48 protein-coding genes (2 of these 48 cut by a window edge) are annotated in these 57,671 nt (G+C 72.9%); 25 read left to right on the top strand and 23 right to left on the bottom strand.

Going from position 1 to position 57,671, the window contains the following annotated elements:
- Together Saso_RS31150 and Saso_RS31145 are read right to left on the bottom strand one after the other, a co-directional pair.
- On the bottom strand, positions 1-537 hold the 5' portion of the coding sequence (locus Saso_RS31150; protein ID WP_189923172.1) for a DUF2637 domain-containing protein. It extends 534 nt beyond the left edge of the window; only the first 537 of its 1,071 coding nucleotides appear in the window; it begins with the start codon at positions 535-537; its stop codon lies off the left edge, out of view.
- Between the two features lie 313 nt (positions 538-850).
- Positions 851-1,714, bottom strand: coding sequence for a (2Fe-2S)-binding protein (locus Saso_RS31145; RefSeq protein WP_189923174.1), 864 nt, complete (start codon positions 1,712-1,714; stop codon positions 851-853).
- A 156-nt stretch (positions 1,715-1,870) separates the two neighbouring features.
- Here Saso_RS31145 and Saso_RS31140 point away from each other — a divergent pair, with 156 nt between their 5' ends.
- Positions 1,871-2,749, top strand: coding sequence for a GntR family transcriptional regulator (locus Saso_RS31140; RefSeq protein ID WP_189923176.1), 879 nt, complete (start codon positions 1,871-1,873; stop codon positions 2,747-2,749).
- A 23-nt stretch (positions 2,750-2,772) separates the two neighbouring features.
- Here the strand turns inward: Saso_RS31140 and Saso_RS31135 are convergent, their stop codons facing one another.
- Together Saso_RS31135 and Saso_RS31130 are read right to left on the bottom strand one after the other, a co-directional pair.
- Complete coding sequence (locus Saso_RS31135; protein WP_189923178.1) at positions 2,773-3,558, bottom strand: hypothetical protein; 786 nt, start codon at positions 3,556-3,558, stop codon at positions 2,773-2,775.
- Between the two features lie 169 nt (positions 3,559-3,727).
- Positions 3,728-5,419 (bottom strand): PucR family transcriptional regulator, encoded by a 1,692-nt coding sequence (locus Saso_RS31130; RefSeq protein WP_189923180.1) that lies wholly within the window; start codon positions 5,417-5,419, stop codon positions 3,728-3,730.
- Between the two features lie 387 nt (positions 5,420-5,806).
- On the opposite strand from Saso_RS31130, the gene Saso_RS31125 reads away from it, so the two are divergent.
- The 5 genes from Saso_RS31125 to Saso_RS31105 all read left to right on the top strand — a co-directional run bounded on the left by Saso_RS31125 (position 5,807) and on the right by Saso_RS31105 (position 12,591).
- A complete protein-coding gene (locus Saso_RS31125; protein WP_189923182.1) occupies positions 5,807-6,697 on the top strand; it encodes an FAD binding domain-containing protein in 891 nt (296 codons plus the stop codon).
- Positions 6,697-7,293 carry a (2Fe-2S)-binding protein gene (locus Saso_RS31120; RefSeq protein WP_189923184.1) on the top strand — a complete coding sequence of 199 codons (597 nt, stop codon included), beginning with the start codon at positions 6,697-6,699 and terminating at the stop codon, positions 7,291-7,293. The genes Saso_RS31125 and Saso_RS31120 overlap by 1 nt, the downstream gene beginning before the upstream one ends.
- Before the next feature lie 2 nt (positions 7,294-7,295).
- The gene (locus Saso_RS31115; RefSeq protein ID WP_189923187.1) at positions 7,296-9,704 is read left to right on the top strand and encodes a xanthine dehydrogenase family protein molybdopterin-binding subunit; all 2,409 of its coding nucleotides are present in this window, start codon (positions 7,296-7,298) and stop codon (positions 9,702-9,704) included.
- A gap of 147 nt (positions 9,705-9,851) precedes the next feature.
- Positions 9,852-11,309: an NCS2 family permease gene (locus Saso_RS31110; protein WP_189923189.1), complete on the top strand. Its 1,458-nt coding sequence runs from the start codon at positions 9,852-9,854 to the stop codon at positions 11,307-11,309.
- A 67-nt stretch (positions 11,310-11,376) separates the two neighbouring features.
- A complete protein-coding gene (locus tag Saso_RS31105) occupies positions 11,377-12,591 on the top strand; it encodes an XdhC family protein (protein WP_189923191.1) in 1,215 nt (404 codons plus the stop codon).
- Positions 12,592-12,646: 55 nt separating this feature from the next.
- On the opposite strand, the gene Saso_RS31100 is transcribed toward Saso_RS31105, so the two are convergent.
- From Saso_RS31100 to Saso_RS31055, 10 genes are all read right to left on the bottom strand, one after another.
- The gene (locus Saso_RS31100; protein WP_189923193.1) at positions 12,647-13,087 is read right to left on the bottom strand and encodes an SRPBCC family protein; all 441 of its coding nucleotides are present in this window, start codon (positions 13,085-13,087) and stop codon (positions 12,647-12,649) included.
- An 88-nt stretch (positions 13,088-13,175) separates the two neighbouring features.
- Positions 13,176-13,964 (bottom strand): polysaccharide deacetylase family protein, encoded by a 789-nt coding sequence (locus Saso_RS31095; RefSeq protein WP_189923195.1) that lies wholly within the window; start codon positions 13,962-13,964, stop codon positions 13,176-13,178.
- Between the two features lie 87 nt (positions 13,965-14,051).
- Positions 14,052-15,500, bottom strand: coding sequence for a family 43 glycosylhydrolase (locus Saso_RS31090; RefSeq protein ID WP_189923197.1), 1,449 nt, complete (start codon positions 15,498-15,500; stop codon positions 14,052-14,054).
- Between the two features lie 105 nt (positions 15,501-15,605).
- Complete coding sequence (locus tag Saso_RS31085; RefSeq protein WP_189923199.1) at positions 15,606-17,096, bottom strand: family 43 glycosylhydrolase; 1,491 nt, start codon at positions 17,094-17,096, stop codon at positions 15,606-15,608.
- 291 nt (positions 17,097-17,387) lie between these two features.
- Entirely contained in the window at positions 17,388-19,604 is a 2,217-nt protein-coding gene (katG, locus tag Saso_RS31080; protein WP_189923201.1) for a catalase/peroxidase HPI, read from the bottom strand.
- An 84-nt stretch (positions 19,605-19,688) separates the two neighbouring features.
- Positions 19,689-20,126, bottom strand: coding sequence for a Fur family transcriptional regulator (locus tag Saso_RS31075; protein ID WP_189923204.1), 438 nt, complete (start codon positions 20,124-20,126; stop codon positions 19,689-19,691).
- Between the two features lie 94 nt (positions 20,127-20,220).
- Positions 20,221-21,450, bottom strand: a complete 1,230-nt coding sequence (locus Saso_RS31070; protein WP_189923206.1) for a cysteine desulfurase-like protein — start codon at positions 21,448-21,450, stop codon at positions 20,221-20,223.
- Positions 21,451-21,610: 160 nt separating this feature from the next.
- The gene (locus Saso_RS31065) at positions 21,611-22,291 is read right to left on the bottom strand and encodes a response regulator transcription factor (RefSeq protein WP_189923208.1); all 681 of its coding nucleotides are present in this window, start codon (positions 22,289-22,291) and stop codon (positions 21,611-21,613) included.
- Positions 22,288-23,481, bottom strand: a complete 1,194-nt coding sequence (locus Saso_RS31060) for a sensor histidine kinase (protein ID WP_189923209.1) — start codon at positions 23,479-23,481, stop codon at positions 22,288-22,290. The genes Saso_RS31065 and Saso_RS31060 overlap by 4 nt, the downstream gene beginning before the upstream one ends.
- A gap of 146 nt (positions 23,482-23,627) precedes the next feature.
- Positions 23,628-25,841 (bottom strand): MMPL family transporter, encoded by a 2,214-nt coding sequence (locus tag Saso_RS31055; protein WP_189923210.1) that lies wholly within the window; start codon positions 25,839-25,841, stop codon positions 23,628-23,630.
- A 272-nt stretch (positions 25,842-26,113) separates the two neighbouring features.
- On the opposite strand from Saso_RS31055, the gene Saso_RS31050 reads away from it, so the two are divergent.
- From Saso_RS31050 to Saso_RS31030, 5 genes are all read left to right on the top strand, one after another.
- Entirely contained in the window at positions 26,114-27,253 is a 1,140-nt protein-coding gene (locus Saso_RS31050) for an SGNH/GDSL hydrolase family protein (RefSeq protein ID WP_189923211.1), read from the top strand.
- Between the two features lie 154 nt (positions 27,254-27,407).
- Positions 27,408-28,001, top strand: a complete 594-nt coding sequence (locus Saso_RS31045; RefSeq protein ID WP_229901328.1) for a hypothetical protein — start codon at positions 27,408-27,410, stop codon at positions 27,999-28,001.
- 58 nt (positions 28,002-28,059) lie between these two features.
- Entirely contained in the window at positions 28,060-28,884 is an 825-nt protein-coding gene (locus Saso_RS31040; RefSeq protein WP_189923212.1) for a YcnI family protein, read from the top strand.
- Between the two features lie 178 nt (positions 28,885-29,062).
- Positions 29,063-29,821, top strand: a complete 759-nt coding sequence (locus Saso_RS31035; RefSeq protein ID WP_189923213.1) for a hypothetical protein — start codon at positions 29,063-29,065, stop codon at positions 29,819-29,821.
- 212 nt (positions 29,822-30,033) lie between these two features.
- Positions 30,034-30,690, top strand: coding sequence for a sigma-70 family RNA polymerase sigma factor (locus tag Saso_RS31030; protein ID WP_189923214.1), 657 nt, complete (start codon positions 30,034-30,036; stop codon positions 30,688-30,690).
- A 73-nt stretch (positions 30,691-30,763) separates the two neighbouring features.
- Here the strand turns inward: Saso_RS31030 and Saso_RS31025 are convergent, their stop codons facing one another.
- Positions 30,764-31,192 (bottom strand): VOC family protein, encoded by a 429-nt coding sequence (locus Saso_RS31025; protein ID WP_189923215.1) that lies wholly within the window; start codon positions 31,190-31,192, stop codon positions 30,764-30,766.
- Between the two features lie 264 nt (positions 31,193-31,456).
- Positions 31,457-31,978 carry a GtrA domain-containing protein gene (locus Saso_RS31020; protein ID WP_189923216.1) on the bottom strand — a complete coding sequence of 174 codons (522 nt, stop codon included), beginning with the start codon at positions 31,976-31,978 and terminating at the stop codon, positions 31,457-31,459.
- 543 nt (positions 31,979-32,521) lie between these two features.
- Here Saso_RS31020 and kdpF point away from each other — a divergent pair.
- Genes kdpF through Saso_RS31000 form a run of 4 tightly spaced genes read left to right on the top strand, consistent with a single transcriptional unit; the run spans position 32,522 to position 37,132 of the window.
- The gene (kdpF, locus tag Saso_RS31015; protein WP_189923217.1) at positions 32,522-32,611 is read left to right on the top strand and encodes a K(+)-transporting ATPase subunit F; all 90 of its coding nucleotides are present in this window, start codon (positions 32,522-32,524) and stop codon (positions 32,609-32,611) included.
- A gap of 8 nt (positions 32,612-32,619) precedes the next feature.
- Complete coding sequence (kdpA, locus tag Saso_RS31010; RefSeq protein ID WP_189923218.1) at positions 32,620-34,320, top strand: potassium-transporting ATPase subunit KdpA; 1,701 nt, start codon at positions 32,620-32,622, stop codon at positions 34,318-34,320.
- 29 nt (positions 34,321-34,349) lie between these two features.
- Positions 34,350-36,440 (top strand): potassium-transporting ATPase subunit KdpB, encoded by a 2,091-nt coding sequence (gene kdpB, locus Saso_RS31005; RefSeq protein WP_189923219.1) that lies wholly within the window; start codon positions 34,350-34,352, stop codon positions 36,438-36,440.
- Positions 36,441-36,463: 23 nt separating this feature from the next.
- A complete protein-coding gene (locus Saso_RS31000) occupies positions 36,464-37,132 on the top strand; it encodes a potassium-transporting ATPase subunit C (RefSeq protein WP_189923220.1) in 669 nt (222 codons plus the stop codon).
- Positions 37,133-37,190: 58 nt separating this feature from the next.
- Here the strand turns inward: Saso_RS31000 and Saso_RS30995 are convergent, their stop codons facing one another.
- Positions 37,191-38,315, bottom strand: a complete 1,125-nt coding sequence (locus Saso_RS30995) for a magnesium and cobalt transport protein CorA (RefSeq protein ID WP_189923221.1) — start codon at positions 38,313-38,315, stop codon at positions 37,191-37,193.
- A gap of 201 nt (positions 38,316-38,516) precedes the next feature.
- On the opposite strand from Saso_RS30995, the gene Saso_RS30990 reads away from it, so the two are divergent.
- Positions 38,517-39,620, top strand: coding sequence for a winged helix DNA-binding domain-containing protein (locus tag Saso_RS30990; protein WP_189923222.1), 1,104 nt, complete (start codon positions 38,517-38,519; stop codon positions 39,618-39,620).
- Positions 39,621-39,781: 161 nt separating this feature from the next.
- Here the strand turns inward: Saso_RS30990 and Saso_RS30985 are convergent, their stop codons facing one another.
- From Saso_RS30985 to Saso_RS30975, 3 genes are all read right to left on the bottom strand, one after another.
- Positions 39,782-40,573, bottom strand: coding sequence for a S1 family peptidase (locus Saso_RS30985; protein WP_189923223.1), 792 nt, complete (start codon positions 40,571-40,573; stop codon positions 39,782-39,784).
- Positions 40,574-40,867: 294 nt separating this feature from the next.
- Entirely contained in the window at positions 40,868-43,684 is a 2,817-nt protein-coding gene (locus Saso_RS30980; protein ID WP_189923224.1) for an ATP-binding protein, read from the bottom strand.
- 242 nt (positions 43,685-43,926) lie between these two features.
- A complete protein-coding gene (locus tag Saso_RS30975) occupies positions 43,927-44,775 on the bottom strand; it encodes a helix-turn-helix transcriptional regulator (protein ID WP_189923226.1) in 849 nt (282 codons plus the stop codon).
- 177 nt (positions 44,776-44,952) lie between these two features.
- Between Saso_RS30975 and Saso_RS30970 the strand changes: the two genes are divergently transcribed.
- The gene (locus Saso_RS30970; RefSeq protein WP_189923228.1) at positions 44,953-46,623 is read left to right on the top strand and encodes an AMP-binding protein; all 1,671 of its coding nucleotides are present in this window, start codon (positions 44,953-44,955) and stop codon (positions 46,621-46,623) included.
- Positions 46,620-48,272 (top strand): AMP-binding protein, encoded by a 1,653-nt coding sequence (locus Saso_RS30965; RefSeq protein ID WP_189923230.1) that lies wholly within the window; start codon positions 46,620-46,622, stop codon positions 48,270-48,272. The genes Saso_RS30970 and Saso_RS30965 overlap by 4 nt, the downstream gene beginning before the upstream one ends.
- A 35-nt stretch (positions 48,273-48,307) precedes the next feature.
- On the opposite strand, the gene Saso_RS30960 is transcribed toward Saso_RS30965, so the two are convergent.
- A complete protein-coding gene (locus tag Saso_RS30960) occupies positions 48,308-49,084 on the bottom strand; it encodes a hypothetical protein (RefSeq protein ID WP_189923232.1) in 777 nt (258 codons plus the stop codon).
- A gap of 182 nt (positions 49,085-49,266) precedes the next feature.
- Between Saso_RS30960 and gcl the strand changes: the two genes are divergently transcribed.
- A complete protein-coding gene (gene gcl, locus Saso_RS30955) occupies positions 49,267-51,051 on the top strand; it encodes a glyoxylate carboligase (RefSeq protein ID WP_189923233.1) in 1,785 nt (594 codons plus the stop codon).
- An 849-nt stretch (positions 51,052-51,900) separates the two neighbouring features.
- Here gcl and Saso_RS30950 read toward each other — a convergent pair.
- On the bottom strand, positions 51,901-52,794 hold the full coding sequence (locus tag Saso_RS30950; RefSeq protein WP_189923235.1) for a 2-hydroxy-3-oxopropionate reductase: 894 nt from the start codon (positions 52,792-52,794) through the stop codon (positions 51,901-51,903).
- 26 nt (positions 52,795-52,820) lie between these two features.
- A complete protein-coding gene (locus Saso_RS30945; protein WP_189923237.1) occupies positions 52,821-53,642 on the bottom strand; it encodes a TIM barrel protein in 822 nt (273 codons plus the stop codon).
- A 247-nt stretch (positions 53,643-53,889) separates the two neighbouring features.
- Here Saso_RS30945 and Saso_RS30940 point away from each other — a divergent pair, with 247 nt between their 5' ends.
- The 6 genes from Saso_RS30940 to Saso_RS30915 form a co-directional block, all read left to right on the top strand.
- Complete coding sequence (locus Saso_RS30940; RefSeq protein ID WP_189923239.1) at positions 53,890-54,174, top strand: YkoF family thiamine-binding protein; 285 nt, start codon at positions 53,890-53,892, stop codon at positions 54,172-54,174.
- On the top strand, positions 54,171-54,539 hold the full coding sequence (locus tag Saso_RS30935) for a helix-turn-helix domain-containing protein (RefSeq protein WP_189923241.1): 369 nt from the start codon (positions 54,171-54,173) through the stop codon (positions 54,537-54,539). The genes Saso_RS30940 and Saso_RS30935 overlap by 4 nt, the downstream gene beginning before the upstream one ends.
- Positions 54,540-54,693: 154 nt before the next feature.
- Positions 54,694-55,215 (top strand): 2-oxo-4-hydroxy-4-carboxy-5-ureidoimidazoline decarboxylase, encoded by a 522-nt coding sequence (gene uraD / locus Saso_RS30930; RefSeq protein ID WP_189923243.1) that lies wholly within the window; start codon positions 54,694-54,696, stop codon positions 55,213-55,215.
- Complete coding sequence (gene uraH / locus Saso_RS30925; protein ID WP_189923244.1) at positions 55,212-55,637, top strand: hydroxyisourate hydrolase; 426 nt, start codon at positions 55,212-55,214, stop codon at positions 55,635-55,637. The genes uraD and uraH overlap by 4 nt, the downstream gene beginning before the upstream one ends.
- Before the next feature lie 3 nt (positions 55,638-55,640).
- Entirely contained in the window at positions 55,641-56,594 is a 954-nt protein-coding gene (pucL, locus tag Saso_RS30920; RefSeq protein WP_189923246.1) for a factor-independent urate hydroxylase, read from the top strand.
- Positions 56,595-56,744: 150 nt separating this feature from the next.
- Positions 56,745-57,671 carry the 5' portion of an 8-oxoguanine deaminase gene (locus Saso_RS30915; RefSeq protein WP_189923248.1) on the top strand. It continues 453 nt past the right edge of the window, so only the first 927 of its 1,380 coding nucleotides appear in the window; it begins with the start codon at positions 56,745-56,747; its stop codon lies off the right edge, out of view.

Raw genomic sequence — 57,671 nt, 5'->3', positions numbered from 1 at the left:
GCGGGTCTGCTTCAGGGCGCGGTCGAAGAGCACGGCCGCCGAGAGCGACATGCCGGAGAAGAACTGCGGCGCACCGTCGTGACCGAGGCCCCGGGGGGCGTGCACCCAGTTGAACCATGCGGCAGCGCCCGCGAACGTCCACACGAGTATGCGGGAGCCGAGGGCGGCGTCGCCGTGACTGGCCTCGCGCACGGCGAGGACGGAGCAGAACATGGCGGCGCCGTCGAGGCCGAACGGGACCAGGTACTCCCAGCCGTTGGTCAGGCCCAGGTTCTGCTGGCCGAAGCCGACCAGGCCGTGGAAGGAGAGTGCGGCCGCCACGGCCGCGCAGCAGAACAGGAGGACATAGGAGGCGGTGCCGTATATGGCCTCCTTGCGCCTGCGGCGCTCCTCGGTACGCTCCCACGAATCGTCCGCGCTCGCGTTGGCCCCGGAGGAGCGCTTGCCGCGCGCGAGCACCGCCACCGCCGCCAGCATGCCCAGGAGCAGTACGGCGCCGGGAAGCAGCCAGTTCAGCGATATGTCGGTCAATCTCATCAGGGGTCCCTTGCATTGGGATAGGGCGTAACGCCCGCCATAGTGGCGCAACCCCGCCGTCCCTCAGGGGGTTTCGGGGCAAGAGGCCGCCAAGGAGGTGCAAGGGGATGCCCAGGGCGACGTTCTGCTCGAACTGCCGCTTGAGGGGCGGGAGTTGAGTTCGAATAAGACTACCCGTACGGGTGGTTCCACGGAAAGTTCCCGGGGCAAGTGAGGAAATTGTGAAGTGCCTGTGACCCCGGGAGCAGGGCAGTCGGGGTGATCTTAGGGGACGCCCCCGGGCCCCCCGTCTCCGGGGGTGCCTGAGCGGTCGTCAACTCGCGGCGCCGGCGGTGAGTTCGGCCGCGGTCAGCCGGGCGAAGCGGTCCGCGTCGCAGGTGCGCGGGCAGGTGACGCAGGTGTCCTCGGGGCGCACCGTGTAGAACATGCAGCAGCTCGCCCGGTCGCGGGTGGGGACGGTCTCGCCGCCGGGGCCGGTCAGTTCGCGGAAGGACGCCGAGCCCACGTAGGGGCGCGTGGCGCCCGGCAGGAGCAGCTCCAGCTCCCGCCTGGCCCGCTCCTGCTCGCCCTCGCCGAACAGCTGCGCGACGTACCACAGGCTCTCGACGATCTCGTCGGTCACCATGCCCCACAGGGCCCGGCCGCGACGGCGCGCCGACGGGCCGAACCCGGCGAGCACCGGCTCGTGGTGCTCCGCCAGCGCCGCCCGGACCTCGGCGCGCAGCGCCTCCTCGTCGGGCACCACCCGGGCCCCGGGCAGCAGCGCCGCCGGATCGCCCGGCAGGCAGGCGAAGGAGGGGGTCGGCCGGACGGCCATCCGCATCCCGCCGCCGGTGCGGTCGTACGAGACGTGTGTCACGGGCAGGCGGGGCACGCGGCGGTGCAGGAACCACGGGACCGTGATCAGCAGACAGGCGGGCCACGCGTACCGGTGCAGTCCGAAGCTGGCGACGACGTCGGGCCGTGCGGGCCGGCCGTAGTCGCGGACGACCTGTGCGTCGTCCCAGGCGAGGAACGCCTCCAGGGCCGTGCCGCCCGCCGCGAGCTCGGCCGCCGTGACCCAGCCGCCGCCCTGCGGGAAGGGCTCCCGGTGCCCGAGCTCCGTGACGGTCAGGTCGGGGAAGACCTCCGTGAGGCGGGCGTAGGCCTCCGTTGTGGCCGACGGGGCTGTGGGCATGCCGGGACCGCCGTTTCGGGGACGATTAAAGGTAAGCCTTACCTTACCCAATCCTGTTGGGATTTGAACTGACGCCCGGTACGCCTAAGGTGCTTGACGGACGAGTAACAACCCGCCGTAATGACCCCAAGTACCGACAAGGCCGGAGGAGGCCCCGTGGAGCGGAGTGCGCAGGGCTCCACCGGTACCGGAACCCCGGCCGTGCCGGGCGCCGACGAGCGGTCCCGGGTGCCGGCCCAGTCGCGCGGGTCCGTCGGCTCCGCCGCGTCCGCCGGATACCCGGACGGTGCGGAGCCCGACCGGTGCGGCCCGACGGGTGCGGCCCGCGGGGAGCACACGCACGGGGAGACCCCTTCGCCCGCGCCCGGCTTCACCCGGGCCGCGGGGCCCGCGGCGCCTGTCCGCCCGGTCGTGCAGCGGGCCTCCGTGCGCGGCCAGATCCTCGACGCCCTGCGCACGGCGCTCGTCGGCGGGGAACTGCTGCCGGGCGAGGTGTACTCGGCGCCCGTCCTCGGCGAACGCTTCGGGGTCTCCGCGACGCCGGTGCGCGAGGCGATGCAGCAGCTGGCGCTGGAGGGCGCCGTCGAGGTCGTCCCCAACCGGGGGTTCCGGGTGATCGTGCGGGGCACGCGCGAGCTGGCCGAACTGGCCGAGGTACGGGCCCTGATCGAGGTGCCCGTGATGCTGCGGCTGGCCCGTACGGTGCCGGCCGAACGCTGGGCGGAGCTGCGGCCCCTCGCGGAGGCGAGCGTGCGCGCGGCTGCCTCCGGCTGCCCGGCCTCGTACGCCGAGGCCGACCGGGTCTTCCACCGGGAGGTGCTCGCGCTGTCCGGCAACGAGCAGCTCGTCGGGTTCGCCGAGGACCTGCACCGCCGCTCGCAGTGGCCGCTGGCCGCCGGGCCGGTACGGCGCGGACGGGCGGACCTGGTGGCCGACGCGGCCGAGCACATGGCGCTGCTGGAGGCGCTGACCGCGGGGGAGCCGGACGCCGCGCAGTCACTGGTCCGCCGGCACTTCACGCCTGCCCCCGGCTGACCCGTCCCCGGTCGGGGGCGGCCTCAGACCCCGGTCGGGCTCGGGGTGGCCGGTGGGGTCAGCTGGCGGGCCAGCCAGGTCGGTACACCGCCCAGCAGCCGGAAGAGCCGCCGGGCCTCCTCGCGCAGCCGCGACGCCTCCGGGTCGGTCTCGGCGTCGGCCAGCGAGGCCAGCGCCGGTGCGGTCCCCACCAGGTAGCCCAACTCCTCCCGGATGCGCAGGGATTCGGCGAAGCCGTGCCGGGCCTCCGCCATCTCGCCGTCCCGCAGGGCGAGTCCGGCGAGATGACGCCAGGTGAAGGACAGCAGCAGCGAGTCGGAGTGGGCCGCGGCCGCCGTGTGCGCCCGCCGGTACGCGGCCCTCGCCGCCTGCGGGGAACGGGAGATGTTCTCCGCGAGCAGTCCCCGGCGGAAGTCCAGCAGCGCCCGGCCCGCCGTGTCGGGCGGGATCAGCGCCGCCGCCCGGCCGAGCGCGGCCCGCGCCTCGTCCACCCGGTCGCGCACCCCGTGCAGCGTGGCCGCGTAGGCAAGCTGCCCCCGTTCACAAGCGGCCGCGCCGCGTTCCTCGTCGTCGTGGGCGAGCGCCTCCGCCGAGCGCAGCGCGTCCTCGGCGTCCTGCCAGCCCTGCTCGGTGTACAGGCACCGTTCCACGAGCAGCGCGGCCCGCTGGACGGCGCCCGCCGCGGTGTCGGGCGGGATGAGGGCCGCCGCGTCGGCCCAGCAGGCCCGTGAGCGCAGCCGCCACACCGCGGTCTGGAGGGGATCGTCACCTGAGGTCGTTCCGGTACCGGACATGGCGGTGTACGCCACGTTGCCCTCCCCGAGCGCGCCGTCGAGCTTTGAGTGGTGGCCGCATCTCAGCACGGATCAAGGGGCCGGGCCAAGGGGGCGGGTGAAGGATTTCACAAAGTCGTGGGACTCCGTGACCGAATGGCTCCGACGGGGGGCGCCCGACGGCGACGGCCGCCCCGGCCGGGCGTCAGCTCATCCGCAGGGCCAGGAAGAAATCCAGCTTGTCCTCGAGCCTCGAGAGGTCACGGCCCGTCAACTGCTCGATCCTGCCCACCCGGTAGCGCAGTGTGTTGACGTGGAGGTGCAGACGGGACGCGCACCGGGTCCACGAGCCGTCGCAGTCCAGGAACGCCTCCAGCGTCGGGATCAGCTCGGCGCGATGGCGCCGGTCGTAGTCGCGCAGCGGGTTCAGCAGCCGGGCGGTGAACGCCTTGCGCACGTCGTCCGGGACGAACGGGAGCAGCAGCACGTGCGAGGCCAGTTCCTGGTGGCCCGCGGCACAGACCCGGCCGGGGCGGGCCGCGGCGACCCGCCGCGCGTGCCGCGCCTCCTCCAGCGCCCCGCGCAGCCCCTCCGCCGAGTGCACGGCCGCGCTGACGCCGAGCGTGAGCCGCCCGTCGCCGTCGAGGCCGGCGGAGAGCGGTTCCCGTACCGCGGCGAGGAGGGCGTCGGCGAGGACGCCGGTCTCGGAGCCGTCGTGCTCGCTCGACACGGCCGGCAGCGGCACCAGGGCGACGGCCTCGTCGCCGGTGTGGGCCACGGCGACGCGGTCGGACGGCTCGGGGCCGGTGGCGAGCGGGTCGACCAGGATCTCCTCCAGGAGCGCCTGGGCGACCGGGCCGGCCTCCGGGCCGCCTTCGTCCCATTCGACCCGGGCCACGACCACCTGCCAGTGCGGGGCAGCCCCGAGGCCGGGCAGCAGCACCGGCGCGGCGACCCGCAGCCGGGCCGCGATCTCCGCCGGGGCCGCGCCCGTCTGGACCAGTTCGAGCACCTCCTGGGCGAGCCGCCTGCGCACCGAGCGCGCGGCGTCGCGCCGGTCCCGCTCGACGGCGATCAGCTGGGTGACGCCCTGGAGCAGGTCCAGGCGCTCCTCCGCCCAGTCCCCGGCGTCGGCCTCGACGGCCAGCAGCCACTCCGAAAGGACGCTCTCGCGCACGTCCCGCGGCGCCTGGGTCCCGGGGAGGGACTGGGGAGCGCGGCCGCCGCCGCGGATCGGGAAGAGCGAGTACGTCGTCTGCCCCAGGACCAGCCGGTGCGGGCCCCGCCGTCCGCCGCGGACGGCCGCCAGATGCTCGCCCGCGAGCCGCGCGCACGCCTGCGGCGACAGGGCCGGCGCGGCCGGCTTCGGGCCCGCGATGAGCCGGCCGGTCGGGGACAGGACCCAGGCGCGCAGGTCCAGGTCGGAGCCCAGCAGGTCCAGGACCACGTCCGGGCCGCCGCCCGCCGGACCCGAGGTCATCATCCGCCGGTGCCGGTCGACGACGGCCGCGAGGTCGCCCGCGCGCTCACCGGACACCTGCCGAACGACGTGCTCCGTGATCGTCGCGAAGGCCACCGACTCGTGCACCGCGAAGAGCGGCAGACGGTGCCGGGCGCAGGCGACGGCCAGGTCCTCGGGGACGGCGCCGAGCTCCGCCTCACCGGCCGCGAGCGCGGCCACCCCGGCCTGCACCAGGATCCGTACGAACGGTTCGGAGTCCGCCGCGTCCCGGCGCCAGGCCAGGCCCGTGAGCACCAGTTCCCCTCCGGAGAGGTAGCGGCTGGGGTCCCGCAGGTCGGTGGTCATGACACCCCGTACCGCGCGGTCGAGCTCGTTCTCGCCGCCGAGCAGCCTGAGGCCCAGCGCGTCGGTGTCCAGCAGTGCGCGCAGCCGCATCTCGTCGCCGCCGTTCTTTGTCTCGAAAACTACGATGGATCCTGAAGGACGTGAGGGGGCGGGCCGCCGCCGGAGCCGCCCTCCCGGGAGGCCGGCCCGCGCGGCGGACAGTCACCAGCCGCATTCTTCGATCGCCGGGTCGTTCCCCGTGTTTCCGGAGGAAAACGAGGAGGTTACCGAGGTCGTCCGTTCATACGAATCTACAAGATGCCTGGGCCGACCAGCCAACTCCTTCATGGTTTCGGTGACTGACCCGGTCGGAGCACGGCGCTGTGTACTGGCCCCACTCCACGTGAACACCACAGGTACGAGCCGGGCCCGCCGCACCCGATTCTGGCTCGATCGAGACGACTCACGAGATCCACGAGACGAAGAAGAGAGCCGGTCATGGACTTCCTTCGCCCCGCCAGCTGGGAGGAGGCGCTCGCCGCGAAGGCCGAGCACCCCACCGCTGTGCCGATTGCGGGTGGCACCGACGTGATGGTCGAGATCAACTTCGACCACCGCAGGCCCGAGTACCTGCTCGACCTGAACCGCGTCGGCGACCTCTACGAGTGGGAGGTCGGCGAGGACAGCGTGCGGCTCGGCGCCTCCGTGCCGTACACCCGGATCATGGAGCACCTGCGGGCGGAGCTGCCGGGCCTCGCCCTCGCCTCGCACACCGTCGCCTCTCCGCAGATCCGCAACCGCGGCGGCGTCGGCGGCAACCTCGGCACCGCCTCCCCGGCCGGCGACGCCCACCCCGCCCTGCTCGCGGCCGGCGCCGAGGTCGAGGCGGAGTCGGTGCGCGGCACCCGCCGCATCCCGATCGACGCGTTCTACACCGGGGTGAAGCGCAACGCGCTCGCCCCCGACGAGCTGATCCGCGCCGTCCACGTCAAGAAGGCCGACGGCCCGCAGCAGTACTCCAAGGTGGGCACCCGCAACGCCATGGTCATCGCCGTCTGCGCGTTCGGCATCGCGCTGCACCCGGCCTCGCGGACGGTCCGCACCGGGATCGGCTCGGCCGCGCCCACCCCCGTGCGGGCGAAGACCGCGGAGGAGTTCCTCGGCGCGGCGCTCGACGAGGGCGGGTTCTGGGACAACGGGAAGATCATCACCCCGTCGGTGGCCAAGCGGTTCGCGGAGCTGTGCGCCGCCGCCTGCAACCCCATCGACGACGTGCGCGGGACGGCGAGCTACCGCCGCCACGCGGTGGGCGTCATGGCCCGCCGGACGCTGACCTGGACCTGGGAGTCGTACCGCGGCGCCCGCCGCACCGCCGAGGGAGCCGCCTGATGCGAGTCAACTTCACCGTCAACGGACGTCCTCAGGAAGCCGACGACGTCTGGGAGGGCGAGAGCCTGCTGTACGTACTGCGCGAGCGGCTCGGGCTGCCCGGTTCGAAGAACGCCTGCGAACAGGGCGAGTGCGGCTCCTGCACGGTCCGGCTCGACGGCGTCCCGGTGTGTTCCTGCCTGGTCGCCGCCGGCCAGGCCGAGGGCCGTGACGTCGTGACCGTCGAGGGCCTCGCCGACCACGCCAGGCAGCGCGCCGAACGCGCCGGCCGCGCGACGGGCCCCTGCGGCACACCGGGCGCCCCGCCCGGGGAGGCCACCGACGGCCCGACGGCGGACGGCGCCGGCTCCCGCCCCGGCGAGGAAGCCGCGCTCGCCCCGATCCAGCAGGCGTTCATCGACGCGGGCGCCGTCCAGTGCGGCTTCTGCACGCCCGGTCTGCTGGTCGCCGCCGACGAGATGCTGGAGCACAACCCGAACCCGACCGACGCCGACATCAGAGAGGCGCTCTCCGGCAACCTCTGCCGGTGCACCGGCTACGAGAAGATCATGGACGCGGTCCGCCTGGCGGCCGCCCGGCAGGGAGAGGCGGTCTGACGATGCCCCGCAACAGCGCCCCCCTCGGCACCCCCGCCAAGGTCACCCAGGGCTCGCCGACCAGGGGAGGCATCGGCGAGTCCACGCTCCGCCCCGACGGCATCCTCAAGGTCACCGGCGAGTTCGCGTACTCGTCCGACCTGTGGCACGAGGACATGCTCTGGGGCCAGATCCTGCGCTCCCCCCTCGCCCACGCCGAGATCGTCTCCATCGACACGTCCGAGGCGCTCGCGCTGCCCGGTGTGTACGCCGTGATGACCTACGACGACCTCCCGACCGACGTGAAGAACTACGGCCTGGAGATCCAGGACACCCCGGTCCTCGCCCACGGCAAGGTCCGCCACCACGGCGAGCCGGTCGCGATCGTCGCCGCCGACCACCCCGAGACCGCCCGCCGCGCCGCCGCGAAGATCAGGGTCGACTACCGCGAACTGCCCGTCGTCACCGACGAGGCGTCGGCCACCGCCCCGGACGCGATCCTGGTGCACGAGGGCCGCGACGACCACCACATCGGTCACGTCCCGCACCCCAACATCGTCCACCGGCAGCCGATCGTCCGGGGCGACGCGGCCGCGGCCGCCGCGCGCGCCGACGTCGTGGTCAGGGGCGAGTACACCTTCGGCATGCAGGACCAGGCCTTCCTCGGCCCCGAGTCCGGTCTCGCCGTGCCCGAGGAGGACGGCGGCGTCCACCTCTACATCGCCACCCAGTGGCTCCACTCCGACCTGCGCCAGATCGCGCCCGTCCTCGGCCTGCCCGAGAGCAAGGTACGGATGACGCTGGCCGGTGTCGGCGGTGCCTTCGGCGGCCGCGAGGACCTGTCGATGCAGATCCACGCCTGCCTCCTGGCGCTGCGCACCGGCAAGCCCGTCAAGATCGTCTACAACCGCTTCGAGTCCTTCTTCGGCCATGTCCACCGCCACCCGGCCAAGCTCACCTACGAGCACGGCGCGACCCGCGACGGCAAGCTGACCCACGTCACCTGCCGGATCGTCCTCGACGGCGGGGCGTACGCCTCGGCCAGCCCGGCCGTCGTCGGCAACGCCTCCTCGCTCGGCATCGGCCCCTACGTCGTCGACGACGTCGACATCGAGGCCATCGCCCTGTACACCAACAACCCGCCCTGTGGCGCGATGCGCGGTTTCGGCGCGGTCCAGGCGTGTTTCGCCTACGAGGCGCAGATGGACAAGGTCGCCGCGGAACTCGGCATGGACCCGGTGGAGTTCCGTCAGATCAACGCGATGGAGCAGGGGTCGCTCCTGCCGACCGGGCAGCGGGTCGACTCCCCGGCGCCGGTCGCCGAACTCCTGCGCCGGGTCAAGGCGATGCCGCTGCCCCCGGAGCGCCAGTGGGAGAGCAGCGAGGGCGCGGACGTACGGCAGCTGCCCGGCGGGCTGTCCAACACCACGCACGGCGAGGGCGTCGTGCGCGGGATCGGGTACGCCGTCGGCATCAAGAACGTCGGCTTCTCCGAGGGCTTCGACGACTACTCCACCGCCAGGGTGCGCATGGAGGTGGTCGCCGGCGAGCCCGTCGCGACCGTGCACACGGCCATGGCGGAGGTCGGCCAGGGCGGGGTGACCGTCCACGCGCAGATCGCCCGCACCGAGCTGGGCGTGGCGCAGGTGACCATCCACCCGGCGGACACCCAGGTCGGCAGCGCCGGTTCGACCTCGGCCTCCCGGCAGACGTACGTCACGGGCGGCGCCGTCAAGAACTCCTGCGAGCTGGTCCGGGAGAAGGTCCTGGAGATCGGGCGGCGCAGGTTCGGCTCTTACCACCCCGCCTGGGCCACCGCCGAACTGCTCCTGGAGGGCGGCAAGGTCGTCACCGACGGCGGGGAGGTCCTCGCCGACCTGGTCGACGTGCTCCAGGACGACAGCGTCGAGGTCGAGGCCGAGTGGCGGCACCGGCCCACCGAGCCGTTCGACCTGCGCACCGGGCAGGGCAACGGACATGTCCAGTACTCCTTCGCCGCGCACCGCGCCGTCGTGGAGGTCGACACCGAGCTCGGCCTGGTGAAGGTCATCGAGCTGGCCTGCGCGCAGGACGTCGGCAAGGCGCTCAACCCGCTGTCCGTGATCGGCCAGATCCAGGGCGGCACGACCCAGGGACTGGGCGTGGCGGTCATGGAGGAGATCATCGTCGACCCGAGGACGGCGAAGGTGCGCAACCCGTCCTTCACGGACTACCTGATCCCCACGATCCTCGACACGCCGACCATCCCGGTCGACGTGCTCGAACTCGCCGACGACCACGCCCCCTACGGGCTGCGCGGCGTCGGTGAGGCACCCACCCTGTCGTCGACGCCGGCGGTCCTCGCGGCCGTCCGCGCCGCGACCGGGCTCGCGCTCGACCGCACACCGGTCCGTCCGGAGCACCTCACCGGAACGGGGCCCCTGGGGGCCTGAGCCGCTGTCACCCGGGGGTACGGCACCCTGCCGCACCCCCGGACCCCCTTGTTCGTCTCGGGCCGTCCCCCGGGTCGTCCATTCCCAAATCCCGTGACCGGCCGAAGGCGCCGCGCGGGTGTCCCTTTGAACCTTGGGAGATGGCCCATGACCCACCAGTCGACGGAGCCGAGGACCACGGCCGAGGACGCGGGCGAAGGCAGCCGCGTCCCCGCCGGACGGTCCTGGCTCGACCGGTACTTCCACATATCCCGGCGGGGCTCCACCCCCGGGCGTGAAGTGCGCGCAGGCGTCACCACCTTCATGGCGATGGCGTACATCCTGCTGCTCAACCCCGTCATCCTGTCCGGCAAGGACGTGGCAGGGGACACCCTCGGCCGGCAGGCGCTGATCACCGCGACCGCCTTCGCCGCCGCCCTCAGCACGCTGCTGATGGGCTTCTTCGGCAAGGTGCCGCTGGCCCTCGCCGCCGGCCTGTCGGTCTCGGGAGTGCTGGCCTCCCAGGTCGCGCCCCGGATGACCTGGCCGCAGGCGATGGGCATGTGCGTGGTGTACGGCGTGGTCATCATGCTGCTGGTCGTCACCGGACTGCGCGAGATGATCATGAACGCGATCCCGCTCGCGCTCAAGCACGGCATCACCATGGGCATCGGCCTGTTCATCGCGCTCATCGGGTTCTACAAGTCCGGCTTCGTGCACCAGGGCGAGGCCACCCCGCTCACCCTCGGCCCGGCCGGCGAACTCGCGGGCTGGCCCGTGCTGCTGTTCGCGGGCACACTGCTGCTGATCTTCGTGCTCCAGGCCAGGAACGTCCCCGGCGCCCTCCTCATCGGCATCGTCGCCGGCACGGCCGTCGCCGCGCTGCTCAACGCCACCGGGGTCGTCGATCCGCGGCAGTGGGCGGGCGGCGCGCCCGAACTGCACGGCAGCGCGGTCTCGATGCCCGACTTCTCGCTCTTCGGGGACGTGGAGTTCGGCGGCTGGGGCGAGGTCGGCGCGATGACGGTCGGCCTGATCGTCTTCACCCTCGTGCTGGCCGGGTTCTTCGACGCGATGGCCACCATCATCGGCGTGGGCACCGAGGCCGGGCTCGCCGACGACAAGGGCCGGATGCCGGGCCTGTCCAAGGCGCTGTTCATCGACGGCGCCGGCGGGGCGATCGGCGGAGTGGCGGGCGGCTCCGGCCAGACCGTGTTCATCGAGTCGGCGACCGGCGTGGGCGAGGGCGCGCGGACCGGCCTCGCCTCGGTCGTCACCGGCGCCTTCTTCGCGGCCTGTCTCTTCTTCACGCCGCTCACCGCGATCGTCCCGCAGGAGGTCGCCTCCGCCGCCCTGGTCGTCATCGGGGCGATGATGCTGACGAACGCCCGGCACGTCGACTGGGCCGACCGCGCGACGGCGGTCCCGGTCTTCCTGACCGTCGTCCTGATGCCGTTCACGTACACCATCACCACCGGCGTGGCCGCGGGTGTCGTCTCGTACGCCGTCATCAGGACCGCGCAGGGCAGGGCGCGGGAGATCGGCGCCTTCATGTGGGTGCTGACGGCGGTCTTCCTCGTCTACTTCGCCCTGCACCCCGTCGAAGGCTGGCTCGGCGTGCGGTAGCGCACCGGGCACCTGCCCCTTCGAGGGGCGACCACCCCCACACCACCGCAGCCGAGGAGACCGAGACATGCTGGACATCGCCGAGGAACTGGACCGGTGGGTCGAGCAGGGCCGTGACTTCGCCGTCGCCACCGTGGTGGCCACCGGCGGCAGCGCGCCCCGCCGCCCGGGCGCCGCCCTGGCGGTCGACGCAGAGGGAACGGCGATCGGCTCGGTCTCCGGCGGCTGTGTGGAGGGCGCCGTGTACGAGCTGTGCCGGCAGGCCCTCCAGGACGGGGAGTGCGTCCTCGAACGCTTCGGCTACAGCGACGACGACGCCTTCGCCGTGGGACTCACCTGCGGGGGGATCATCGACATCCTGATCACCCCGGTACGGGCCGGCGACCGCGTCCGGCCGGTGGTCGCGGCGGGCCTGCGGGCCGCGGCCGCGGGCCGGACGGCGGCGCTGGCGCGGATCGTGACGGGCCCGGCGGACCTCGTCGGCCGGGCGCTCCTGATCCACGACGGCGACCACGGCCACCACGGTGACCCTCACGGGGGCGAGCCGCACGCGGGCGACCGGCACGCGGGCGGCCGGTACGAGGGCGGGTTCGGCTCGCACCCCGAACTGGACCGCACGGTCGCGGCCGAGGCCCGCGCCTTCCTCGACGCGGGCCGCACGGGCACCCTGGAGATCGGCGAACAGGGCTCGCGCTGCGGCGCCCCGCTCACCGTCCTGGTCGAGTCGTCCGTACCGCCGCCCCGGATGATCGTGTTCGGCGCGATCGACTTCGCCGCGGCGCTGGTGCGGGTCGGCAAGTTCCTCGGCCACCATGTGACGGTGTGCGACGCGCGTCCCGTCTTCGCCACCCGGGCCCGCTTCCCCGAGGCCGACGAGATCGTCGTCGCCTGGCCCCACGAGTACCTGGAGCGCACCCGGGTGGACGCGCGGACCGTCCTGTGCGTCCTCACCCACGACGCCAAGTTCGACGTGCCCCTGCTGCAACGGGCGTTGCGGCTGCCGGTGGCCTACGTCGGCGCGATGGGCTCGCGCCGCACGCACCTGGAGCGCAACGCCCGGCTGCGTGAGGTGGGCGTGAGCGAGCTCGAACTGGCCCGGCTGCGTTCCCCGATCGGCCTGGACCTGGGGGCCCGGACGCCCGAGGAGACGGCGCTGTCCATCGCCGCCGAGATCGTCGCCGACCGGCGCGGCGGCAGCGGTGTCCCGCTGACCGGGGCGCACACACCCATCCACCACGACACGGCTCCGGCCCGGGCGGGCCGGATCGGTTCGGTGGCCTGACCCGCGCCCGCGCGTCCGGCGTGACCCGCCGGCCCCGACGGCCGTCCCCCGGCCGTCACCGGGTGCGCAGCAGCCCGTCGGCGGCGCGTCCGAACATCGAGCGCGCCGAGGCCGCGAGGAGCGGGTCGAACAGGGACGGCAGGAAACGCACCCGCACGTCCTCCCGCCAGACCACCCGGGTCCGCCCGCCGGGTTCCGGCCGCACCTCGATCTCCGCCCAGCCGAGGACGACGCGCCCGCGCTTGTCCAGGCGGCACCGGCCCGGGCCCCCGTCGGACGGGGGCTGCCACCCGGTGACCTCCATCCGGTCGTCGAAACCGAGCGGGCCGAGGCCCGTCCGCGCCACGAAGACCGTGCCCTCGCGGGTCGGCGGGCGGGTGAGCACGGTGACGCGGGTGAGGGGTACCACGTCGCCGTGTGCCGGCCAGTCGGTCAGGCGCCGCCAGGCGTCGTCCGGGGAGAGCTGTACGGTGCGTTCGAGCTGGAAGAGGGCCACCCGGTGATGGTAGGGAGTCCGGGTGCCCCGGCGGCGGACCGCCGCCTTTCGGCGCGCGGGTCCGAGCCGCCCCTCGCGGTGCGGCGGGTCAGCGGTAGACCTGGCCGGGCACCGGTGTGCCGGGCGCGAGGAGCTGGGGAACCGTCACGAAGACGAAGCCGCGCTCCTTCAGCGCGTCGATGATCCCCGGGACCGCCGGTACCGTCCCGTCGTAGATGTCGTGCAGCAGGATGATGCCGTCCCGGTCGGCCTGCGCGAGCACCCGGCGTTGTATCAGCGCGGAGTCCGTCGTCGTGTAGTCCTTGGCGGTCACCGTCCACAGCACCTCGGACAGGCCCATCTCGCGGCAGATCCCGTGCACGGTCGCGTCGGTGCGGCCCTGCGGCGGACGCATCAGCGTGGGGCGCCGCCCCGTGAGGCGCTCTATCGCGTCGTCGGGGCGCCTCAGTTCCTCGCGTATCCCGTCCGGCGTGAGCTGCGTGAGGATCTTGTGGTCCCAGGTGTGACTGGCCACCTCGTGTCCCTCGGCGGCCATCCGCCTGACGAGGTCCGGGTACTTCTCGATGTGCCGCGCCCCCAGCAGGAAGAAGGTCGCCGGGACCTGTTTCTCCTTCAGGATGTCGAGCAGCCGGGCCGAGTTCTCGCTCGGGCCGGCGTCGAAGGTGAGGGCGATGCACCTGGCCCGACGGCAGTCGGCGGTGCCGAAGCGGGAGGCCTGGGCGGTGGCCGCGGGGCCGCCCCGGGCGGCGCTCGGGTGGGTGACGTCCGTGCTGCCGCAGCCGGTCAGCGTGACCGCCAGGCAGGCGGCCGCCGCCGAGACGGCGACGGCACGCAACCCGGCCCCCGTTTTCTTCGTCTTCCTGGTCGGAGAAGGCATGCCGAGACTATACATACGGGGTATACACCCCATGTATAGTCTCGGTCGTCATGCGCTCCACGGGCCGGCGCCCGGCCGGCCCGGACCTCACTGGGCGTAGAAGGTGGCGTCACCCCGGTCCGTGGCCGTGGCCGGTGTCTGCACGTACAGCAGGTAGTCGTAGTGCCGGACGTAGCGTCCCGCGTAGTTGTACGACTCGTACGAGACCCCCGCCGGGTCGGCGAGGCCGGCCCGCCGGTAGAAGCTCGCGTCGGACGCGAACACCGACGTGCCGTCGTTCTTCTCCAGCCACACCTCGAAGTTCTTGTGCCGCAGGAAGTACCCCGGGAACCCGGTCGACTCCAGCGAGACCGTGCCGGCGCCGGCCAGGCCGGTCACCACCCGGAACTGGGAGTCGGCGAGCGGGCTGACGTTCGCGTCGATGCGGGCGCGGTACTCCCAGTGCCGCACGAACCGGTCCGGGTAGTTGTAGGAGGAGAAGCGCTGCGGGGTGACGCCGTCCGCCACCGGGATCCCGAAGTCGGGGGTGCCGTCCGCCTTCCAGTACAGCTTCTGCACGCGGGTACGGCGGTTGGGGTCGTTCAGCGGGTCGCCGGTGATGTCCCGGTAACTGCGGTCGTGGTAGACGAGGATGTCGGACCTGCCGTCCTCGGAGACCGTGAAGGAGTTGTGGCCCGGACCGTACTGCGAGGTCGAGGCGTTCGTGGTGAAGACGGGCTGGGTGCCCTTGGTCCAGGACGCCGGGTCGGTCAGGTCGGCCGTCGCGGAGGCGGTCAGCATGCCCAGGCAGTAGTTGGCGTCCGTCGCGCTCGCCGAGTAGGTCATGAAGACCTTGCCGCCGTGCTGGATCAGCGCCGGACCCTCGTTGACCTTGTAGCCGATCGTCTCCCAGGACAGCGTCGGCTGCGAGATCTCGGCCGGAGTCCCCTGGATCGTCCAGGGGTTGGCCAGCTTCGCGATGAACAGACTGGTGTTGTTGTCCTCCGCCGGGTTGCGCTGCGCCCACGCCAGATAGCGGACGCCGTTCACGACGAACGTGGTGGAGTCCAGCGAGAAGCTCTCCCACGTGGTCTTGATCTGGCCCTTCTCGGCCCAGGTCGCGGTGAGCGGATTCGCGCCGGTGCCTTCGAGGACGTACATCCGGATCGCCCAGACGTCACTGGTGGAACCGGCCGCGAAGTACACGTACCACTTGCCGTCGATGAAGTGGATCTCCGGCGCCCAGATGTGGGCGCCCATGATCCCGCTGCTGTGCTTGGTCCAGATGGTCACCTCCTGGGCGGTCGACAGGCCCTGGATCGTCGTCGCCCGGCGCAGCACGATGCGGTCGTACTCGGGCACCGTGGCCGTGAAGTAGTAGTAGCCGTCGGTGTGCTTGAAGATGTGCGGATCGGCGCGCTTCTCGGCGATCGGGTTGGTGTAGGTCACGGCGGGTGACTCCGGCGCGGCGGCCTGGACGGGGGTGAGCGGGCCGGTGAGGACGGCCGCGAGGGCGACGAGGCCGGCCAGGATCAGCCGAACGGCGTTGCGTCTCAAGGGAGTTCTCCAGAGGGGGGTGAGGGAGGGGGAGGGGGGACAGGGGATGGAGGGCGGGGGATGGAGGTGAAAGGGGAAGAGGGGAGAGGGCGGGCGGGGGCGGGCTCAGGTGGTGGGCACGAGGCGCCACTGCTGGCAGGTGTTGTTCAGCCAGGTCCACTGCCGTACGTCGGTGCCGTCGGCGGTCCCGCAGTCCGCCACGTCGGCGACCTTGCCGCTGTTCTCGTTCACGAGCCGCACGTAGTCGCCGCCCGCGGTGAAGACCGGGCGGAAGCGCTGGCACTTGTTGTTCAGCCACGACCACTGGCGCAGGTCGGCGCCGTCGGCGGTGGAACAGTCGGCGGTGTCCATCACGCCGCCGGTGGCCACGTTCACCAGCTGGGAGGTGTCGTCGCCCTGGTCCTCGATCCGCCACTTCTGGTTGGCCCCGCCGGTGCAGGTCCACTGGAGGATGTTCGTGCCGTCGGCGGTCGAACCCCCGGCCACGTCCAGGCACTTGCCGCTGTTGCGGTTGACGAGGGTGTACGCCGTCGGGGTCGCGGCCGTCTCGCCGGACGGGCCCGCGAGCGCGGTGCCCGGCGCGACCGGGGTCCCGAAGGCGGGGGTGCCGTCGGCGTTCCAGGTGAACTTCTGGGCGCGGGTGGTGCGGCCGTTGCCGCAGCCGCCGCTCGCCGAGGAGTTGGCGTGGTAGACGATCCAGTTCTCGGTGCCGTCGGGCGAGGTGAAGAAGCCGTTGTGGCCCGGGCCGTACACGCCGTTCGCGTCGCTGCGCTGGAAGACCGGCGTCTGCTTCTTGGTCCACGACGCGGCGCTCAGCGGGTCACTGCCCGTCAGCTCCAGCTGCCCCAGCTTGTAGTCGGCGGTCTGGCAGTAGCTGGCGGAGTAGGTGAGGAAGGTGCGGCCGTCGTGGTACAGCGGTTCCGGGCCCTCGTTGACGGGGGCGCCGACCCGCTCCCAGTCCAGCGTGGGAGCGGAGATCACCGAGAAGGTGCTGCTCGCGAGCGTGTACGGGTTGCTCATCGGCGCGATGACCAGACTCTGCGCACTGCCGTTCACGAAGCCGCTGCCGACGAGGTACAGCTTCCCGTTCGCCTGGAGCACGCTGGCGTCGATCAGCCAGCCGCCGGGCGTGAGGTCGGATCCCGTGAGCGACCCCTTGTACGTGTACGGGCCCAGCGGGTCGGTGCCCGTGCTCTCCAGGACGTGGGTGCGCTGCGAGTCGCAGCAGGCGGTGCCGCCCTGTCCCGCCGAGTAGTACAGGTACCAGTGGCCGTCGAACCGGTGGATCTCGGGCGCCCAGATGTTGGTGTTGCGCGTCGCGGTGGTGTCCGACCACACCTGCACGGTGGCCGCGGTGGCGAGGCCCGCCAGGGTCGGCGACTTGCGCATGCCGAGGACGCCCGTGAACGTCGTGGTGATCAGGTAGTAGTTGCCGTCGTGGTACTCCAGCCAGGGGTCCGCGCCCTTGGCCGACTTCAGCGGGTTGGTGTACGGGCGGCCGGCGGCCGCGGACACCGGCTGGGTCGCCGCGACGAGGGCGACGAGGAGGGCCGGCACGCAGACGAGCAGGGGTCTGCGGCGGAACTTCCGGGGCATGGGACCGTCCCTTGTCCGTGAATTGCCTGTCCGGGATTTCGAACACAGTTCGTAACTTCGGCCAGAAGATAGGGGGCCTGCATGTCCCCGTCAATGGTTTCGGCAGTCCCGGGGGCATCGGCGGCCCCAGGAGTACCGGAACAGCCTCCGGACGACAGCCGCACCGGCGGCGGCCGTCCGGGGCCGGGAAACGCGCCGGGGCGCCCCGTCCGGTCGCGGTGGACCGGGCGGGGCGCCCCGGGTGTGCTGCTCTTGGGTTCGTCGTGTCCTCTCCTGGCGGAGAGGGCGGGATCAGACCAGGTCGAACCGGTCGAGGTTCGAGACCTTGACCCACGCGGCGACGAAGTCGTTGACGAACTTCGCCTTCGCGTCGTCGCTCGCGTAGACCTCGGCGAGGGCGCGCAGCTCGGAGTTGGAGCCGAAGACGAGGTCGGCGCGGGTGCCGGTCCACTTGACCTCGCCGGAGGCGTCACGGCCCTCGAACGTGGTCTGGTCCGAGGACGTGGACGACCAGGTCGTGCCCAGGTCGAGCAGGTTGACGAAGAAGTCGTTCGTCAGCGTGCCGGGGGCGTCGGTCAGGACGCCGTGCGCGGACTGGCCGTGGCTGACGCCCAGCACGCGCAGGCCACCGACCAGGACGGTCAGTTCGGGGGCGCTCAGGGTCAGCAGGTTCGCCTTGTCGAGCAGCAGGTACTCGGCCGGCAGGCGGGTGCCCTTGCCGAGGTAGTTGCGGAACCCGTCGGCGTTCGGCTCGAGCGCGGCGAACGACTCGACGTCCGTCTGCTCCTGGGTCGCGTCCACCCGGCCCGGCGTGAAGGGGACCTCCACGGCGTGACCGGCGTCCTTCGCGGCCTTCTCCACGGCGGCGGCGCCACCGAGGACGATCAGGTCGGCCAGGGAGACCTTCTTGGCGCCGGAGTTGAACTCCGCCTGGACACCCTCGAGGACACGCAGCACCTGGGCCAGCTCGTCCGGGTTGTTGACCTCCCAGCCGCGCTGCGGCTCGAGGCGGATGCGGGCGCCGTTGGCGCCGCCGCGCTTGTCGCTGCCGCGGAAGGTGGAGGCCGACGCCCAGGCGGTGGAGACCAGCTGCGAGACGCTCAGGCCGGAGGCGAGGAGCTTGGCCTTGAGGGCCGCGATGTCCTCGGCGCCGATGACCTCGCCCTCGGCGGCGGGCAGCGGGTCCTGCCACAGCAGGGTCTCCGCCGGGACCTCCGGGCCGAGGTACAGGGACTTCGGGCCCAGGTCACGGTGGGTCAGCTTGTACCAGGCGCGGGCGAAGGCGTCCGCGAACTCGGCCGGGTTCTCGTGGAAGCGGCGCGAGATCTCCCCGTAGATCGGGTCGAAGCGCAGCGACAGGTCGGTGGTGAGCATCGTCGGGAGCTTCTTCTTCGACGGGTCGTGCGCGTCGGGGATGATCGCCTCGGCGTCCTTGGCGACCCACTGCTTGGCGCCGGCCGGGGACTCCGAAAGCTCCCACTCGAAGCCGAACAGGATGTCGAAGAAGTCGTTGCTCCACTGGGTGGGCTTGGTGGTCCAGGTGACCTCCAGACCACTGGTGATGGCGTCGCCGCCCTTGCCGGTGCCGTAGGTGGACTTCCAGCCGAGGCCCTGCTGCGCGAGGGCGGCGGCCTCGGGGTCGTCGCCGACGGCGTCCGCCGGGCCCGCGCCGTGGGTCTTGCCGAAGGTGTGGCCACCGGCGATCAGCGCGACGGTCTCCTCGTCGTTCATCGCCATGCGGCGGAACGTCTCGCGGATGTCGCGGGCGGCGGCCAGCGGGTCCGGGTTGCCGTTGGGGCCCTCGGGGTTGACGTAGATGAGGCCCATCTGGACCGCGCCCAGCGGGTTCTCCAGCTCACGGTCGCCGGAGTAGCGCTGGTCGTCGAGCCAGGTGGTCTCCGGGCCCCAGTACACGTCCTCGTCGGCCTCCCAGACGTCGGCGCGGCCGCCGCCGAAGCCGAAGGTCTCGAAGCCCATCGTCTCCAGCGCCACGTTGCCCGTGAGGATCAGCAGGTCGGCCCAGGAGATCGACTGGCCGTACTTCTTCTTGACCGGCCACAGCAGACGGCGGGCCTTGTCGAGGTTGGCGTTGTCCGGCCAGCTGTTCAGCGGCGCGAAGCGCTGCTGCCCGCGGCCACCACCGCCGCGGCCGTCGCTGATGCGGTAGGTGCCGGCGCTGTGCCAGGCCATGCGGATCATCAGCGGGCCGTAGTTGCCGAAGTCGGCGGGCCACCAGTCCTGCGAGGTGGTCAGCACCTCGGCGATGTCCTGCTTCACGGCCGCCAGGTCGAGGGCCTCGAACGCCGCGGCGTAGTCGAAGTCCGCGCCGAGCGGGTTCGCCACGACGGGGTCCTTGGCGAGGATCTTCAGGTTGAGCCGCTCCGGCCACCACTGGCGGTTGCCGCCGCCCTGGGTCGGGTGCGCGGCGCGACCACCGTGGGCGACCGGGCAGCCGCCCGCCTCCGCCCCCTTCGGCTCGGTCACGATCGCGTCATGGTTCTCGGTCATGGGGGAATCCTTCTGGTGGTCGGATCACGTGCTCACGTGGCGCGGTCTCGGGAACCGCGCCTGCTGGTGCGGGTGTCGAGGTGCTCAGGTGGTACGGGCGGTGGAACAGTCGGGGCACAGGCCCCAGTAGATGACCTCGGCCTCGTCTATGGCGAAGCCGCGGTCGTCGGAGGCGGTCAGACAGGGAGCGTGGCCGACGGCGCAGTCGACGTCGACGACGGCTCCGCACGAGCGGCACACGAGGTGGTGGTGGTTGTCCCCCACACGTCCCTCGAACCGGGCCGGGCTGCCCGGCGGCTCGATGCGGCGCACCAGTCCCGCGGTGGTCAGCGCGTGCAGGGCGTCGTACACGGCCTGGAGGGAGATGTGGCCGACGCGGCCGCGCACTCCCGAGGCCAGTGCCTCGACGCCGAGGTGATCGCCCTCCCGGACGGTCTCCAGCAGCGCGACACGAGCGGCCGTCACCCGCAGGCCGACACCGCGCAGCTCTTCGGCGGTCGTCGGGGTACGGGGTGCTGTCATGCCGTCGAACCTACTCCATAAACACGAACGGTTCAAGAAAACGAATAGTGCAAGTCTGGAGAACGTCGCAAGTCAGCCACGCGGCGGCCGTGTGTCAGAGGAACGACGCGAGCCCGTCCAGGAGCCGGTCGACGTCCTCGCAGTCGTTGTAGGGCGCGAGTCCCACCCGCAGCGCGGGGTCGCCGAGGCCGAGCGCGGCGAAGGCCTCGTAGGCGTAGAACGAGCCCGCGGGCGCCACGACACCCCGGGCGGCGAGATGGGCCTGCGCCTCGCGGGCGTCACGGCCCGCGAAGCTCATCAGGACGGTGGGGGTGCGCTCCTTCGCCCGGCTGTGGACGGTGACGGTGTCACCCAGTTTCCGCAGCCCTTCCTCGATCCGCGCGCGGACCGCGTTCTCGTGCTCGTGCAGGGCCCCGAGCGAGCGCGCGAGCCGCTCCCTGCGCGGCGCCCGTGTCCCCGGAGCCTCCCCGGGCCGCCCCTGCCCGAGGGTGTCGAGCCCGGCCAGGAAGTCCACGGCGGCGGTGGCGCCCGCCAGGACCTCGTAGGGCAGCGTCCCGAACTCGAAGCGCTCGGGGACCGTGTCGGGCGACGGCAGCAGCTTGTCCGGTACGAGGGACTCGAGGACGTCGGGCGCGCCCGCGAGCACCCCGCAGTGCGGGCCGAGGAACTTGTACGGCGAGCAGACGAACAGGTCGGCGCCCAGCGCGGGCACGTCCACCAGGTGGTGCGCGGCGTAGTGCACCCCGTCCACGAACACCAGCGCGCCCGCCTCGTGCGCCCGGTCGGCGATCAGCCGGACGGGCGGCCGGGTGCCCACCACGTTCGAGGCGGCCGTCACCGCGACCAGCCGGGTCCTCGGCGACAGCGCCCGCTCGTAGGAGCCGAGGTCGAGTTCCGCGGTGGCGGCGTCGAGCCCGATCCAGCGGACGGTCACCCCGGCGCGCTCCGCCGCCTGGACCCAGGGGCGGACGTTGGCGTCGTGGTCCAGTCGGCTGAGGACGATCTCGTCGCCCTCCCGCCAGTCCTTGGCCAGGGTCCGGGAGAAGTCGTAGGTGAGCTGGGTCGCGCTGCGTCCGTGCACGACGGCGCCCTCCGGCACGCCCAGCAGATCGGCGTAGGCGGACCGGAAGCCCGCGACGGCCTGCTCGGCGTTGCGCTCGGACACGCTGACCAGCCCCCGGTTGGACAGCGGACCGGTGAGCGTCCTGGCGACGGCCTCGGCGACCGGGGCGGGCGTCTGCGTCCCTCCCGGCCCGTCGAAGAAGGCGAGACCCTGCGCGAGGGAGGGGAAGTGGGCCCTGAGGGCGGCGACATCGATGGCCATGGCCCAGACTCTCGCAGCCCGCGGCCCGGACCCACCACCGAACCGCGGGGATCTCGCCACGGCCGGAGCGCGGCCCCGCGCGCGACGGCGTCCGCCTCCGGGGCCGGGACCGGACCCGGGACCCGGGGCTCCGGGGTGGCGAAGGGCCGGGCGCCGGAGGTCAGCCGTCGTGGCCCGCCGGGGGTTTCACCAGCCCGCTGCGGTACGCGATCACGACCAGCTGGGCGCGGTCGCGGGCGTCCAGCTTGGTCATGGCGCGCTGGATGTGGCTGCGCACGGTCAGTGGGCTGAGGACCAGCTCGGCGGCGATCTCCGCGTTGGACCTGCCGTGCGCGGCCAGCGCCATCACCTCCCGCTCCCGGTCGGTCAGGGCCTTGAGCACCTCGGGGAGCACCGGGTCGTCGGTGTCCGGGACGGCGAGGAAACGGGTGATCAGCGCCCGCGTCGCGCCGGGGGAGAGCAGGGCGTCGCCGGCCGCCACGGTGCGGATGCCCGACAGAAGCACCTCCGGACTCACCCCCTTGCCGAGGAAGCCGCTCGCGCCGGCCCGCAACGCCCGGGCGACGTTGCGGTCGTCCTCGAAGGTGGTCAGGACGAGGACCCGGGTGCCCGACAGCTCCGGCCGCGCGCAGATCGCCGAGGTCGCCGCCACTCCGTCGACGTCCGGCATCCGGATGTCCATGATCACCACATCGGGCCGGTGCGTCCCGGCCAGGTCGACGGCCTCCTGACCGTCCGCGGCCTCCGCCACGACGGTCATGTCCTCGACCGACTCGATGAGGATCCGGAAGGTGGCCCGCAGCAGGGCCTGGTCGTCGGCGAGCAGGACACGGATGGTCATGGGGCGAGGCTTTCGTCGGGGCGGTCGAGCGGCAGGGCGCAGGCGACCTCGAAGCCGCCCCCCGGGCGGGGACCGGCGTGGAACGTACCGCCCACCGCGGCCGTGCGCTCACGCATCCCGCGCAGACCGTAGCCGCGGCCGGCGCCGGGGACCGGCCCGGGGCGCCCGGGAGCGGTGTCGTTGGTGACCGTGAGGGTCAGGTAGTGGGCGGTGCGCACGAGCCGGACCCGCGCGGTGCGCGTCGCCGCGTGCTTGCTCACGTTGGTCAGCGCCTCCTGGACGATCCGGTACGCCGTCAGGTCGAGGACCGGCGACAACGGGTGCGAGGGACCCTCGACCGTCACGGTCACCTCCAGACCGGCGGCCGCGCACGAGTCCACCAGGCCGGGCAGCTGAGCCAGCCCCGGCGCGGGCGTCAGGTCGTCCCCCGGATCGGCGTCCTCGCGCAGCAGGCCGACGGTCGCCTTCAGCTCGCGCAGCGCGTCCGCCGTCGTCCGCGGCAGCAGGGCGACGATCCCGAGGGCCTTCTCCGGGTCGGTCCGCGCGAGATGGGCCGCGGTGCCGGCCTGCGCGTCGGCCAGCGTCAGATGGTGGGCGACCACGTCGTGCAGTTCCCGTGCGATGCGCATGCGCTCCTGGATCACCCGGTGACGCGCGTCCTCCTCCCGCTGCCGGTCGGCGTGCGCGGCCCGGGCCGCCGCGTACTCGCGACGGACCCGCACGTAGGCGCCGCACGCCGCGGAGAGCAGGACCCAGGCGGCCGGGTTCACGATGGCGAGGACCGGCGAGTCGTGGAACGTGGGAACGAACAGGCCGGTGACGGCGATCCCGGCGGCGGCCGCCGCCGCGGTGCTCCAGGCGGTGCGGCGGGGGCTGCGCAGGCTCACGGAGTACTGCGCCCACAGGAGCGGGCCCATCAGCCCCGGCGTGAGGAGATAGCCCAGGACCGCCAGGGCCATCGTGCACACCAGGGTGACGGTGAGGACCGCGAGCGGCTGCTCACGGCGCCGGCGCGGCGCCGCCGAGGCGACGACGGCCAGCGCGACGCCGGGCCACAGCACGGGCGTCGTCGGCATGATCGCCCTCGTCGTGAGGACGCTCGCGACGGTGAGCGCGCACAGCAGTGCCAGCGTCGTCACCTCGACGGCTTCCGGCCGGGCCGCCGCCCGGCGCTGCCAGCTTGCGCTCATCACACTCCGAGACGGTTGCGGACCGGACGGACATGCTCACACACCGCGCCCTCGAAGGGGCCGCGCCCGCCCGCGCGGCTCCGAGGCGCCGTGACCTGGCATCGCGGGCCACGGCGTCCGCAGGCCGCCGCCGCGGCGGGACGGGCTCAGGCGCGGGCCGGTTCCTGCGGTGCGGCCTCGCCGGGCACCGGGCCGGCGGCGGGCACGGGCCGCCGGGCGAGTCCGACGCCCTCGACGTCCACCCGGGGCAGGAGCCGGTCCAGCCACCCGGGCAGCCACCACGCCCGGTCGCCGAGCAGGGCCAGCACCGCGGGGACGAGCGTCATCCGCACGAGGAAGGCGTCGAACAGCACGGCGACGGCGAGACCGAAACCGATGGTCTTGATCATCGACTCGTCGGCGCCGACGAAGCCGGAGAACACCGCGATCATGATCACCGCGGCGGCCACCACCACCCGCGCGCTGTGCCGGAAGCCGGTGACGACCGCCTGGGGAGCGCTGTCCCCGTGCACGTACGCCTCCCGCATCCGGGCGACCAGGAACACCTCGTAGTCCATCGCCAGGCCGAAGACGATCCCCACCAGGAAGATCGGCATCAGGCTCATGATCGGCCCGGTCTGCTCCACCCCCAGCAGCGAGGCGCCCCAGCCCCACTGGAAGACCGCCACGACCGCGCCCAGCGAGGCCAGCACCGACAGCAGGAACCCGAAGGCGGCCTTGACCGGGACGAGCACCGAGCGGAAGACCACCAGCAGCAGGAGCAGCGCCAGGACCACGATGACGGCCAGATACGGGACGAGCGCGTCCTGGAGCGCCCGCGCCACGTCGATGTTCATCGCGGTGCTGCCGGTGACCTCGAACGTGGCGCCGGTCTCCCGCTCGAGCGCGGGGCGCTGCGAGCGGATCGTCTGGACCAGGTCCTTGGTGTCCTCGTCGTTGGGGCCGCTCGCCGGGACCGCCGAGAACAACGCGGTGTCACCGGCCTCGTCGAAGCGCGCGGCGGAGACGGACACCACCCCGCGGGTCGCGCCGATCTCCCGGGCGATCGTCTTGACGGCGGCCTCGGCCCCCGTGACGCCCCTGACGTCCGCGACGATGGTCAGCGGCCCGTTGAAGCCCGCGCCGAAGCCCTCCGCGAGGGCGTCGTAGGCGCGTCGTTCCGTCGACGAGACGGGCTTGGACTCGGCCCCCGGCATGCCCATCTCCAGGTGGGTGGCGGGCAGGGCCAGGGCGCCCAGCCCGACGACGCACGTCACCAGCACGGTCACCGGGCGGCGCAGCACGAGACGGGCCCACCGGGAACCGCCGCCGGCCTCCCCGGTCACGGCGCGGCCCTTGCGCACGCGGCGGGAGAGCACGGCCTGCGGCCACATGCCGAGGAGGGCGGGCACCAGGGTGAGGGCGATCAGCACGGCGACGACCACGGCTCCCGCGGCGCACAGGCCCATCTTCGTCAGCATCGGGACGCCGACCACCGACAGACCGGCCAGTGCGATGACGACGGTCAGACCGGCGAAGACCACGGCGGACCCGGCGGTGCCGACGGCGAGGCCGGTCGCCTCGCGCGGGTCGTGTCCGTTCGCGCGCTCCTCGCGGTACCGGGAGACCACGAAGAGGGCGTAGTCGATGCCGACCGCGAGCCCCAGCATGCCGGCGAGCGTCCCCGTGGTCAGGGACAGCCCGAAGACACTCCCGAGGGCCAGGATGGCGGCCGTCGAGACCCCGATGCCGACGACGGCGGTGAGCAGCGGCAGGCCGGCGGCCGCGAGGGACCCGAAGGTGATCAGCAGGACCACGGCGGCCAGGGCGATGCCGACGGCCTCCGAGGAACCGCCCGCCGCGGGCTGTGCGGCGAGCGCGGTGCCGCCCACCTCCACCGTGAGCCCGGAGCGCCGCACCTCCCCGATGGCCCGCTCCAGGGCGTTCTTCTCGGCGTCGGTGAGATCGCCGGCCTTGACCTCGTAGTTCACCGTCGCGTAGGCGGTCGAGCCGTCCTCGCTGACGGCGCCCGCGGTGAACGGGTCCACGACCCCGGCGACCCGCGACCCCGTCGCGACCCGCTCGACGAGCCCGTCGACCGCGGCGCGGGGACCGGGCGCGGTCACCTTCTGGCCGTCGGGCGCCACGAACACGATCCGCGCGTTCGCGCCGTCGGCGTCCGCGCCGGGGAAGCGCTCCCCGATCAGGTCGAAGGCGCGCTGGGCCTCGATGCCGGGCATGAAGGACGTGCCGTCGTCGCCGGCGGCGGGCGCCTTGGCGGCGCCCAGGCCGACGGCGCCGAGGACCACCGCCCACAACAGCGTCACGAGCCAGCGCCGCTGGAAGGCGGTCCGGCCCATCCGGTAGAGCAAGGTAGCCACGGGAAAGAGATCTCCAGGTCCGGGTTCGGGTGGACGCCCAGCGTGGCCCGGGAGGACGCGTCGGCACATCGTGCCCCTGCTGGCTCTCCCGCCTGGTGCCGGTGCACGAGCCGGGGCGCCCGCGGTACTCCTCCAGGAGGAGCACCGCGTACCGCTCGGGCAGGAGACGGCGCCGCGCGCCGTGGTGCGCTCCGCCACGGCGCCGGGTCGTCGTGGACTGCGGCGGCGAATGGCGGACACATGACTACGACCGACACCGAGAGGTCCCCCGTATGCATTCCGTCCTCGATCCCGCGCTCGGCTGTGTCGTCGGCGCGCTGGGGAAGACGACCGGCGCCGCCGGAGTCACGCTGCACCGGTCGCCGGACACGGGACGCGCCCGGCTGGACGACAGGGCGTTCGACTTCAGCAGCTCGGTGCCCTCCGGCGTGCGGCTGGAGATGCTCACGGACGCCACCGCACTCGAACTCGACGTCGTGCTGAGCGTGGTGCTGCTGCCGGGCATGCCGGCCGCCGGCAGCGTCTTCGACCTGGTGGTCGACGGTGAACTCCGCGAGCCGGTCGTGGCGACCGGACAGAGCCCGGTCTACCTCGACCCCGCCACCGGCTCTCTGGAGGCCCGCCCGGCCGAACCCTGCACGGTCCGGTTCGCCGTCGGCGACCGGGCCCGTGAGCGGCGCGTCGAGATCTGGCTGCCCGTCGCCCCGGCCTGCACGCTGGCCGACGTACGGGTCCCGGAGGGGGCTTCGCTGCGTCCCGCCCCGGCGAGCGGACCGCTGTGGGTGCACTACGGCAGTTCCGTCAGCCAGTGCGCGGACGCGGACCGCCCGACCGCCACCTGGCCGGCCGCCGTGGCCCGCTGCGCGGGCCGGTCGCTGCTCAACCTGGGCCTCGGCGGGCAGTGCCAGCTGGATCCCTTCATGGCCCGTGCCGTCCGTGACCTGCCCGCGAGTGCGATCAGCCTCGAACTGGGCATCAACGTCCTGAACGCCGACAGCATGCGCGAACGCGCCTTCGTCCCGGCGCTGCACGGATTCCTCGACACGATCCGCGACGGGCACCCGGACACACCGGTCCTGGTCGTCACCCCCCTCTTCTGCCCGGCCGCCGAACAGCGGCCCGGCCCGACCCTGGTGGGCCCCGACGGGAGGGTCCGCGCCGCCGACCGGCCCGCCGAGCTGGCACTCGGCGCCCTCACGCTCACCCGCATCCGCGAACTGCTGGGGCGGGCCGTCGAACAGCGCCGCCGTGACGGTGACGACCGGATCCGGCTCCTGGACGGGACGACGCTGTTCGGGCCGGACGACGTCGACGACCTCCCGGACGGCCTGCACCCCAACGCGGCCGGCTACGCCCGCATGGCCGAGCGCTTCCTGCCGCTGTCGTTCGGCGAGGAGGGCGCGCTGAGGTGAACGAGCCGCGCGGAGACCGCGGACGGCAGGGAACTGAACGGTGTCCGGGTCCGACCCGTAGAGGGGGTGCGGGTTCGGCCGGCGGGACGTGATGGTGGTGCGCATGCGGGGGCAGGGGGAGCGGTCCTCGCGCCGCATGGCAGCATCGGGCGTCGTGAGGGCGTCCCTGGCGGTGCGGTGCCTGCGTGCGGCGGTGTTCGCCGTGCTGTGCGTGCTGCTCGCCACCGGCGGACATGTGCTGGCCACGGGCGAGGCGCCGCCGGTGTGGACGCAGCTCGCGGGAGCCGTGCCGGTCTTCGCGGCCGGCTGTCTGCTCGGCGGGCGGGAACGTTCACTGGCCGGAATCGGCGCCGGGACCGCGGCGGCGCAGGGCGGGTTGCACCTCGCGTTCCACACCGCCCGGCCGCACACGGCGATGGTCATGCACGGGATGCGGACCGTCCACTCCCACCCGCTCGCACCGGCCCCGCACGCGCTGACGGCGCACGCCACCGCCGCGCACATCGGCGCGGCCCTGCTGCTGACCTGGTGGCTGCGGCGCGGGGAGGCCGCGCTGTGGTCCCTGCTGCGCCGGGCGGCCCGCTGTGTGCCCGGGCTCGCCGCCTGGTGGCGGGTGGTCCGGGGTTTCCAGGGAGTTCCGGAGGTGCCCGGACCGTGGTGCCCGGCCGTCGCGGGGGCGGGAGTGCTGCCCCAGGTGCGGTTGCGGCACGCGGTGCACCGGCGGGGGCCGCCGACGGGGAGGTCGTGAGCGCCGCGCGCTCCAGCACCCGACGTCCCTCCTCCCTCGGTACGGAGACCACACAGTCATGTCCACGACTTGCACCACGACCACCACCAGCAGCACCACCGACACCACCACCAGCAGCACCACGGTCGCCGGCGTCACCCGCAGGCCCGGCACGGTGCTGCGCCGGGCCGCCGCCGTCGCCGCCCTCGCCGCCGCCGGAGTCCTCGCGGCGGCCGGGGCCGCCTCCGCGCACGTCACCGTGCACCCCGAGAGCTACGCCAAGGGCGCCACGGACGGGGTCCTCACCTTCCGGGTCCCCAACGAGGACGACGCCGTGACCACCACCGAGGTGCAGGTCTTCCTGCCGACGGACCACCCGGTGCTCGGGGTTCTGGTCTCGCCGCGCGACGGCTGGACGGCCTCGGTGAAGAACACCAGGCTCAAGACACCGGTCAAGACCGACGACGGCACCGTCACGGACGCCGTCTCCGAGATCACCTGGACCGGCGGGAAGATCGCCGCCGGGCAGTTCGAGGACTTCGACGTGGCGTTCGGTCAGCTTCCCGACGACGTCGGCCGGTTGACGTTCAAGACGCTCCAGACGTACTCCGACGGCAAGACCGTCCGCTGGATCGAGGAGGCGGCGGCCGGCGCCGACGAGCCGGAGAACCCGGCGCCGGTCCTCGAACTCACCGCGAAGGGCGCGGACCGAGCGGCGCAGGACGGCGCCGGGGCGGCGGCCCCTTCGGTGAGCGCGAAGAGTTCCGCCTCCTCCACCGCCTCCGGCGACGACTCCACGGCCCGGGGTCTCGGCGCCGCCGGACTGGCCGTGGGCGTCCTGGGGCTGGCGGCCGCGGCGTTCGCCGTCGTCCGCGGCCGTTCCGCCGGGTCGCGGCCCGAGTAGGACCGCGGGCGGCCCCGCCACCGGCACCCGCCGCCGGGACGCCCGGCGGCGGGACCGGCGGCCGGCTTCCGGCCGGGCGCTGTGTCCTGTATCACTCTCCCCGGGGTGAGTGGCGGGGCCGGGTGCCGTGCGTACCCACCCGTGACGAGCGGCGCCCGGATGCGAGGATGAGGCCGTCATGACTGCTGGGTGGGGTGTGCGCACGACACGGGCCGCGGTGTTCGCGGCCGTGTGCGTGCTGCTCGCTGCCCTCGGACACGTCCTCATGTCGGGCTCCGCCGTGCCCTGGTGGACGCTGTCCGCCGGCTTCGCCGTCACGGGCGGTGCCGGCTGGGTGCTGGCCGGCCGTGAACGCGGGCTCGCGCCGGTGGTGTCCGTCGTGGTCGTCGCGCAGGGCGCCCTCCACTCGGCCTTCTCGTGGGGCGGTGCGTCGGCACCGGATTCCGGTACGGGCCTCCCGGCGCACCAGGTCCCGGGCGCCATGAGCGGCATGTCCATGGGGTCGAGCCACATGGGCCCGATGCACATGGGCTCTCTGCACATGGGCTCTCTGCACATGGACGCGATGGACATGGGTTCCCCGGGTCCCCTGGAGTCCCTGTCCATGGGGCACCTGGCGCACACCGGACAGCTCGGCCACCACATGGCCCACGGCGCGGACGGTGTGCCGTCGGGGGGCATGCTCGCCGCCCATACGCTCGCCGCCCTGCTCACCGGCCTGTGGCTGGCCCACGGCGAGCGGGCCGCGTTCCGTCTCCTGCGGGCCGTCGCCGGGTGGCTGGCCGCCCCGCTGAGGCTGCCCCTCCTGGCCCTGCCCGTCCCACCGCACCGGCCCCGCCCGCGGCCGGCGGACGAACGCGCCGAGCGCGTACCGCGCCTGACGCTCACCCACACGATCATCTCCCGAGGGCCTCCGGCGGGGACCGCTGTCGTCTGAGACAGCCGGTTTCCCGAGGCCGTTGCGCAGGCACCCTGTCTGCCGGTTTCCGCGGCCCCGGGCGCGGGGTGTGCGCGTCGCACGCCCCCTCCTCCCTCCCGTCCCGGGGCCCTTCCGCGGCGCAGGCTCTCCCGCCGGGCGTGCCCGACGCACGCCCGGTCCGTGCCCGCGCGGGGTCGGACCGGTCCCGGACCACCCGAGAAGGACCTCAGGTGATCACTCCTGTCCTCCCCCTGCCGTCCGGGAAACGTGACGCGGGGCGCACGGCGACCGGTCGGACCGGCGTCCCGGCGTGCCCCGACGACCCGGCCACCCTCTGGGCCCTCGCTGCCCGCGCGGGCGATCCCGACGCGGTCGACCGCTTCGTACGGGCGCTGCGTCCGGACGTCGTCCGCTGCGTCACGTACCTCTGCGCGGACCGTCAGCTGGCCGACGACCTCACGCAGGAGACGTTCCTGCGGGCTCTCGGCAGCCTGCACCGGTTCGAGGGGCGCTCGTCGGCCCGCACCTGGCTGCTGGCCATCGCGCGCCGCACGGTCGTCGACAGCCTGCGGCACGCGGCCGCCCGGCCGCGGCCGGCCGACCTGGACGACTGGACGACCTGGGCCGAACGGGCCCAGCCGAGCGGTCTGCCGGGCTTCGACGACGGCGTCGCCCTGCTCGACCTGCTGGACGCGCTGCCCGCCGAGCGCCGTGAGGCGTTCGTCCTGACCCAGTTGGCCGGGCTGCCCTACGAGGAGGCCGCCCGGGCCGGCGGCTGCCCGGTCGGCACGATCCGCTCCCGCGTGGCCCGCGCCCGTGCCACGCTCACCGGTCTCCTCGACGAAGCGGAGGGCTCGGGGACGGCCGCGGCCGTCCTCGCGGCCTGAGGGCAGGCAGGGGCGCCGGTGTCCTTCCGGACGGACCGGAAGGACACCGCCACCCCGGCCTTGCCCCGGCTTCTCAGGGACGGACGTACGGCCGCGTCATGATCTCCATGTTGTGGCCGTCCGGGTCGGGGAAGTACGCGCCGCGACCGCCGAACAGCCGGTTGACCCGGCCGGGTTCGGTGTGGCCGGGGTCGGCGTAGTAGGTGACGCCGACGGCCTCCAGCCGCGCGATCATGGCGTCGAACCGCGCGTCGGGCACGAGGAACGCGTAGTGCTGCGACTGGATCGGCTCGTCGCGCTTCTCGTAGTAGTCGAGCGTGACGCCGTTGCCGAGGTCCACGGGCAGGAAGGGCCCGAAGGGGGCACCTACCTCCAGCTCCAGGACCGCGGCGAGGAACTCGGCCGACAGGCGCCGGTCCGTGGCGTACACGGCCGTGTGGTCGAGGCGGACGGTGGTGGTGGACGGTCCGGATCGCTGCGGGTGCTGCTGCTCGTACGACATGGGTGGGTGTCTCCGGGTCTTCGGTTCCGCTGGGACGGGGGCGATGCGCAAGGGCGCCGACGAGGACACGGAGAAGGGGCGGGGCTCGTGCCCGCCTCGCGCTCACGCAGCGGCCGGGACCCTCACTCGTGCGTGGCCCAAGGCCGACCCGGCAGTCACCCGAGCGAGCCTAATGAACCGCCGCGGGGCGGGGCAACGCCGTTTCCCCGCCCCCCCCGTGATCCTCAGGGGGGCGAGGCGACGCCGTTCCCGCCCCCGCGACCGTCAGGCCGCGCGGCACAGCGCCGCGGGACCGGCCGGCGCCGCGGTGCAGGGCACGGCCGACCGCACCGGGTGCGTGGTGCGGGCGGTGGCGGTGGCGGGGACCCGGGCGCGGTCGCGGGCGAAGACGAAGAGGCGCAGCACCGCGAACCGCGCGACTCCGGCGAGTGCGGAGGCCGACAGGTAGACGACCTGTTCCAGCACCGCCCCCGGTGCCGCCGTCAGCTGGTGCAGGGCGAGCATCGCCGTGCAGGTCACGGCGTAGGCGGCCGCGGCGGACCCGGCCGACTGCGTGTGCTGGCGCCAGGTCGCGCGTGCGCCCGCACCGAACGTGAAGCGGGCGTGCAGTTCGGTGGCGAGGAGCGTCGAGACCACAGTGATCAGGGCATTGGCCAGGACCCAGGGGACCAGGGACGCGAGGGCCGCCACTGCGAAACCGGCCGCCACTCCCACCCCGCCGCCGCAGAGCACGAAGCGGGCGAAGGCGCCCGCCGCCGTCCGTCTTCGGCCCGGCACCGTCTCCATCGTCCGCCCCCTCCGACCGCTCACCCCGCGAAACGCGCCCTCGTCCCGCGAGGGGCCGAGTGACGTTTCCTGATATGAAAACGCTACGTTGCGTTCGGGTGAGTGGCAATCGATTTGCTGCCCCGGTCGGGCATAACTGCCGGTAGAAGCCCGGAAATCGTTGCAATGGCGGCGACGCTAACGCAACAACCCGCCCGGCTTCGTTGCAACGGTATGCGGGTGAACGCTCTGCGGGAGGTGCGCCGCCGACTGCCGGACCGGCCCCGGGTGCGCCCGCCCGCACCGGCGGTGGAGGACGCCGCCGGGCCTCTCGGCGCGGGCCGCCGTAAGGGAGTCGTCAAAGGTGAGGGGGCCGCCGTAAGGGAGTCGTCAACGAGCGGCCGCACCGGGCCGGGGCCGGGGTTTGCTCGGACTGTCCGCTTCTCTTCCGAAGCCGGATCTCATCCAGCCCTAGGAGTTCACGATGGCCGATCTGGCCTTCGTCGTCACCACGGTCGCGGTGTTCGCGCTGGTGGCCCTCGTCGCCAAGGGGGTGACCAAGCTGTGAGCGCCGAGAACGTCGTCGGCCTGCTCGTGGCCGTCGCCCTGCTGGGCTATCTCGTCCTTGCCCTGATCTTCCCGGAGAGGTTCTGAGACAGGAGATGGGTCCCGTACCAGCCGGCGTCCTCCAGCTGCTCGCGCTCATAGCGGCGCTGGCGCTCGCCTACGTCCCCCTCGGCACCTACATGGCCAGGGTCTACTCCTCCGACCGGCACTGGCGGGTGGAGAAGTGGATCTACCGCGGTATCGGCGCCGACCCGGACACCGAGATGCGCTGGCCGGCGTATCTGCGCGGTGTGCTCGCGTTCTCGCTGGCCGGTGTCGTCTTCCTCTACCTGCTCCAGCGGCTCCAGGGCGTCCTGCCCGGTTCGCTCGGCTTCAGGTCGATCGATCCCGACCAGGCGTTCAACACGGCCGCGTCGTTCGTCACCAACACCAACTGGCAGTCCTACTACGGCGAACAGGCCATGGGCCACGTCGTGCAGACGGCCGGACTCGCCGTGCAGAACTTCGTGTCGGCGGCCGTCGGCATGGCGGTCGCGGTGGCGCTGGTACGCGCGTTCGCCGCCCCGCGCTCCCGGTCCGGCCCGGGCGGCGGATCCGCGCCGCGCACCGGTGAACTCGGCAACTTCTGGACGGACATGGTGCGCGGGGTGACCCGCATCCTGCTGCCGCTCGCCCTCGTCGCCGCCGTCGTGCTCGTCGCGTGCGGGGCCGTCCAGAACTTCTCCGGAATCCACGAAGTCGGCCAGTTCATGGGCGGCGACCAGCAGTGGAACGGCGGCGCCGTCGCCTCGCAGGAGGCCATCAAGGAACTCGGCACCAACGGCGGCGGCTACTTCAACGCCAACTCCGCCCACCCGTTCGAGAACCCCACCCCGTTCACCAACCTCTTCGAGATCTTCCTGCTGCTCGTCATCCCCTTCGCGCTGACCCGCACCTTCGGCGTCATGGTCGGCTCGGTCCGGCAGGGCTACGCGATCCTCGCGACCATGGCCACCATCTGGATCGGCTTCGTCGCGCTGATGATGTGGACCGAGTTCGCGCACCACGGGCCGGCGCTCCAGATCGCCGGAGGCGCGATGGAGGGCAAGGAGACCCGCTTCGGGATCGGCGCCTCGTCGATCTTCGCGGTGTCGACGACGCTCACCTCGACCGGCGCGGTGGACTCCTTCCACTCGTCCTTCACCGGCCTGGGCGGCGGGATCACCATGCTGGGCATGCAGCTGGGCGAGATCGCGCCCGGCGGCACCGGCTCCGGGCTCTACGGCATCCTCGTCATGGCGATCATCGCGGTGTTCATCGCCGGTCTCATGGTCGGCCGCACACCCGAGTACCTGGGCCGGAAGATCGGCACCCGTGAGATCAAGTGCGCCGCCTGCTACATCCTCGTCACCCCGGCGCTGGTGCTCGTCCTGACCGCCGCCGCGATGGCCCTGCCCACCCCGGGCAACTCCATGACCAACACCGGAGCGCACGGCTTCTCCGAGATCCTCTACGCCTACACCTCCGCCGCGAACAACAACGGATCGGCCTTCGCCGGGCTGAACGCCGACACCCAGTGGTTCAACACCACGCTGGGTCTCGCGATGCTCCTCGGCCGGTTCCTGCCGATGGTGTTCGTGCTGGCCCTGGCCGGTTCGCTCGCCGGACAGAAGCCGGTGCCCGTCACCGCGGGCACCCTGCGCACCGAGAAACCGCTGTTCACCGGACTGCTGGTGGGCGCCATCCTGATCATCACCGGTCTGACGTACTTCCCGGCCCTCGCCCTGGGACCGCTGGCCGAGGGGCTGGCGTCATGACGACCGACGCAACGAAGCAAGAGGACCCGATGTCCACAGTCACCCCCGTCCGGGCACCTCACCGGGACGCGCCGGCCGGCCCCGGGGGGAGCCGGGCCGGTGCCGGGCTCTTCACCCCCGGACAGCTGCTCAGGTCCCTGCCCGACGCCCTGCGCAAGCTCGACCCGCGGGTGATGGTCAAGTCGCCCGTCATGTTCGTGGTCTGGGTCGGCTCCCTGCTGACCACCGTCTTCTCCTTCACCGACCCCGGCGACCTGTTCGGCTGGACCATCAGCGTCTGGCTCTGGCTGACCGTCGTCTTCGCCAACCTGGCGGAGGCGGTCGCCGAGGGACGCGGCAAGGCGCAGGCCGACACCCTGCGCAAGGCCAAGACCGACAGTGTGGCCCGCCGCCTCACCGGCGACCGCGAGGAACGGGTGCCCGGCACCGCGCTGCGCGTCGGGGACCTGGTCGTCTGCGAGGCGGGCGACGTCGTCCCGGGCGACGGCGATGTCGTCGAAGGCGTCGCGAGCGTGGACGAGTCCGCCATCACCGGCGAGTCGGCACCCGTCATCCGGGAGTCCGGCGGCGACCGGAGCGCCGTCACCGGTGGCACCCGGGTCCTCAGCGACCGGATCGTCGTCAAGATCACCACGAAGCCGGGCGAGACCTTCATCGACCGCATGATCGCCCTGGTCGAGGGCGCGGCCCGGCAGAAGACGCCGAACGAGATCGCGCTGAACATCCTGCTCGCCTCGCTGACGATCGTCTTCCTGCTGGCGGTCGCCACGCTGCCGCCGTTCGCGGACTACGCGGGCACGCACCTGACGATGGTCGTGCTCGTCGCCCTCCTGGTCTGTCTCATCCCGACCACGATCGGCGCGCTCCTGTCGGCGATCGGCATCGCCGGCATGGACCGTCTGGTGCAGCGCAACGTGCTGGCCATGTCGGGGCGTGCCGTCGAGGCCGCCGGTGACGTCTCCACCCTGCTGCTCGACAAGACCGGCACCATCACCCTCGGCAACCGGCAGGCCGCGGAGTTCGTGCCGGTGGCCGGCACCACCGAGGCCGAACTCGCCGACGCGGCCCAGCTGTCGTCCCTGGCCGACGAGACGCCCGAGGGTCGCTCCGTCGTCGTCCTGGCCAAGGAGAAGTACGCGCTGCGCGAGCGCCACCAGGGCGAACTGGCCGGAGCCGAGTGGATCGCCTTCACCGCGCAGACCCGGATGTCGGGCGTGGACGCCGACGGGCGCAGGATCCGCAAGGGCGCGGCCGGTTCGGTCGTCGCCTGGGTCCGCGAGCGGGGCGGCGAGGTGCCCGAGGACGCCGCCGCGCTCACCGAGCGCATCTCCGGGGCGGGCGGCACCCCGTTGCTGGTGGCCGTCGAGGACGCGGACGGCGCGCGGGTGCTGGGCGTCGTCCATCTCAAGGACGTGGTCAAGGGCGGCATGCGCGAGCGGTTCGACGAACTGCGCCGCATGGGCATCAGGACCGTCATGATCACGGGCGACAACCCGCTGACCGCCCGGGCCATCGCCGAGGAGGCGGGCGTGGACGACTTCCTCGCGGAGGCGACCCCCGAGGACAAGATGGCGCTGATCAAGCGGGAACAGGCGGGCGGCAAACTGGTCGCGATGACCGGCGACGGGACGAACGACGCGCCCGCCCTCGCGCAGGCGGACGTCGGCGTCGCGATGAACACCGGGACGTCGGCCGCGAAGGAGGCCGGCAACATGGTCGACCTCGACTCCGATCCGACCAAGCTGATCGAGATCGTCGAGATCGGCAAGCAACTGCTGATCACCCGGGGCGCGTTGACGACGTTCTCCATCGCCAACGACGTCGCCAAGTACTTCGCGATCATCCCCGCGCTGTTCGCGGCCGTCTATCCGGGCCTGGACAGGCTCAACATCATGGGGCTGTCCTCGCCGGACTCCGCGATCCTCTCGGCGGTCGTCTTCAACGCCCTCGTCATCATCGCGCTGGTCCCGCTCGCCCTGCGGGGCGTGCGCTACCGGCCGGTCAGCGCCGACCGGCTGCTGCGGCGCAACCTGACGGTCTACGGCCTCGGCGGCCTGATCGCCCCCTTCGTCGGCATCAAACTCATCGACCTGCTCCTCTCCCTGGTCCCCGGGCTGTAGATCCCCGAAAGCGTGCTGAAGCCATGAACAACTCAGTGATCAACACGACCCGGCTGCTCGGGGCGGGCCTGCGGGCCCTCCTCGTGCTGACCCTGGTGACCGGCGTCGTCTACCCGCTGGCCGTCACCGGCATCGCCCAGGCCCTGTTCCGCCATCAGGCCGACGGCTCCGAGATCCAGGCGGACGGCAAGGTGGTGGGCTCCTCGCTCATCGGCCAGTCGTACGACCTGCGGACCAAGAAGGGCAAGGAGACCCCCGAGCCCGACCTGAGCAAGTTCCAGGGACGCCCGCAGGACGGCCTCGGGACCAACAGCGTCAACACCCGGTACCGGCTGATCCTGTCCGGCGCCAGCAACCTGTCCGCCGACAGCAAGGTCCTCGTCGAGCGGGTGACCGCCGCCAAGGCCGCCGTCATCGCCGACAACTCGGTCGGCGGCTACACCGTCAAGCCCTCGGACGTGCCGGCCGACGCGGTGACGTCCTCGGGATCCGGTCTCGACCCGGACATCTCCCCGCAGTACGCGCAGCTCCAGGTCCACCGGATCGCCGAACGCAACGGCCTGTCCGTCACCCGGGTCCGCGAGCTGGTCGACGCGCACACCGAGGGCCGCACCCTGGGCTTCATCGGCGAGCCGCGGGTGAACGTCCTGGAGCTCAACATCGCGCTCGGTGAGCTCCTGGCCAAGCGCTGACCGTCCGGCCCCGTAGAGGGCGGGTGCCGGTGACCGCCACGCCACCGGCACCCCCTCCTCAGAGCCAGTCCCGCCGCTTGAAGACCACGTACAGACTCACGCACACGACCGCCATCAGGACGATCGCGAAGGGATACCCGAGGCCCCAGCGCAGCTCCGGCATGTGCGCGAAGTTCATCCCGTAGATCGTCCCCACCAGCGTCGGCGCGAACAGGATCGCCGCCCAGGAGGAGATCTTCTTGATCTCCTCGTTCTGTTCGAACCCCGCCTCCGCCAGGGCCCGCATCTCGGCGTTCTGCTGCTGGGTGACGAGGGTGGCGTTGACCGTGAGGATCTCGGTGAGGGCCTGGCGGAAGCCGTCGACGCGCTCGCTGGTGTGGGTGACGTGGTCGGCGACGTCGCGCAGGTAGCGCTGGAGTTCGTCGTCCGTGCCGTACTTGGAGAAACCGGCCATCAGGCCGTGCAGCATGCCGACCAGCGGACGGGTGGCCCGCTGGAACTCGACCATCTCGCGGGAGAGTTCGTAGATCCGGCGGGAGACGGCGGGGTCGCCGCGGAACACCTCGGTCTCGATCTCGTCGATGTCGTTCTGGACCCCCGAGACGACCGGCGCGTAACCGTCCACCACCGCGTCCAGGATCGCGTACAGCACCGCCTCGGGCCCCAGCTTCAGCAGTTCGGGGGTCTCCTCCATCCGGCGGCGGACCGCCGACAGGTCGGGGGCGGCGGCGTGCCGGACCGTGATGACGAAGTCGGGGCCCACGAAGACGTGCAGCTCACCGAAGTCGATCTCCTCGGGGGCGTCCAGATAGCGGGCCGCCCGCAGGACGACGAAGAGGGTGTCGCCGTAGCGTTCCAGCTTCGGGCGCTGATGGGCCTCCTTGGCGTCCTCCACGGCGAGCGGATGCAGCCCGAACTCCGCGGCGAGGGAATGGAGTTCGCTCTCGGTGGGACGGGCCAGGCCGATCCAGGCCATGCCCGACGGCTGTTCGCGCAGCGCCCGGTACGTCTCCGACAGCGTGGCCGGGGCGAGCACCCGCACCCCGTCGCGGTACAGGACGGCGCGCACGATGCCGGCGCTCCCGGCCGGGCCGGGGGGCTGCGGCGGGGACGGCTCGGACGGCGGGGCCTGCGGTGCGGAGGGGGTGCGGCGCCAGCCGGGCTTCCTGGGACGCTCGGGCATCGGGCTGCCTCCCGCTCGGACCTGCGTACGTCTGCCTGCCACGGGATCCGCAACCGCACGCGGCGCACGGATCCCGTGGATCGCATGGATCACGTAGCAGGATATAGCGGGCATACGGCGTGGGCCGGAGAACGGTCGCGCCCGGGTCGCGAGGCGGGTTGCGGACGCGAGCTGTCCGCAAGGGCCGTTAGTTTGCGGTGCATGACGAAGACGACGCATCCGCCGGTGCTCGACGCCCGGGCCCTGAACCGCGCCACCCTCGACCGCCAGGCGCTGCTGCGGCCCTCGTCCCTGTCCGCGCGGGAGGCGGTGGAGCACCTGCTCGGTCTCCAGGCGCAGAACGTGAAGCCGCCCTACTACGCGCTCGCCGCCCGGCTCGACGGGTTCGTCCCCGAGGACCTGTCGAAGCTGATGGCCGGGCGCGAGGTCGTCCGGATCGTCAGCATGCGGTCCACGATCCACACCCACACCGCCGACGACTGCCTCACGCTGCGGCCGTTCGTCCAGCCCGCCCGGGACCGGGAGCTGACCTACTTCCGCAAGGGGCTCGCCGGGGTCGACCTGGACCTGCTCGCCGTCCTCGCCCGTGAGCTGGTCGAGACCGAGCCGCGCACCATGAAGCAGCTGCGCGAGGCCCTCTCCGCCCGGTGGCCCGACGCCGACCCGCAGTCCCTCGCGGTCGCGGCCCGCTGTCGGCTCCCCCTCGTCCAGGTCACCCCGCGCGGACTGTGGGGCAGGAGCGGGCAGGTCGCCCTCACCACCGCCGAGCACTGGCTGGGGCGGCCGGCGCAGCCGGCCCCGGCGCCGGAGGACGTCGTCCTGCGCCATCTGGCCGCCTTCGGCCCGGCCTCCGTCAAGGACATGCAGACCTGGTCGGGTCTGACGCGGCTGCGCGAGGCCTTCGAGCGTCTGCGCCCGCGGCTCCTCGTCTTCCGGGACGAGCGGGGCGTGGAGCTGTTCGACCTTCCCGACGCCCCGCGCCCCGACCCCCGCACCCCGGCCCCGCCCCGATTCCTCCCCGAGTTCGACAACCTGCTGCTCTCCCACGCCGACCGCGGCCGGGTCGTGCCGTCCGCCCATCGGGGGCGCGCCTGGCAGGGCAACCAGGCGTACTGCACCCTGCTCGTCGACGGCTTCCTGGCCGGACTGTGGCGTCTGGATCCGGACGCCCTGGTCGTGGAGCCCTTCGCCGCCCTCACCCGGGCCGAGCGCGCCGACGTGGTCGAGGAGGGCGAGCGGATGCTGGCCGCCATGCATCCGGGGGAGCCCCGGGACGTCCGGTTCGGCACCGTCGCCCGGACCTGACCGACGGCGGCGGCCGCCGGGCATGCCGGAAGCCCCCACCGGAAGGCCGGTGAGGGCTTGGATAGGGGGCGCTGCGGGCCGCTCGTGGAGGCTCGCAGCGCCCCCCGGTCTTTCCCTGAGGGGTGCTCAGGAGTTCTCGGGGGCTGTCACGCGGTCGACCGTCAGGAATTGACCTGCGTGGCCACCAGGCCGGAGAAGGTGGTCAGCCGGGTGTAGACACCCGGGTAACCGGCCTCCGCGCAGCCCTCGCCCCAAGAAGTGATCCCTGCCAGGACGCCCCCGATGAGCAGGGGACCGCCGCTGTCGCCCTGGCAGGTGTCTACGCCGCCGGATGTGTATCCGGCGCAAACCATGTCGGTCGCGACGAAGTCGGAACCGTAGGAACTCCTGCAACTGGAGTCGGACACGATCGGGACGGTCGCGGTCCGCAGCTGGTTGGAGGAACTGCCGTTCTCCGAGGTGGTGCCCCAGCCGATGATGCGGGCGGTGGTGCCCGCCGCGTACACGCCGGTCTGGGACGAGGTGACGTACGAGGCCGTGGTGTACGGCATCGACGTCGACAGGGTCAGCACGGCCACGTCGTCGCCGTTGGTGGCGTCCGTGTAGTCCGGGTTGATCCAGATCTTGCTCACCCGGCTGACGGTGCCGTTGGTGCCGTTCAGGTAGGTGCGTCCGCCGACGACGCGCACGCTGCTCGTGGTCTCGCCGACCATGCAGTGGGCGGCCGTGACCACCTTGGTCGCCGAGACGAGGGTGCCGCCGCAGAACTGGTTCTGCGAGGCGTCCGTGATCTGCATCATGAACGGGTACGCCGTGGTCGTCGTCGTGGTGCCGCCGACGATCGGCTGGGGGGCTGCGACGGCGGTGGGGGCGCCGAGCAGTGCGGTCGCCGCCGCCGCGGCCGTGGCCACGAGGACGGCGGCGGTTCTCTTGAAGGGGTCGATCCCGAACATCGATCTCCTCGGTGGTGTGGCCGGTGGGGGGTCGCACGGGTGTGGGGGGAGTGCACGGGGGTCGCGGGACCGACCCCCGTGTGCCCGGGCGAGCGGCACGTCCCTTAAGCTAGGACGTGGCACCCGCTCACCCCAATGAGGGAACCCCCTAGGGGAGTTGGGGCAGGGAAAACCCTCGGTCGCCCCAGGGAACCCACGGGCGCCGCCGAGGGGGCGCTCAGGGAACCCGCCGCGCGGGCGCGGAACCCACTGAGGGTCAGTGAGCCCCTGAGGGGCAGTTAACCCGCGGACCGCTCACTTCGCGTGGCGCCCCGCCGCCAGCCGGACGATGTCCACCCGGGAACGGATCCCGAGCTTGCGGTAGACCCGGGTCAGGGTCGCCTCCACCGTCTTGACGCTGATGAACAGCCGGGCGGCGATCTCCCGGTTGGTCGCCCCTTCCATGACGAGCGCGGCCACCTGACGCTCCATCGAGGCGAGCCCCTCCAGCGCGTCCGACGCGGGAGCGCTCTGCCGGGCGGCGACGGACGTCTCCGGCGCCTGTGCCGCCGCCGTCTCCACCTGGCGCAGCCAGGGCAGCGCCCGGCACCGCCGGAACAGCCGCGCCGCCTCGTCGTACGAGGTCGGTCCCGGCCGCCCGGTGCGCAGCCGGGCCAGCGCGAACGCCGCCCGCGCCTCCTCCAGGCCGTATCCCAGCTTGGCCAGCCGGTCCTGGACGGACGTCAGCCGGGAGACGGCCGCCTCGTGGTCGCCGAGCGCCGCGCGCACCAGCGCCTCCGCCCGGTCCAGCACCGCGAGGACACTCTCCCGGTTCAGCCGGAGCGCGTGCTCGCGGGTCACGTCGATGACGTCCTGCGCCTCACCCGCCTCGCCGACGCGGACCAGCGCCTCGGCGAGGTCGCCCTGCCAGCGGCCGCGGGCGGGGTCGGTGATGCCCAGCCCCGTCTCCAGCTCCCGCACCCGGCGCAGCGAGCCCACGGCGCCCGCCGCGTCGCCCGCCACCAGCTGGGCGTGGCCGAGCGCGGCCAGCGCGCGCGAGAGGTACACCTGGTCGCCGTCCTCCTCGGCGTGCTCGGCCGCCTCCCGGGCCAGGGCCAGCGCCCGGTCCACGTCACCGCCGGAGGCCTCGGCGAGGGAGGTCAGCATGGCGGAGGCGCCCAGCCCGATGCCGGAGTCCCGGGCCAGCCGCAGGCTCTCGCGGGCCAGGTCGAGGGCGCGCCCGCAGTGTCCTGAGCGCAGCTCGGTCTCGGCGAGGAAGCGCTGGAAGTGCACCTCGCTCTCGACCATTCCGCGGCGGCGCACCTCGCGCAGCAGCGCGGTGATGGTCGTACGGGCCTCGGGCAGCTGGTCGCTCATCAGCAGCCAGCGGAACCGCGCGGACCCGACGCCGTTGTGATGGCAGGCCACGTAGGGGTCCTGGGGTTCCCGCAGGGCCCGTCTGATGGTCGCCGGGGCGTTCGGGTGCCCCATCAGGGTCTCGGTCGAGGCCTGGAAGGAGAGCGCCATCAGCTCGGTGCGCCGGTCCTGGCCGCGGGCCGCGAGGTCGGCGGTGTGCGCGGCCTCCTCACGGGCCTCGGCGAAGTCGCCCTCCACGATCAGCTTGCGCCAGGCGAGCCGGTAGTGGACCAGGGCGAGCAGCCGGGGGTCGTCGCCGGCGTCCGCGAGGGCCTGCGGGAAGACGGCGTCCACCTCGCCGAGGGACTGTCCGGCGGCCTCGATCACCACCTCCCAGGCCCGGATCCGGTCCGCCGGCACGGTCGCCCGGGTCAGCACCTCGCGCGCGATGTCCCGGGCGAGGTCCACCTCGCCGGCGGTGATCGCGTCCTCCGAGGCCTGGAGCCGCCGGTCGTCCGGGGCGGGCAGACCGTCCGGCGGGGTGTGCCGGGCGGCGAGCAGGCCGAGCGAGGCGGCGACCGAGGGCGCGCCCCGGTCCCGGGCGAGGGCCGCGGCCTCGGCGAGCCGGGCGGCCACGTCCGGGTCGGTGCCGGTGGTGGCCAGGGCGAGGTTGCGGGCCCGCTCGATGGGGTCGGAGGCGGCGGTGGACAGTGCGGCGTGCGCGGCCCGGCGCTCCTGCGCGGGCGCCTCGGCGTACAGGGCGGCCGAGATCAGCGGGTGCGCGAACCGTACGGCGGGCCCTTCGGGTTCCGTCGCGAGCAGCCCGAGCGCCGCCGCCTGCGCGGTCTCGGCCTCGGCGTTCTCGCGGCCGGCCGCGTGCAGCAGGGCCAGGGTGGGGCGGGCGCCCGCGCTGGCCACGAGCAGGGTGCGGCGCGCCTCGGCGGACAGCATGTCGAGCCGGCTGAGGACCAGGGCGCGCAGCGAGGTCGGCACCGGAAGGGGCTCGCCGGGGCGCGGCGGCGTCGGGTTCTCGCCGAGGGCGCGGCCGAGTTCCAGGGCGAAGAGCGGGTTGCCGCCGCTGGTGCGGTGGATCTCCCGCATCGTCGAGCGGGGCAGGTCGGTGTAGCCGCGGTGGTCGAGCAGCGCGGAGACCTGGGCGCGGGAGAGGGGGTTGAGCCGTACGGCCAGGGTGTCGGGCGGGGACGCGCGTAGATGCCGGTCGTACTCCTGGTCCTCGGTCCGCACCGCGCACAGCAGCTGTACCGGGGTGTCGCCGAGGCGGCGGGCCGCGAAGCCGAGGAGTTCGGCGCTGGCCGAGTCGAGCCACTGGAGGTCGTCGGCGACGAGCAGGACGGGGCCCTCGGCGGCCAGGGCGCGCAGGGCCGACAGTACGGCCAGGCGGAGGGCGAGTCCGTCCCGTTGCAGAGTCGATTCTCCGCGGCCGGTGAGCGCCGACTCCAGGGCCGTGCGCTGGGCGGCGGGAAGCTTGTCCGAGATCTCGCCCAGGACGAGGCCGAAGAGGTCCGCCAGGGCCAGGAAGGGGAGGTGCGATTCGGACTCGGTCGCCGAGCAGCGCAGGACGGTGTGCGCCGCGTCGCCGTAATCCGCGGCCAATGCCCGCAGTACGGTCGACTTTCCTATTCCGGCCGGGCCGTGCAGCAGCACACTGCCGCCGCGCGCCAGCTGGTCCTGGGCGGCCGTGAACAGCTCGTCCCTGCCGATGACCAGGTCGGGGCGGCATCTGGCAGGCTCCTTGAAGTCCCGTCGCACGGTCACCGCTCCCCTCCGAGTGTCGTGTCCGGGCCAAATTCTAGGCAACGTCTCTTTGAAATTCGGAGGCGCGGTGTGGTGAGCCATATAACAACCGGACGCATAGGGAAATTCATGGCGGCGATGAGTGAATGGTCACTTGTCGTGAGGAGCCTCCCTGGCTTGATGTGTTCGGTCCCCGGCACCGTGCGCCGCCCGCCCCACGGGCGGTGCCGCACGCCCCGCGGCGGGGGCGGCGGACCCGCCCGTCAGGGCAGCAGACCCGCCCTGCGGGCCGCGACCACCGCCTCTCCCCGGGTCGTCGCGCCCAGTCTGCGCATCGCCGAGCGCAGATAGCCCTTCACCGTCTCCGGGCGCAGCCCCAGCCGCTCGGCGGCCGCCGCGTTCGTCGCGCCCGCCGCCACGCACGCCAGCACGTCCAGCTCCCGCGGCGCGAGGGCGGCAGGCCGCTCCGTCCGCTCCCGCGATCCCCTCGGCGTCAGCAGTCCGCACACCGCGAGGAGTTCGGCGCGCAGCACCGGATCGGCGATCCGCGGGGCCAGCGCGCGCAGCGCCGTGTGCGCCTCGCGCACCCGCTCCCGGTCGGCACCCGCGCCGGCGCCCGGCCCGGCGTCCGGCGGCCGGGCCGCCGACAGCAGCTCGCGCGCCTCGTCCCCGACCACCAGCGCCTGCTCCACGTCCCGCGCCGCCTGGACGGCCGCGGTCAGCGTCCGGTCGCCCAGCGGCTGGGCCGTCCGCAGGGCGCCGTACAGCACCCCGCGCACCCGGCGCCGGACGACCACCGGGATCGCCAGCACCGAGCGCAGCCCCTCCTCGGCGACCGCCGCGTCGTACTCGTGGCTGATCTGCCGGGAGAGGGAGTAGTCCGTCACGGCGCACGGCCGGGCCAGCGCGACCGCCTTGCCGCCGAGCCCGTTTCCCGAGGTCACCGCGAGGCCGCGCAGCGCGAGCCCGGCCGCACCGCTGAACTCACTGATCCGCATCCGCTGCCGCCCCGGCTCCACCAGGCCGCCGAAGGCGACCGGCAGCCCCGTCGTGCGCCGCAGCCGCGCCAGCGCACCGCGGATCTCCATCGTTCCGGCCGCGTCTGCCGCCACGTTCTCGCCCTTTCCGCGCGGCTTGGTGCCGCACACCCCCGTCCGGGGGTAGTGAGACCTGCATCACGGATTACACGATGGCAGAGAGCCGCCCGGCAATGGTCCGGCACCACGGGAGTCCGCCGCGGGGACCGCGAGCGCCCCGGCGGCGTACGACCGAGCAAGCGAGGAGGACGGATGACGTCGGCGACGGAGGAATTCCGCAGAGCCCGCGACTTCCTGCTGGAACACCGCGAGGACTACACCACCGCCTACGAGCGCTTCGAGTGGCCCCGCCCCGAACACTTCAACTGGGCGCTCGACTGGTTCGACGTCATCGCCGAGGGCAACGGGCGCACCGCCCTGCACATCGTGGAGGAGGACGGCTCCGAGACCCGGCTCACCTTCGCCGAACTGTCGCAACGCTCCGACCGGGTGGCCGGCTGGCTGCGCGGGCGCGGGGTCGCCGCCGGGGACCGGATCCTCGTCATGCTCGGCAACCAGGTGGAGCTCTGGGAGACCGCGCTCGCCGCGATGAAGCTGCGCGCCGTCGTCGTCCCGGCCACCCCGCTGCTCGGCCCGGCCGACCTGACCGACCGTGTGGAGCGCGGCCGGATCCGGCACGTCCTCGTCAGGAGCGAGGACACCGGCAAGTTCGACGCGGTCCCCGGCGACTACCGGCGCGTCGCGGTCGGAGGTGCGCCCGAGGGGTGGCAGCCGTTCGAGGAGGCCTACGCCGCCCCGGCCGCCTTCACGCCCGACGGCCCCACCCGCGCCGACGACCCGCTGATGCTGTACTTCACCTCCGGCACGACCGCACGGCCCAAGCTGGTCGAGCACACCCACACCTCCTACCCGGTCGGGCATCTGTCGACGATGTACTGGATCGGGCTCGGGCCCGGCGACGTGCACCTCAACATCTCCTCGCCCGGCTGGGCCAAGCACGCCTGGTCCAACCTCTTCGCCCCGTGGAACGCCGAGGCGACGGTCTTCATCCACAACTACACCCGCTTCGACCCGGCCCGGCTGATGGCGGAGATGGACCGCGCGGGCGTGACGACGTTCTGCGCGCCGCCCACCGTCTGGCGCATGCTGATCCAGGCCGACCTCACCCAGCTGCGCACCCCGCCCCGCGAGGCGGTGGCCGCGGGCGAGCCACTCAACCCCGAGGTCGTCGAGCAGGTCCGCCGCGCCTGGGGGGTCACCGTCCGGGACGGGTTCGGGCAGACCGAGACGGCCGTGCAGATCGCCAACAGCCCCGGACAGGAGCTGAAGACCGGCTCGATGGGCCGGCCGAGCCCCGGCTACCGGGTGGAGCTCCTCGACCCGGTCTCCGGCGCGCCGGGCGTCCAGGAGGGCGAGATCGCGCTGGACCTGTCCGCCCGGCCGGTCGGCCTGATGACCGGCTACCACGGCGACGCCGAGCGGACGGCGGAGGTGATGGCCGGCGGCTACTACCGCACCGGCGACATCGGCGGCCGTGACGAGAACGGCTACCTCACCTACGTCGGACGGGCCGACGACGTCTTCAAGGCCTCCGACTACAAGATCAGCCCCTTCGAGCTGGAGAGCGCGCTGCTGGAGCACGAGGCGGTCGCCGAGGCGGCCGTCGTCCCCGCCCCCGACCCGCTGCGTCTCGCCGTCCCCAAGGCCTACGTCGTCCTCGCCGAGGGCTGGGAGCCGGGCCCCGACACCGCGAAGGTGCTGTTCGAGCACTCCCGCGAGGTGCTCGCCCCCTACAAGCGCGTCCGGCGCCTGGAGTTCGCCCCGCTGCCCAAGACGGTGAGCGGGAAGATCCGCCGCATCGAACTGCGCGAGGCGACCGAGGCGGGCTCCGCGGCCGAGTACCGCGAGGAGGACTTCCGGTGACCGGGGAGCCCCACGCGCCGGACGAGGACGCCTCGCGGGCGCCGGGCGCGGCCTCCTACGCGCACGGGACGAGCGCGACCGCGCTGCTCGGCGACACCATCGGCGCCGACCTGGACCGCACCGCCGCCCGCTGGCCCGACCGCGAGGCCCTCGTCGACGCGCCGACCGGACGGCGCTGGACGTACCGCCGCTTCGTCGAGGACGTCGACCGGCTGGCCCTCGCCCTGCTCGCGAGCGACGTGCGCAAGGGCGACCGGGTCGGCATCTGGGCCGTCAACTGCGCCGAGTGGGTCCTGGTCCAGTACGCCACCGCCCGCGTCGGTGCCGTCATGGTGAACATCAACCCGGCGTACCGCACGCACGAGGTCGGGTTCGTCCTCGAACAGGCGGGCGTCTCGCTGCTGTTCGCCTCGCTCAGCCACCGCACGAGCGACTACCGGGCGATGGTCGACGAGGTGCGCCCCGCGTGCCCGCGGCTGCGCGAGACCGTCTACATCGGGGATCCGGGATGGGAGGCGTTCCTGCGGCGCGGCACGTCCCGTGCGCGCGACGAACTCCTGGCGCGCGGGAGCGAACTGTCCTGCGACGACCCCGTCAACATCCAGTACACCTCCGGCACGACCGGCTTCCCCAAGGGAGCCACCCTCTCCCACCACAACATCCTCAACAACGGTTACTTCGTGGGGGAGTCGCTCGCCTACAGCGAGCAGGACAGGATCTGCGTACCGGTGCCCTTCTACCACTGTTTCGGCATGGTGATGGGGAACCTGGCGGCCACCTCGCACGGCGCCTGCATCGTCGTCCCCGCGCCCTCCTTCGACCCGCGGGCCACGCTGGAGGCGGTCCAGCGCGAGCGGTGCACCTCCCTGTACGGGGTGCCGACCATGTTCATCGCGGAGCTGAACCTGCCCGACTTCGCCGACCACGACCTCTCCAGTCTGCGCACCGGCATCATGGCGGGCTCGCCCTGCCCGGTCGAGGTGATGAAGCGCGTGGTCTCCGAGATGAACATGGCCGAGGTGTCCATCTGTTACGGCATGACGGAGACCTCGCCCGTTTCCACCCAGACCCGCCGCGAGGACGACCTGGAGCACCGCACCGCCACCGTGGGCAGGGTCCTGCCGCACATCGAGGTCAAGGTCGTGGACCCGGTGGACGGCGTGACCCGGCCGCGCGGTGTCCCCGGAGAACTGTGCACCCGCGGGTACAGCGTGATGCTCGGTTACTGGGACGAGCCCGGGAAGACCGCCGAGGTGATCGACGCGGGACGCTGGATGCACACCGGCGACCTGGCGGTGATGCGCGAGGACGGCTACGTCGAGATCGTCGGCCGCATCAAGGACATGATCATCCGGGGCGGGGAGAACGTCTACCCGCGCGAGATCGAGGAGTTCCTCTACGGCCACCCCGGGATCCGGGACGTGCAGGTCGTCGGCGTCCCGCACGAGAAGTACGGCGAGGAGGTCCTCGCCTGTGTGATCCCGGGCGACGCGGCGCACCCCCCGACGCTGGAGGAACTGCGGGCGTACTGCGAGGGCCGGCTGGCGCACTACAAGATCCCGAGCAGGCTGCGGATCATGGACGCCTTCCCGATGACCGTCTCGGGGAAGGTGCGCAAGGTCGAACTGCGGGAGCAGCACGCCCGGTAGGAGGCACCCGTCGCGCCGCGTCCGTGCCGGCGCCCTCAGACGCCCCCCGCGTCGAGGGCGCCGGCCGTCGCGTTCACCGGCTGCGGGGTGCCCGTCAGGTCGAGGACGAAGAGCGGCACGCGCAACTGGTCGGCGCGGGCGCGGGCGTCGTCGTCGTATCCGGCGAGCGAGAAGTAGACGCAGTCGGCCGACGCCGTCATGGCCGTCAGCCAGAGGCACTCCACGTCCCGCGACGAGGCCGGCGAGACGCTCGGGTCCACCTGCGCCACGAGCCCTCGGGCGGCGAGCCCGATGCCCGCGGTGGGCCGCTGGTCGGCCCGCCGGATGTCCCCGTGCCCGAGCCAGTTCAGATAGAGCGCGGCGGCCGTGACCGCGTCCCGCGCCGTGCGGATGGCGACGGGCCGGAAGGCCCGCCGTGGCGGCGCGGGCGTCGGCGCCGATGACGGCCCCGGTGCCGGTCCCGGTGGTGACGTGAGTGGAGCGGACGGCGGGGGCTGCGCGGACGCCGGCGCGGTCGGGCCGTGACCCGGGCCGCTCGCGGGCCCGAGGACCGGGTCGGTCACCGGGAGCCGCAGCACCGCGCCGCACGCGCAGCCCAGTTCCGGCCGCGGCCACTGGTGGCGCAGGCCGCAGGAGGGGCAGCGCAGGGCGACCCACTCGTCGTCCCACGCCCGGTGTGCGACGGTCGTCGGCGCCGTCCGCCGGTCGAGCACGGGCGTCACGGGGGCACCGCACACGCACGGATAGGACGGCGCGATGTAGAGGCGCTCGCTCCGGCAGACCGGACAGCGCACCGGCACGCTCTCGGACATGGCCCCATCGTCCTCCTCCGCCCCCCGCCTGTCCGTCCCTTGACGACCTTTGGGCACCCCCTTACATTAATTCCAGATAGCAGAATATATTTTCCGCAATGCGGAAAGTGTAGTCGAAGACACGGTTCTCACCGCGGGGCGCGACGGGAGAGCGAAGCCGACAGCCGAAGCAGGAGTACTCCATGGCTCGTATGACCGCTGCCCGCGCGGCAGTCGAGATCCTCAAGCGCGAGGGCGTCACCAGTGCGTTCGGGGTCCCCGGCGCGGCGATCAACCCCTTCTACGCGGCACTGAGGGCCTCCGGTGGCATCGACCACACCCTGGCCCGCCATGTCGAGGGCGCGTCGCACATGGCCGAGGGCTACACCCGCACCCGGCCGGGCAACATCGGCGTCTGCGTCGGCACCTCCGGGCCGGCCGGCACGGACATGATCACCGGGCTGTACTCGGCCCTCGGCGACTCCGTGCCGATCCTGTGCATCACGGGCCAGGCGCCGACCGCCGTGATCCACAAGGAGGACTTCCAGGCCGTCGACATCGCCTCCATCGCCAAGCCGGTGACGAAGATGGCGGTCACGGTCCTGGAGGCGGCCCAGGTCCCCGGCGTCTTCCAGCAGGCGTTCCACCTCATGCGTTCCGGCCGGCCCGGCCCCGTCCTCGTCGACCTGCCGGTCGACGTCCAGCAGACGGAGATCGAGTTCGATGTCGACACGTACGAGCCGCTGCCCGTCCACCGGCCGGTCGCGACCCGCGCGCAGATCGAGAAGGCGCTCGCGATGCTCAACGCGTCGCGGCGGCCCCTGATCGTCGCGGGCGGCGGTGTCATCACCGCGGACGCCACCGCACTGCTGCGGGAGTTCGCCGAACTGACGGGCACCCCGGTCGTCCCCACCCTGATGGGCTGGGGCGCGATCCCCGACGACCACGAGCTGAACGCCGGCATGGTCGGCCTCCAGACCTCGCACCGCTACGGCAACGCGACCTTCCTGGAGTCCGACTTCGTCCTCGGCATCGGCAACCGCTGGGCCAACCGTCACACCGGCCGCCTCGACGTCTACACGGCGGGCCGCACCTTCGTCCACGTCGACGTCGAGCCCACCCAGATCGGCAGGATCTTCGCGCCGGACTACGGGATCGCCTCGGACGCGAAGGCGGCCCTGGCGCTCTTCGTCGAGGTGGCACGGGAGACGAAGGCGGCCGGCGGCCTGCCCGACCGTGCCGCGTGGGGGGCCGCCGCACAGGAGAGGAGGGCCACCCTCCAGCGCCGTACGCACTTCGACGACGTCCCGATGAAGCCGCAGCGCGTCTACGAGGAGATGAACAAGGCGTTCAGCCCGCAGACCCGGTACGTCACCACCATCGGTCTCTCGCAGATCGCGGGCGCCCAGATGCTGCACGTCTACCGGCCCCGGCACTGGATCAACTGCGGTCAGGCGGGGCCCCTCGGCTGGACGATCCCGGCGGCGCTGGGTGTGGCGAAGGCCGATCCGCAGGCGCAGGTCGTCGCCCTCTCCGGGGACTACGACTTCCAGTTCATGATCGAGGAGCTGGCGGTCGGCGCGCAGCACAAGATCCCCTACATCCATGTCCTGGTCAACAACTCCTACCTCGGGCTGATCCGCCAGGCCCAGCGGGCCTTCGACATCGACTTCCAGGTGAACCTGGAGTTCGAGAACGTCAACTCGCCCGAACTGGGCGTGTACGGCGTCGACCACGTCAAGGTCGCCGAGGGCCTCGGCTGCAAGGCCATCAGGGTCACGGACCCGGCCGACCTGGCGGCCGCCTTCGAACAGGCCGGGAAGCTGGCCGCCGAGTTCCGGGTGCCGGTGGTGGTGGAGGCGATCCTGGAGCGCGTCACCAACATCTCGATGAGCGGCACCAACGACATCGGCGAGGTCGTGGAGTTCGAGGAGCTGGCCACCGAACCGGCGCACGCTCCGACGTCGATCAGGACGCTGAAGGTCTGACGAACCCGGCACCACCGAAGGGGCGGCCGTCCACCGGACGGCCGCCCCTTTTTTCGCTGCCCCCGGTCCTGGCCCCGGCCCCGGCGTGGGTCCCGGCCCCGGCCCCTGGCCCCGACCTCGACCTCGGCCCCGGGCTCCGGCCCTGCCCACCGGCCACGGCCGGACCTGGCCGTGCCCCGGTCCGCCCCGGCCTGTCTCGCCCCGGTCCGGCCTGTCCTGGCCCGGTCTGCCCCGGTTCCGGGCCCGGTCCGGCCTCGGCCCGACCGCCCCGGCCCTGCCCGACCCCGGGTGGGGCCCGCGGCCGGTGTTCGCCTCGCCCGCAGGGCGGTCGGGCCTGGCCCCGGCCCCTGGCGTCGACCTCGGCCCCGGCCCGCACCGGTCCGACCGCCCCGGCTGCACGCCGGGCGGTGGGTCGCGGTCGGTGTGCACTTCGTCCGCGGGGCGGTCCGCGACGTGCGACGCCCCCGCCGGTCCGGCCGGCGGGGGCGTCGCCCGGGTGTTCGCGGCCCGGGGAAGGTGGTCAGGTGGAGCGGGAGGAAGGGGAGGGGCGGGGACCGCGGCGGGTGTGCGACGGAGCCGGGGCGGCTTCCCTCAGGCCGGGAAGCGGCCGCGTTCCTTCACCACCGCACTGGCTCGCACGCCGCCGCGGTCCTCGCTCCGCCCGCGCCCGGTCCGGCGACCACCGCTCATCCGGGTCGCACGGCTCGGCCGCGGGCTGCGCGCACGGCGCCCGACGTGTCGTCAGGCGCGGTGCGCGGTCTGGTGGTTCGGTTCAGGCAGGGGGTTCCGGGCGGCGCCGCCGCCTGGGCGCGACAGGACAGATGTCGGCGACGGCGCCGCCCGGAAGTCTCAGGGGCGCGCCCCGGACAGACGCTCGACGGCGCGCAGCAGGGCCGAGTGGTCGAGTCCGCCGTCGCCCTGCGCGCGCAGGCTCGCCACCAGCTGGGCGACCACCGCGCCCACGGGCAGGGCCGCGCCGACCGTACGGGCCGCGTCCGTGACGATGCCCATGTCCTTGTGGTGCAGGTCGATGCGGAAGCCCGGCCGGAAGTCGCGGGTGAGGAAGTTGTCCTTCTTGCGGGCCAGCACGGTCGAGCCGGCGAGACCGCCGCCCAGGACGTCCAGCGCCGCCTTCAGGTCCACACCCGACTTCTCCAGGAAGACCACGGCCTCGGCGCACGCCTGGATGTTGACGGCGACGATCAGCTGGTTGGCGGCCTTCACGGTCTGGCCCGCCCCGTGCGGTCCGCACAGCACGACCGTCCTGCCGAGCACCTCGAAGAGAGGCCGGGCCGCGTCGAAGTCGGCCTGTTCGCCGCCGACCATGATGGAGAGCACGGCCTCCACGGCGCCGGCCTCCCCGCCGGACACGGGGGCGTCGAGCACCCGGACGCCCTTGTCGCGCGCCGCCCGTGCCAGGTCGACCGAGGTCTGCGGGGTGATCGAGGACATGTCGATCAGCAGCGCCCCGGAGCGCGCGTTCTCCAGGATGCCGTCGGGGCCGTAGGCGACGGCCTCGACCTGCGGGGAGGCCGGAACCATCGTGATCACGACGTCGGCGTCGCGGACCGCCTCCGCGACGGACCCCGCGGCGCTGCCCCCTGCGGCGGCCAGCCGGTCCAGCTTGTCCTGCTCCAGCGTGAAGCCGGTGACGTCGTACCCGGCCTTGACGAGGTTCTCGGACATGGGCGAGCCCATGATGCCGAGGCCGATCCAGGCGATCCTGGGAAGTGCGTTGCTCATCGGGAGTGCCTCTCGGTACGGGGGGATCAGCGGGGCAGCCAGTCGAAGGACTCGGCGCTCGGACGGTCGCCCGGCTTGTACTCCAGGCCGACCAGGCCGTCGTATCCGGCCTTCCTCAGCAGGCCGAGCAGGTCCGCCAGGGGCAGCGAGCCGGTGCCCGGCGCCCCGCGTCCCGGGGTGTCGGCGATCTGCACATGGCCGGTCCTCGGGGTGTACCGCTCGATCACCGACGGCAGGTCCTCGCCGTTCATGGACAGGTGGTACAGGTCCATCAGGAACTTCGCGTTGCCGAGGCCCGTCGCCTCGTTGACCCGGTCGACGACGCCGACCGCCACGTCGGCGCTCACCAGGGGGTAGCGGGGCGACTCGGGCCGGTTCAGGGCCTCGACGAGGAGGACCGCGCCGATCCGGTCCGCCGAGCGGGCGGCCCGCACCAGGTTCTCCAGGGCGAGCGCGTCCTGCTCGGCCGGGTCCACACCGTCGACGCGGTTGCCGTACAGCGCGTTGAGCGCCCCGCAGCCGAGGGAGCCGGCGAACTCCGCGGCCACGTCGACGTTGGCGCGGAACCGCTCGGACTCGCGGCCGGGCAGCGACAGCGCGCCGCGGTCGGGGCCGGGCAGCTGTCCGGCGTAGAAGTTGAGGCCCGTGAGCCGGACGCCCGCGTCCTCGATCGCCTTCCTCAGCGCGTCGAGCCCGGTGCGCTCGGGAGTGGGGGAGTCGACCCAGGGCCACCAGAGCTCGACCGCGGTGAAGCCGGCCGCGGCGGCGGCCGCGGGGCGCTCCAGGAGCGGGAGTTCGGTGAAGAGGATCGACAGGTTCACGCTGAAGCGCTGGTCCTCGAAGCCCATGGCGTTCCGCGCTCCCTTCCGTGTCGATGCGTGCGATGTTTTCCGTATTGTGGAAGTTGGTTTCTGCCTATTGGAAGATTGCCGCTCGCCCGGACGGCTTGTCAAGAGGGGGCGGGGGAGTAGGGAAGCGGAGGAAGGAAGCCCGGCCGGGGGTAATCCCGAGTCCCCGGTGGTCCTGCGCCCGGTCCGTTAGGGTCGGGGTCCGGGCGCCGACGGTCCGGTCCGGTGCAGAGAGGTGTGGGGCGCGATGCGACTGAAAGTGGAGTTCACCACCGAGCCCTTCGATCTCGACGAGGCGCCCGCGCACGCCCTGGTGGCCCGGGCGGTGATCGAGCGCGCCGACCTGGACGCGGTGGACGTCGGGCCGTTCGGCAACACCGTGGAGGGGGCCGCCGACACGGTGCTCGGCGCGGTGGACGCCCTCCTGCGCGAGTCCCTGGGCGCGGGCGCCACCCGGATCACGCTCCAGGTCAACGTCCTCGGGGACGCGGGCCGGGACGCGGGCGGCGACGTCGTCGGGGAGGGCGTGTGAGCACCGCGGGTGACGAGGCCTTCATCGCGGCCGTGAAGCCGCTGGTCGACGCGATGGGCGGCGAGATGATCCCGCCCGACGAGGCGGGTGTCGACGACGTCGTGCTCGCCTGGGACGGCGCCGACGCCGTGGCCGTACGGCTGCCGCAGCTCGCCGACTCCCTCGACCACATCCTGGCCGCCATGGAGCGCCGCAAGGGCAGGCCGCTCGCCGATCTGGACCGCAAGGCCAAGCAGGAGGTGGTGCGGATGCTCGAGGCGCGCGGTGCCTTCTCCGTACGTCACGGCGTGGAGACCGTCGCGAGCGCGCTCGGCGTGAGCCGCTTCACGGTCTACAACTATCTCAACCGGGAGAAAGAGGCCTGAGCGGCGCGCGTGCGGTGCGCACGCGTCCCGACGGGGCCGCCGGGGTTTCGTAACCCGGAATTTTCAACAAAGTGTTGACGCGGTGTCGTGCGGAGGCGTTAGCTGACCGCAGTCCGCTCAAGCACGAAGGCCGTCCGCGGCCACGGAGGCTCCCGTGACGACGACTTCCCCACCGCCGGGCCTGGCCCGGTTCAACGGCCTCGAGGAGTCGGCGGCCCGTGCCGCGCTCCACGAGGTGTGCGCCTCCCCGGCGTGGGCCGCCCGGGTGCTCGCGGCCCGCCCCTGCGCCACCCCGGCCGACCTGTACGCCGCGAGCGACGCGGCCACGGCCGCCCTGACCGCCGCCGACCTGGCGGAGGCGATGGCCGCCCACCCGCCGATCGGCCGCCCGAAGCCGGGCGACCCGGCCTCGGCCCGCGAACAGCGGGGCATGGACGGCGCGTCCGAGGAGCTCAGGGCCGAGCTGCTCGAACTGAACCTCGCCTACCAGGAGCGGTTCGGCCACGTCTTCCTGATCTGCGCCACCGGCCGTACCGGCGAGCAGATGCGCGACGCGGTCGGGGAACGCATCGGCAACGCGCCGGAGCGGGAGCGGGAGATCGTCCGCGTCGAACTGGGAAAGATCAACCGGATCCGCCTGGCCCGACTCGTCGAAGAGGACCGAGACACCCCATGAGCACCAGCACCACCGCATCGGTGTCCACCCACATCCTGGACACCTCCGTCGGCCGGCCCGCCGAGGGCGTCGCCGTCCGCCTCGCCGCCCGCCCGGGCCCCGGCGCCCACGACGGGCCGGGAGGGGACTGGCAGGCGCTCGGCGGCTCCGTCACCGACGCGGACGGCCGGTGCAAGGACCTGCCGGCGCTGCCGGAGGGGACCACCCATGTACGGCTCGACTTCGCCGTGGAGGCGTATTTCGAGCGCCGCGAGAACCAGCAGGCCGAGAGGCAGCAGGACGCCCCCGCGCATCGGGACAGCGGGCGTGCGGACGTGTTCTTCCCGGAGGTGACGATCACCTTCGCCGTCAGGCCCGGCGAGCACTACCACGTACCGCTGCTGCTCAACCCGTTCGGCTACTCCGTTTACCGAGGGAGCTAGCTCATGACCGCCAATGCCCAGCCGGCCCGCCCCGCCTCCTCCCACCCGGCCCGCCCCGTGGTCCTGGGACAGAACCAGTACGGCAAGGCCGAGAACCGGGTCGTGAAGATCACGCGGGACGGTGCCACCCACCACATCAAGGACCTCAACGTGTCCGTGTCGCTGAGCGGCGACATGGACGAGGTCCACTACTGCGGCTCGAACGCCAACGTCCTGCCGACCGACACCACCAAGAACACGGTGTACGCGTTCGCCAAGGAGTACGGCATCGAGTCCGCCGAACAGTTCGGCATCCACCTCGCCCGTCACTTCGTGACCTCGCAGGAGCCGATCAGGACCGCGCGCATCCGGATCGAGGAGTACTCCTGGGACCGGATCGAGACGCCGGGCGAGGACGAGCACTCCTTCGTCCGCCGGGGGCAGGAGACGCGTCTGGCGCAGATCACCTACGACGGCTCGTCGTGGGAGGTCGTCTCCGGGCTCAAGGACCTGACCGTCATGAACTCGACGAACTCCGAGTTCTGGGGCTACGTCAAGGACAGGTACACGACCCTGCCCGAGGCGCACGACCGCATCCTGGCCACCGACGTCTCCAGCCGCTGGCGCTACAACTGGTCCGACGACACCGGGCAGGCCCCCGACTGGGAGGAGTCGTACGCCGAGGTCAAGCGGCACATGCTGCTGGCCTTCGCGCAGACGTACTCCCTCTCGCTCCAGCAGACCCTGTACGCCATGGGCGCGCGGATCATCGACCACCGCGCCGAGATCGACGAGGTGCGGTTCTCGCTCCCCAACAAGCACCACTTCCTGGTCGACCTGAAGCCGTTCGGGCTGAAGAACGACACCGCGGACGGCGCCGTGTACCTCGCCGCCGACCGCCCCTACGGCCTGATCGAGGCCACCGTGCTGCGGGACGGCAGCGAGGCGAGGATCCCGGCGGACCTCACCAACCTCTGAGCCCGCCGCCCCGCCGTCCCCCTCCACATTTCCCTCCTATCGGCACCCGTGGCCCGCGGGCCCGCGCCCGGCCGGCCACGGCACTCAAAGCTCCCGGGGTCCTGCCGTGCCCTCTCCTGAAGAGTCCGCCGAGTGAAAAGGACGAAGACCATGGCAGCAGACCGGCGCACCGTCATCGAGAACTGTGCGATCGCGACCGTCGACGCCCAGGACACCGAGTACGCGAGCGGACACGTCGTCCTCGCGGGCAACCGGATCGAGTCGCTCGGCGCGGGCCCGGCCCCCGAGGGCCTCCAGGACGTCGAACGCCGCATCGACGCCACCGGGCACCTGGTCACCCCCGGCCTGGTCAACACCCACCACCACTTCTACCAGTGGATCACCCGGGGCCTGGCCACCGACCACAACCTCTTCGACTGGCTCGTCGCCCTCTACCCCACCTGGGCGCGCATCGACGAGCAGATGGTCCGCGCGGCCGCCCAGGGCTCCCTCGCCATGATGGCCCGCGGCGGCGTCACCACCGCCATGGACCACCACTACGTCTTCCCCCGGGGCTCCGGCGACCTGTCCGGCGCGATCATCGGCGCCGCCCGGGACATGGGGGTCCGCTTCACCCTCGCCCGCGGCTCCATGGACCGCGGCGAGAAGGACGGCGGCCTGCCCCCGGACTTCGCCGTCGAGAGCCTGGAGGGCGCCCTCGCCGCCACCGAGGAGACCGTCCGCCGGCACCACGACACCTCCTTCGACGCGATGACCCAGATCGCCGTCGCCCCCTGTTCACCCTTCTCCGTCTCCACCGAACTGATGCGCCAGGGAGCCGAGTTGGCCCGCCGGCTCGGGGTGAGGCTGCATACCCACGGTTCCGAGACGGTCGAGGAGGAGAAGTTCTGCCACGAGCTGTTCGGGATGGGCCCGACCGACTACTTCGAGTCCACCGGCTGGCTCGGCGAGGACGTGTGGATGGCGCACTGCGTCCACATGAACGACTCCGACATCGACGCCTTCGCCCGGACCGGTACGGGTGTCGCCCACTGCCCGTCGTCCAACGCCCGGCTGGCCGCCGGCATCGCCCGCGTC

Source organism: Streptomyces asoensis (assembly GCF_016860545.1).
Lineage (GTDB): Bacteria > Actinomycetota > Actinomycetes > Streptomycetales > Streptomycetaceae > Streptomyces > Streptomyces asoensis.
The sequence above is the reverse complement of the archived record's forward strand: the minus strand, read 5'-3'. Positions and strand labels throughout refer to the sequence as shown.

What these genes read in the sequence shown, in the direction of transcription:
- Saso_RS31145 (WP_189923174.1), bottom strand. Translation starts at nt 1,714, where the DNA reads ATGCCCACAGCCCCGTCGGCCACAACGGAGGCCTACGCCCGCCTCACG.
- Saso_RS31130 (WP_189923180.1), bottom strand. Translation starts at nt 5,419, where the DNA reads ATGCGGCTGCGCGCACTGCTGGACACCGACGCGCTGGGCCTCAGGCTG.
- Saso_RS31125 (WP_189923182.1), top strand. Translation starts at nt 5,807, where the DNA reads ATGGACTTCCTTCGCCCCGCCAGCTGGGAGGAGGCGCTCGCCGCGAAG.
- Saso_RS31120 (WP_189923184.1), top strand. Translation starts at nt 6,697, where the DNA reads ATGCGAGTCAACTTCACCGTCAACGGACGTCCTCAGGAAGCCGACGAC.
- Saso_RS31115 (WP_189923187.1), top strand. Translation starts at nt 7,296, where the DNA reads ATGCCCCGCAACAGCGCCCCCCTCGGCACCCCCGCCAAGGTCACCCAG.
- Saso_RS31110 (WP_189923189.1), top strand. Translation starts at nt 9,852, where the DNA reads ATGACCCACCAGTCGACGGAGCCGAGGACCACGGCCGAGGACGCGGGC.
- Saso_RS31105 (WP_189923191.1), top strand. Translation starts at nt 11,377, where the DNA reads ATGCTGGACATCGCCGAGGAACTGGACCGGTGGGTCGAGCAGGGCCGT.
- Saso_RS31095 (WP_189923195.1), bottom strand. Translation starts at nt 13,964, where the DNA reads ATGCCTTCTCCGACCAGGAAGACGAAGAAAACGGGGGCCGGGTTGCGT.
- Saso_RS31085 (WP_189923199.1), bottom strand. Translation starts at nt 17,096, where the DNA reads ATGCCCCGGAAGTTCCGCCGCAGACCCCTGCTCGTCTGCGTGCCGGCC.
- katG (WP_189923201.1), bottom strand. Translation starts at nt 19,604, where the DNA reads ATGACCGAGAACCATGACGCGATCGTGACCGAGCCGAAGGGGGCGGAG.
- Saso_RS31075 (WP_189923204.1), bottom strand. Translation starts at nt 20,126, where the DNA reads ATGACAGCACCCCGTACCCCGACGACCGCCGAAGAGCTGCGCGGTGTC.
- Saso_RS31070 (WP_189923206.1), bottom strand. Translation starts at nt 21,450, where the DNA reads ATGGCCATCGATGTCGCCGCCCTCAGGGCCCACTTCCCCTCCCTCGCG.
- Saso_RS31065 (WP_189923208.1), bottom strand. Translation starts at nt 22,291, where the DNA reads ATGACCATCCGTGTCCTGCTCGCCGACGACCAGGCCCTGCTGCGGGCC.
- Saso_RS31060 (WP_189923209.1), bottom strand. Translation starts at nt 23,481, where the DNA reads ATGAGCGCAAGCTGGCAGCGCCGGGCGGCGGCCCGGCCGGAAGCCGTC.
- Saso_RS31050 (WP_189923211.1), top strand. Translation starts at nt 26,114, where the DNA reads ATGCATTCCGTCCTCGATCCCGCGCTCGGCTGTGTCGTCGGCGCGCTG.
- Saso_RS31040 (WP_189923212.1), top strand. Translation starts at nt 28,060, where the DNA reads ATGTCCACGACTTGCACCACGACCACCACCAGCAGCACCACCGACACC.
- Saso_RS31035 (WP_189923213.1), top strand. Translation starts at nt 29,063, where the DNA reads ATGACTGCTGGGTGGGGTGTGCGCACGACACGGGCCGCGGTGTTCGCG.
- Saso_RS31025 (WP_189923215.1), bottom strand. Translation starts at nt 31,192, where the DNA reads ATGTCGTACGAGCAGCAGCACCCGCAGCGATCCGGACCGTCCACCACC.
- Saso_RS31020 (WP_189923216.1), bottom strand. Translation starts at nt 31,978, where the DNA reads ATGGAGACGGTGCCGGGCCGAAGACGGACGGCGGCGGGCGCCTTCGCC.
- kdpA (WP_189923218.1), top strand. Translation starts at nt 32,620, where the DNA reads ATGGGTCCCGTACCAGCCGGCGTCCTCCAGCTGCTCGCGCTCATAGCG.
- kdpB (WP_189923219.1), top strand. Translation starts at nt 34,350, where the DNA reads ATGTCCACAGTCACCCCCGTCCGGGCACCTCACCGGGACGCGCCGGCC.
- Saso_RS31000 (WP_189923220.1), top strand. Translation starts at nt 36,464, where the DNA reads ATGAACAACTCAGTGATCAACACGACCCGGCTGCTCGGGGCGGGCCTG.
- Saso_RS30995 (WP_189923221.1), bottom strand. Translation starts at nt 38,315, where the DNA reads ATGCCCGAGCGTCCCAGGAAGCCCGGCTGGCGCCGCACCCCCTCCGCA.
- Saso_RS30990 (WP_189923222.1), top strand. Translation starts at nt 38,517, where the DNA reads ATGACGAAGACGACGCATCCGCCGGTGCTCGACGCCCGGGCCCTGAAC.
- Saso_RS30985 (WP_189923223.1), bottom strand. Translation starts at nt 40,573, where the DNA reads ATGTTCGGGATCGACCCCTTCAAGAGAACCGCCGCCGTCCTCGTGGCC.
- Saso_RS30970 (WP_189923228.1), top strand. Translation starts at nt 44,953, where the DNA reads ATGACGTCGGCGACGGAGGAATTCCGCAGAGCCCGCGACTTCCTGCTG.
- Saso_RS30960 (WP_189923232.1), bottom strand. Translation starts at nt 49,084, where the DNA reads ATGTCCGAGAGCGTGCCGGTGCGCTGTCCGGTCTGCCGGAGCGAGCGC.
- gcl (WP_189923233.1), top strand. Translation starts at nt 49,267, where the DNA reads ATGGCTCGTATGACCGCTGCCCGCGCGGCAGTCGAGATCCTCAAGCGC.
- Saso_RS30950 (WP_189923235.1), bottom strand. Translation starts at nt 52,794, where the DNA reads ATGAGCAACGCACTTCCCAGGATCGCCTGGATCGGCCTCGGCATCATG.
- Saso_RS30945 (WP_189923237.1), bottom strand. Translation starts at nt 53,642, where the DNA reads ATGGGCTTCGAGGACCAGCGCTTCAGCGTGAACCTGTCGATCCTCTTC.
- Saso_RS30940 (WP_189923239.1), top strand. Translation starts at nt 53,890, where the DNA reads ATGCGACTGAAAGTGGAGTTCACCACCGAGCCCTTCGATCTCGACGAG.
- uraH (WP_189923244.1), top strand. Translation starts at nt 55,212, where the DNA reads ATGAGCACCAGCACCACCGCATCGGTGTCCACCCACATCCTGGACACC.
- pucL (WP_189923246.1), top strand. Translation starts at nt 55,641, where the DNA reads ATGACCGCCAATGCCCAGCCGGCCCGCCCCGCCTCCTCCCACCCGGCC.